Origin of the sequence: Saccharomonospora amisosensis, assembly GCF_011761185.1 — a bacterium.
GTDB classification, from domain to species: domain Bacteria; phylum Actinomycetota; class Actinomycetes; order Mycobacteriales; family Pseudonocardiaceae; genus Saccharomonospora_A; species Saccharomonospora_A amisosensis.
Genome location: NZ_JAAOYM010000001.1, coordinates 114,528 through 170,058 on the forward strand (window position 1 = coordinate 114,528; position 55,531 = coordinate 170,058).

Consider the following 55,531-nt stretch of genomic DNA (forward strand, 5'->3'; position numbering starts at 1 on the left):
CGTATGCCGGGATAGCCGACCCCGATGAAGAAGACACCGATGCCGGTCGCCAGGAGCGGGGTTGTCCATGTTCCTGTGCCCGGCAGTGGGTCTGTTCCCAGTGTGAGGCGTCCGGAGGTAGAGATCGAGCGTGGCAGGTGTGTTCCAACGCAGCACACCACGAGCCCGGCGGCGGCCACACGCAGGCTCAGCTGGGCGCGGGAGCGGGTGTGGCTGGCTGCGCTCCAGGCGAGGTAGGCGCCGCGCGCTGTCGCGTAGGCCAGGTAGACGTTGCCGATCAAGTAGAACGTCAGCACTGCCGGGTCGTTGTCGTGGGTGCCTTCGTAGCTGGCACCGCGAATGGCGGGGTTGGTCGCGGCGAAGGTGGCGATGAGCCCGGCGCTGGTCAGCAGCGCGAGCGCGACCTCAAGGGGTCCTCGGGAGCTCACCATCGACGGGGACACAGCCGATTGCAGCAGCACGATCAGCAGTGCGAAGAAGAACGTGAGGATCACATTCTGAATCAGTTTCGGGAACTGGCTCGGGAAGTACTCCGGCGATCGGGCGAGGCTGAAGGCGAGCTGCGCCGACAGTGCGAGGAACACCAGGGCGACGCAGGTGGTGACCACACGCAGGTCCTTCTCGTGCGGAGCGCGGAGGAGTTGAGAGGTCTTCCATATCACGGCGATCGCCGAGGCGGCCCACATGACGACGCTCGCCACGACCATCAGAGCCATCCTTGATGGTCGTCGAAGGCGCCTTGGAGTCGCCGGGCAGTAGCGGTTTTGCGGTCCGGGGAGATCCGCAGCGCCTCAAGGAGGGTCGCCCACTCCTTGATGACCGTTGCCACCATCTCGGCTTCGCGTTCGTGTACGGGACCGTAACTGTCTCGGCGGAGGGCGCGTCGCACTGTCTCGGGTGGAATGTCGGGGAAGATCGCGCTCCATACGTCGTTGTCGTTCTCGTCGCTGCCGTGGCCGCTGATGATGTGGCCGATCTCGTGCAGAATGATGTGTTCTTGGTGGGCTGTGGTGGTGTCCTTCTGATACAGGATGTAGTCGGCGTCCACGGTAGCGATCCACAGGCCGAACACGCCGGGTGCCGGCAACGGGTAGGGGATGAGCTTGATGGGACGACGTCGATGCTCAGCCAGCCGGTCGCAGAGCACCCGCACATCGAGCGGTGTGTCGATGCGAAGCTCCCGCAGGAGTCTCCTCACTCCGCGGCGCAGTTGGAGGTCGTTACGCCACCCTCTGGCCCCGACCTCGCCTTTCATGACGATTCTGCCTGTGTGAACAGACGTCTGAGCTCAGCGGCGGTAGCCCATGGGTGACTGATCAGTCCGTTGTGTCCTCCGGGGAGTTCGATCAGGGTGCGGCCCAGTTCGTGTGCGAGGTGGGCGGCGCACCGGTACTCCCACTGGCCACGGGACGCCGTGCCACCGGTGGGGATGATCGTGGTCGAGCCTGCCACGGCCGCGATCTGGGCGGCATCCAAGGTCGCTGCTCGCACCGCGGGAAAGTCATGGTGAAAGAAGTGGCTGAGGGTGGTATCGATGTCGCCTATCGGCGGGGCCGGGCGAGCTCCCTCCTCGGCGACCGCCTGGCCGTTACCGGTGAGGGACGCCATGTGCCGAATAGCTGCCCGGACGTCCTGGCGAGCCAGGTCGGCCACCCGGTCCAGCGCCGCCTCCTGTGCCGGATCGTGGACCACGGCGCTCATCGGAGGCTCGTGCGCGACCAACGTTGCGACGAGCCCGGGATGCTGCACTGCCAGATGAAGCCCGATCAGCGCACCGATACTGGCGCCGACCACGCGGGCCGGTTCCCGGCACACCGCCGTCAACAGTGCCGCCGCGTCGGCGGCGTGCAGTGACATCGCGATCGGTGGCGCCTCGACGGAGGCGGGGCTTCGCGACAGGCCACGGCGATCGTAGGAGATCACCCGATAATGCTGTGCGAGTGTTTCGGCGAGTTGCGCGGTCGCGCCCGCCTCGCCCACACCGCCTTGAATGATCAGCACCGGAGGACCTTCGCCACACGACTCGTAGTAGAGCTCCGCGCCTTCGGTCGCGATCGTCCCCTGCTGCCCACGTTGCACTACCGACCGACTCCCCTGGTTGATGTCGATAAGCAATCATCGGCAATTCCGAGAATCCTTGTCCACGCCACAGCGACGCCGGACCACACGGTTCACCCGGACGAGTCGTCGGTATCCCGGTGAGCCTGGAAGTCGATGTACTCCATCACGCTACGTAGCTTGTCCGGGGAAAGCTGACTCGCGCGAGCGGCGATCCGCCGCACGTTGTTGTCCCCCAACTTCGCGAGCAGCTCGTGCTGCCGGTTCAGCTCCCGGCCTCTCGCGGAGTCGTTGAAGAACTCCAACTCGACACCGAAGAACGCGGCGATCTTCACCACGAGTCCATGGCTGGGCTCGGACTTGCCTTTGAGCAAGTCGTAGATGTAGCCCTTCGATACCCCGATTTTCTCGGCGACCTCCGCCTTCGAGTATTGCGTGCCGTCCTCGCGTTTCACGCTGCTGAAGAGGCGGTCGAACTTCATGGCGAACGTGTCGCCAGCTCGCTGTTCCGACGTGGCCAACTGCTCCCACACCTTCCCTTGTCGGGGTTCAGCTCTATCAGACTATTGGGGTCAAGCAGTCCGAAATAATTGACACCCGGATCGGTTCACCTTACGCTCGATCTCCATAGTCAACTATATCGGACACAGCGGCTTTGGGGAACGGTCTGGGCGGAGATCCGGCCCGTGCCACACACAGCCAGGCCCGATGTTCGCCGTAGCCAAGGAGAACGGGCAGGTGCCCGTGACGCTTCTTCACCGGCGTGCTGGGGAGGCTGATCTTCTCGGGGGGAGGAGCATGAGGTCGATCAACTGTTTCGCTGCGGCGGTGCATCGCTTGCTGCGGGAGAGAGGTATGACATTGGAGGACGTGGCGGCGAAGGCGAACTACAGCCCGAGCTACCTGTCCAAGATGATGCACGGGCGGCGCCGGTTGCTGCCTGCCGTGGTCAGCAAGATCGACAAGGTGCTGGACGCCGATGGGGAGCTGGAGCGGATCGCGCTGTTCCAGGACGCCGACCGAGTCGCACCACCGCGGCCGAGGCAGCTGCCGCCCGCGGCGGCCGAGTTCGTCGGGCGCGAGGACTACCTGCGCCAGCTGGACGACGCGTTGATCGCACATGACCAGCCCGGCGTCGCACTGACCGTCGTGATCGAGGGCGGTTTCTGGGTCGGCAAGACTGAGCTGGCGCTGCGATGGGCTGCTCGGGTGGAGCGGCGTTTCGACGGCGGGTGCTTGTATGCCGACATGCGTGGTCTGGCCCCCGGCGTGCCCGCTGATCCCGGTGAGGTGCTGGATGCGTTCCTGCGAGCCCTCGGCGCCGGGAGCGAGGCTCTGCGCGGCACCCTCGCCGATCGCGCCGCGCGGTACCGGTCGCTGCTCGCGCAGCGGCCCGCCCTGGTTGTGCTCGACAACGTCGCAGGCTACGAACAGATCCAACACCTGCTGCCCGGCGCGGGCAGTGCCGTGGTTATCACCAGCCGCGAGCACCAATCAACCTTGCTGCTGCGCAGCGGCGGCCTGCACCTCGAACTGGCCCCGCTGAGCCCGGATGAGGCGCTCACGTTGTTGCGCCGACGACTCGGCGACGCCCGGGTGAACGCGGATCAGGCCGCCGCCGAGGCCATGGTGCGCCGATGCGGGCGCCTGCCTGCGGCCGTGTTGATCGCGGCCGAGCACATCCGCGAGCGTCGCCACGGCTCGCTGAGCGAACTCGCCGACAGGCTGGCCACCACGGAAGGCCGGCTGAATCTGTTCAGCTCGTCGGATCCCACGACCAACATCCATAGCGTGCTCGACGTGTCCTACCTCGCCCTGCCGCCACAGGAGCGACGGGTGTTCCGACTGCTGGGTGTCAGCCCTGCCCATCTCGCCAGCGCCGAGTCCACGGCCGCGCTTACCGGTTTGAACGTTGCCGCCGCACGGGACACGCTCGGCGTGCTGCGCCACGCGCACCTTCTCGATAACGCCCAGGCGGGCCGGATGCGCATGAACCACCTGCTGCGCGCCTACGCCTCCCAGCGGGCCATCGACGAGGAGCCGCCATCCGAAGTGGAGCGTGCGCACGATCGTGTGCTGCGCTGGTACATCGCGACCGCCTGGAATGCCAGCAACGCGCTGGCTCCGCATTGGTCAGGGCCTGCGCTGGCCCCGGAAGACGGTGGTGACATCGAACCGCTGAAGTTCACCGACAGCGGCTACGACGGCGCGGTCGCCTGGTGCGAGGACGAGGTCCAGACAGCGATCGACATCGCCCGCCACGTCCGTAGCCGTGCTGCGGGCGACGCGGTGTGGCTGCTGCCGACGCTGTTCCTGCCGTACTTCTACCTGACCAAGAACTGGGGAACCTGGCTGACCGCGGCGACCGAAAGCCTCGCCGCCGCCCGCAGGCTCGACAGCCAGCGGGGTATCGCCTGGTGCCTGCACAGCCTGGGCTGGGCCCAACACGAACTCGGACGTACCGACGAGGCCGTGACCAACCTTCGCGAGGCACTGCGGCTACGCACCGAACTCGGCCACACCGACCGCGAACGGGGTTGGACTGCCTTCTCCCTCGGCGCGGCCTACCTCGCGCAGGCCCTGCATCAGGAAGCCCAAGACTGCTTCGCCATGGCCGACACACTCTTCGCCGCACAAACCTTCGACTTCGGTCTCGCATTCACCCGCGCCGTTCTGGCCCGCCTGCACCACGCATCCGGCGACACCGCATCGGCGACCCGGGCAGCAATGCAAGCTCTCAACCACGCCCAGAAAGTGCCCTCCCCACCCGTGCTCAGCCTCGCCCACCACCACTACGGACTGCTCCTGCTCCAGCAACGGCAGCACCGGATCGCGCTGACCCATCTCGACACCGCGCTCAAGCTCCGTCGCGCCGGACGCGAACGCTGGGGAGAAGCCGAAACCCTGATCGCCCGCGCCGAAACCCTCGCCGCCCTGGGCGAGCCGGAGCGCGCCCGCGATTCCTACCGCGAGGCTGCCACCATCCTCGAAACCCTGCACGATCCCCGCGCGCTCGACATCCACCTGCGAATCGCCACCCTCAACGCCCGCCTGCGGGACAGCGACGACCTGGTGGTCTGAAGACCAAGCAGCTCGCCACACTCCTTCCCAACGCCACCGGTTCGTTTGGGGAAGCGACGCGCTGGTGATCTGCTTCCTGGTCGGACCTGGAAGTTGGCCTGTTCAAGTGCCGACTGATAACGCTTACTCGATACGCCAGGAATGCCACCAGCGATGACGATCTACTGCTCAGGAATGCGGATCGACGCTGCTGAGAATCGCTCTCATCTGGACAGGATTGGGACAGGACCGGGACAAGAACAGGACAACTTTGTCCTCGTCGATTCGTTCCCGAGTAAGCCAGCACAGTCCAGAGTGGAGGTATGCGAATCGGCCCACTGTAAAGCATCTCCGGCACATGTTGGCAGATCCTGAATGGACCGGTGAGCGTAAAGATCCACTTTCGCGGGTGTTCGAACTCGACCCGCATCAGCACACATATCCCATCGTGACGCCACTATTTTTGGAGGACACGAATGCCAGCTTCGACACACCCTTCCCGCCACCGCGTTCGGACCGCCGCGACAGGGCTCGCGCTCGCCGTCCTGGCCGTCGGCGGTTCATTCGCCGGTACCGGGACCGCGTCGGCCGCTGCTGGCGCGCACTCGGCGAGTTCACCGTCCGCCAGGGAGGCTTGCGGTTACCTCGGTTTTGCCAAGTACCGCCACTGTGACGGCGGCACCGGATCCACCGTCATGCTCGATGTCATTGACATCCTCGGCGGCGGCCACGCCCGCTGCGTCGGTCCCGGGATCAGCGATCTGCAGGGCGGTATCCGCTGGAGGGTGGTCGATGCCTACTGGAACGGCGGGGTCGGCTGCATCCCCGGTTTCTACGGGTCCGATTAGCGATTCAACGGTCCGCTGGAGCGGCGGCGAAATTCGAGGTGTTCACGTTGCCGACCTCCAGCGCGTCCGGGAGGAGCCCGACTCCCGGACCGGACCGGTGTGGCGGGCGTTGCGACGCGCCCTGTGACGGCAAGCCCGCCACACCGGTCCTACCCCCGCCGATGCTGTCCGCACTCAGGGAAGGCGCGCACCCATGGCTCACTACCTACTGGCTTGCGCCGACACTCACTCGCTCGACGAACTCGACGACGCGACCCTGGACGATCTGATCGCCGATCCCGACACCGTGCCCCGCTACGTCTGGTGCGAGGCGTGCACCACCTGGCGGCCCGTCGCTGAACTCGTCGTGTCCACCGCAACGGCCACGCGAAGCGGTTCGTCCGGCCTTGACCACTCGGCCGATCGGAGAGGATCACGATGACCGCGACCCCGACCACGTGGGCCCGCTCCGGCCAGCCCGGCACGGCCTCAGCCGCCTGCCACCACGACAGCGGTCAGTACACCGGCGAGCAGGCACGGACCGAAGGGCACCGTGTCCGAACTCTGCGCACCTCGGGACTGTGCGAACCGCAAGACTCCGAGGAACAGCGCCGCGCAGGCCAACGACACGAGCAGCGTTGCCATAACGACGAGCCAGCCCGACCAGCCCGCCACCAGACCGGCGACGGCGGCAAGCCGCACATCGCCGGCACCGATCCCACCCGGAACGATCAACGCGCCCATCAAGAACAACCCGCTGGAGGCCGCCATCGCGGCCACCGCGCGAATCCCCGGCGCAGCTTCGCCACGGACAAGACACAGCACCACCAGGGTGCCCAGGACACCGGTCAGCAGCGGGTACACCAGCAGCCGGGGCAGGCGCCGATCAGTGCAGTCGATGATCGCCAGCGGCACCCCCAGCAGCACCAGCAGCCAGTACGGGGCCAGCTCCCACCTCGGCCCGATCCGCCACGCGAGCACCGCGAGCACGCCGCCGGTCACCGCGGCAGCCAGCCACCACGAGCCGAGGACCCGAGGCGCGCCTTCGGGAACGGATCGCCGGGTGAGTTCGCTCAGCGCCGCCCCGTACGCCGCGCCCGCCCCCGCGTAGGCGAGCAGCCAGCCGACGGTCACCGCGGCCTCGTCCACCGGGCCAGGGCAGCGGAGGCGAGGAGCGGCCGGAGCCGGCCGGGTACGGATGGTCTGGCCATGGCTTCATGCTGGCCACACCGCGCGCCCACCGCATGGTCCTTCACGCGAATGTGTGGATCTCGCGGGTGGCCGAAGGCCCTGAGCGGCACGTCCCGCGCGGCTTTCGACCCAACCACCTGCGCGCGGTGTATGACGATCTCGCGGCTCGTCCGCCATTGTCCGCGACTGTCATCAAGCAGGGGGAACACGATGAATCCGCGCCGCAACACCCGTCAGATGCTGGTCATCACCGGTGTGACCCTGGCCTTGGGTGTGGCCGCCTGCGCTTCCAACGGCAGTACGTCCCCCGCGCCGTCCACGACGGCAGTTTCCTCCCAACCCAGCACGACACCCATCTCGCCCGTCGAGAGCGCGAAGCAGCAGGCGCTGGCGGCTTACCACGGCATGTGGCAGGACGTCGCCGAGGCGGCGACCACATCGGACTGGCAGTCGCCCCGCCTGGCCGACCACGCCACCGGTGACGCACTGTCGGTGCTGTCGCGCCAGCTGTACGCCGATCACTACAACGGCCTGGTCAGCAAGGGAAAGCCGGTCAACAGCCCGGTCGTTGAGTCCGTGGAACCGTCGAACGAACCCAAAATCGTCTTGATTCGGGATTGCTCGGACGCGGGCGACTGGTTGAAGTACCGCGCGGACAACGGGCAACCGGCCGACGACCAACCCGGGGGCAAGCACCTGATCAACGCCGAGGTGAAGCTGGCGGTTGACGGCTCGTGGCGGGTGACCCGGTTCGCGGTGCAAGGAACCGGATCATGTTGACCGCCAGAGGCCTGGGCGCCCTCACGGTGTTGACCTCCGCCGCGATGCTGGCGAGCGTCGAACCCGCCCTGGCCGGTGACTGGTACGGCGACTGGTACGGCGACATTGACTGCGGCCAGAGTTCCTACGCCGGATGCGAACTCGGAGCGGGACAACACGGTCGCGACACACCCGCACCACCGGTCCCGCACCCCGGTGAGCCCACGGCACCAGGCGCTGCCCCGCACTCCGCGCCCGGTGACCGGATCCTCGGCGAGGACACCGAGCAGCCGCGTTGCTCGTACGTGCGCAGCGACTACCGGGCACCGGCCCACGGTGTGCGGACGGCCGGCTACCGGCCACGTCCCTCGGGTTCGGCCCCCGTGCGGTTCGTGTCGCACCCGCTCCTGCGGCCTCACGGTGCGGTGTCGATGCGAGCACAGGACCAGGGCGGCGCGTGGTATGTCTACCGGTGTTCCGGCCAAGGAACGCATGATGCGTTGTACCGGGCGCCGGTATGGATTCGGGATGGCCAGGTGCCGGGCGCGGCACCGTCGCCGGAACAACTCGCCCGGCGGGCCCGGGCGCAGCTGCGGTTGCCGGATCCGGCGATCGCCTCCAGCCCAGCGGGTACGCAGCTGGTGCGGCTTCCGACGTGGTTGTGGCTGGACCGGGCGATGTGGCAGCCGCGATCGGCGACGGCGTCGGTGCCTGCGGTCTCGGTCACCGCGACGGCGAGCCCGACCTCGGTGTCCTGGGTCATGGGCGATGGCAGCACCGTGACCTGCTTCGGGCCCGGCACGCCCTTTCCCGCTCACGGGGACCCGCGGGCGGCCTCGCCGGATTGCGGGCACACCTTTCAGCGGTCGTCGGCCACAAGCCCCGGCGAGCGGTTCCCGGCGACGGCGACCGTGTCGTGGCGCATCACCTGGTCCGGCGGCGGGGCATCGGGCACGCTCCCGGACCTGGCCACCACCACGGCGGTCTCCTTCCGGGTCGCCGAGTCCCAAGCCCTCGGCACCGGGTAACCCCCTCGCCGCCCGCTTTCAACTGAATCAGTTCTTTTCGTTGCTGTTTCCTGACCGCGTATCGGCGGTGGCTCTGCCACCGGGGCGCATACGTGGTGCGGGCGATCTATGCCTGGAGGTCTGAACGTGACCAGCACCGACACTCCCGCACATGGCCACGGCCCGACCGGTGAAGCCCGGCCGTCGTGGCTGGATCGTTCCGGCTCCCCGTCGTCAGCTTCGCGCCGTGGCCGTCGACGCCGCCTGCCGCACCTGGTGGCGGGAGCGCTGCTGGTCGTGTTGTGCGTCGGGGGAGCGGTGTGGTGGACCACCAGCACTGGGGAGCGGGCCCCGATGCTGGCGCTGGCCCGGCCGGTCACGGTCGGGCAGGTGCTGACGCGGGCGGACCTGCGCAGTGTCGACATCTCCGCGGCGCCGGGCGCGGCCTTGATTCCGGCGGACCAGGCGACCGACGTGGTGGGGCGGCCGATGGCGACCAGCCTCGGGCCTGGGGCGCTGCTGACCCCGGACGCCGTGGGCGGCGCCGCGATTCCCGCCGCCGGGCGAGCGGTGGTCGCGGTTGGAGTCCAGCCAGGACAGTTCCCGCCCGAGCTGGCCGCCGGAGCCCCTGTCGCCGTCGTCGTCACCGCCGGTACCGCGACGAACACCACAGCGCAAGAACAAAGTCCTGGTACGTCGTGGCGCGCCACGGTCGTGAGCCTCACGCCCGCGGGCGCGGATCAGACCACCGTGGTGTCGCTGGACCTGGACCACACCGCGGCCTCACAGCTGGCGCAGGTCCCGGCCGAGCAGCTCGCGCTGGTGATGCGACCCGCGGGCGGTGACCGCTGATGCTCATCGCGCTGTGCTCGGTCAAAGGCTCGCCGGGAGTGACCACCCTGGCCGTCGCGCTGGCCCTGCAGTGGCCGCACGCCGACAGCACCCGCCTGCTGGTCGCCGAGGTCGACCCGGCCGGAGGCGATCTGGCGATGCGGTTCGGCCTGCCGGTCACCCCGGGGCTGGTCAGCCTCACCGCCGCCGCGCGCCGTACCCGCGACCCGGCGCCGGTGTGGGAGTACACCCAGGCCCTGCCCGGCGGCGCCCGGGTGCTGGTAGCCCCGCCTGGCGGCGCGCACGCCCGCGCCGCGCTCCACACCCTGGCCACCGCGCCGGACGGGCCGAGGCTGCACGCCGCCGCCCGCGAACCGGCGGTGGTGGTGCTGGCGGATTGCGGACGCGTCGATCCCGGTTCACCGGCCGAGCCGATCGCGCGCCGCGCGGACGCGCTGGTAGTGGTGACCGGCACCCAGGCAGACGATCTCGCCCACACGGCAGCGCGCCTGCAGGAGCTGGCGCGCTGGACCCCACGCCCGGCACTGCTGCTGACCGGCCACGGCTATTCGACCGCCGATGTGGAGCGGGAGCTGGGTGTGCCCACGATCGGCCGCCTCCCGTACGACCCGGCCGCTGCCGCCAGTGTGACGGGGCATCCGCCCCCACCGGCCCGCCACCGCGGCCGCAGCGCACTCGCCCGCCAGGTCGCCACCCTCGCCCGCACCCTCGCCGGGCCCCCTGCGACGCACGCGACCGCAGCGGTGGCAGGCGTGCCCGCCCAACAGGTGCGCCAACCCGACGGCGCGGCGGTCATCACCCCACCCGCACACGGGCCCCACCTGCTGCGTCCACTGCCCACACCCAGCGACCCGCCTCGTAACGGCCACCAGCCCAGCACCGCTTGGAGGGAGCCACCCGCATGACACCGACCGACCACCCAGCGCCCCCCGCCAGCGCGGCCAACGGGCCGAACGAGGCCGAGCAGCGATTGCGCACCCGGCTGCGGCAGTCGCTGAGCGCGGATCTGCCCGGCCGAGCCGAGGCTTCCTCCAGCCCCAACGGCGGCACGTTGAGCCTGGCACGGCGGCGGGAGATCGGCCGCGAGATCCTCGACACCGCGATCGCCGCGCACAGCGAGGCCGAGCTGCTCGCCGGTCGCGCCTTGGTGGACTCGACCACCGAGCAACGCCTCGTCGAGCAGGTGCTGGACGAGGTGTTCGGCCTCGGCGGGCTGCAACCGCTGCTGGCCGACCCGTCGGTGGAGACGATCGCGGTCAACCGCTATGACCGGGTGTTCGTCCACCACAGCGACGGCCGCCGAGTCCAGGCCGCGCCGGTCGCCTCCTCGAACGAGGAACTGACCGAGCTGATCCGCACACTGGCGGCCCGCGCCTCGTCGCAGGAGCGCCGATTCGACCGCGGCGCACCCGCGCTGAACCTGCAGCTGCCCGGCGGCGAACGCCTGTTCGCTGTCCTGGGACTCACGGCGGGCGGGGTGACGGCCTGCACGATCCGCCGACACGGTTATCTCACCGCCACCCTCGCGCAGCTGCGCCGCCGCGGAACCCTGGACGTCGGCTTGGAGCGGTTCCTGCGCGCGGTCGTGCGGGCGCGCAAGAACCTGCTGATCACCGGGGGCACCGGAGCCGGGAAAACCACTTTGCTGCGGGGATTGGCGGCCGAGCTGGACCCGACCGAACGCATCGTCACCGTTGAGGACGCCTTCGAACTCGGCCTAGGGATGGACCCCGACTCGCACGCCGATGTCACCGAGCTGCAAGCCCGCGAACCGAACGTCGAGGGTGAGGGCGCGATCGATCAAGCCGAACTAGCCCGCTGGGGACTGCGCATGTCGCCGGACCGCGTGATCGTCGGCGAGATCCGCGGCGCCGAGGTCATCCCGATGTGCAACGCCATGTCCCAGGGCAACGACGGCTCCATGGCGACCCTGCACGCCTCCAGCTCGAAGATCGCGTTCACCCGGCTGGCCTCCTATGCCGCGCAGGGACCGGAACGGCTCTCGCTGGAAGCCACGGCCCTGCTCGTGGCCAGCGCGGTGCACTTCGTCGTGCACCTGGACCGTGCCGCCGACCGGACGACGCGGGTGATCGCCTCGATCCGCGAGGTGGTCGACGCCGAGGGCGGCACGGTGATCTCCAACGAGGTCTACCGCCGCGGCCCCGGCCGCCGCGCCGTCCCGGTGGCGGGGGCGCTGCGCGCGGACACCCTCGACGACCTGGTCGCCGCCGGATTCGATCCCGATCTGCTGAGCAGACCGCAGGGATGGTGGACCCCATGACCCACACCCTGATCGCCGCCCTGTTCGGGCTCGGCGCCGCCGTCGGCGTGCTGGTGCTCGTCACTGCCTGGCGCCGCACCGTCCCGGCGGTGCCGATGCCCTCGCGGCGCAGCGATCTGGTGCCCACCCTGCCAGGCCAGGCAGGTGACCGGCGAGTGCTGTTGCGCCTGGCCATGACGGTCGGCGCGGGTGTGCTGAGCGCCGCAGTGACCGCCTGGGTGGTCGGCGCCCTGCTGACCGCGGCAGCGGTGTGGTTCCTACCCCGGCTGGTCGGCCCCGATCGCGTCCACAAACAGCGACTCGCGCGGATCGAGGCGATCGCGTCCTGGACGGAGATGCTGCGCGACGTGCTCCGCGCGGCGGCCGGGCTCGAACAAGCCATCCTCGCTACCGCGCCCCTGGCCCCGACGCCGATCCGCGGCGAGATCACCACGCTGGCCGCGAGGCTGCGAAGCGGGCAGCGCCTCGCGCCGGCACTGCGGGCGCTGGCACGGGAGCTGAACGACCCGACCATGGACCTCGTCCTCGCCGCCCTGGTGCTCGCCGCCGAGCGCCAGGCTCGCCAGCTCAGCGACCTACTTGGCTCGCTGGCGGCCACCGCGCGCGAACAGGCCGCGATGCGGATGCGTGTGGAGGCCGGGCGAGCCCGGACCCGCACCTCGGTGCGGGTCATCGTCGCCACCACTTTCGCCTTCGCGGCCGGGGTCGTGGTGTTCAACCGCGCCTACCTCGATGTCTACAACTCCGCCACCGGGCAGATGGTTCTGCTGCTCCTCGGTGGCCTGTTCGCCGCCGGATTCGCCTGGCTGTCCCGGATCGCCGCCAGCGGCGGCCATCTCAGAGTGCTGGCCCTGGATGCCCCAGCAGCGACCGAAACGCCAGCTGGCCACCACGGGCCCGGCAACGGGGGTGAGCACCCATGATCGCCGCTTCGCTGTTCGGCCTCGGCACTGGTGTCGGCCTGTGGCTGCTGCTGACCTGGGCGGTACCAACCCGCCCAGCACTGAGCGAGCGCCTCACGTCGGTCCGCACTCACCCGCCGACCACACCGATCACGGTCGCGGCCGAGACGGCCTGGGTAACCACCTGCGGCCGGGTGTTCGTGCCTGGCCTGCGGATGCTCGGGTTACCCCGCGCGAAACTCGAAGCCGAACTGCGGATCACCGGCCGCGACGTCGACACCCACCTGGCCTCCAAAGCCCTCCTCGCCGTGGCGGGGTTACTCACCCCGTGGCTCCTGCAAACCCTGCTGGCACTGGCTGGGCTGGCACTGGGTGTGGAAGTGCCGCTGCTGGCGGGGATCGCGCTCGCCGCGCTGGGATTCCTGGTTCCCGATCTCACTGTCCGCGCCAAAGCCACCCGGATGCGGCGAGAATTCCGCGACACGCTCTCGGCGTTCATCGACCTGGTCTGGATCACCCTCGCCGGAGGAGCCGGGATCGAGGCCGCCCTCGGCGACGCCGCGGCCATCGGAGCGGGCCCGGCCTTCACCAAGATCCGCCGCGCCCTGCACACCGCGCAACTGACCCGCACCACCCCGTGGACCACCCTGCGCCAGCTCGGCGAGGAACTCGACCTCACCGAACTGTCCGAACTCGCGGCGTCGATCTCCCTGGCAGGCGCCGAAGGCGCCCGCGTTCGGGCGTCGCTGGCCGCCAAAGCCCAGGCCCTGCGCACTCACCAGCTCACCGACGCCGAAGCCCAGGCCCAATCCGCCACCGAGCGCATGGCGCTACCGGTCACGTTGCTGTTCCTCGGTTTCCTCGGGTTCATCGCCTACCCCGCGGTGATCCAAGTCCTCAACGGACTCTAGCGCGCCCCATCGCTTTCTCCCCGCCACGAGAAAACCGCACCACAAGGGAAAGAGGCACACCATGTCGCACCACATTCACAGCCTATGGGCGCTGACACGCGCCCGAGCCACGCTGTTGCGCGCCGACCCGGAGCGCGGGGAAATCACCACCACCGTCATCGTCACCGCCCTGATGGCCATCGCCGCGATCGCGATCATCGCGATCATCGCGGCGAAACTGACGCAGAAGGCGAACTCGATCGATCTCGGGCTCGGGGGCTGAGGGTGTCTGCCAGGGCCGCCCGAACTGTAGGGATCCGCTGAAGTTGTCGGTGTGACCGGTGTTGTTGTCGGTGAAATGTCGGTCCTTCGGAAGTTGTCGGTTGGTCGGCATGTCGAAATGAGGTGATCTTTCCGGGCTCGTACGTTGCGATTTGTCCCCGTTGGGTGTCGTGACGGAAGGGGTCGGAGATGGCGACGGGAAATTCCGTGAGTTACAAGGACTGTTCAGAAGAGGTGTCCACGGTGGATCTTGAGATCGTTCAGGCGAAGACGCTAGTCGAGGGTTCTCCGTGGCGTGTATTCCGTTGGCGGCGCGGGCAGGCCCATTACTCGGGTTGGTATTGGGCGGCGACTACCGGCGGTCATGTCGTGTATGAGAGCCGGCTGGAGTTGGCGCGTTTGCTGCTGGCTGATTTCGATCCTCGTGTGGTGGCGATTGCTGCCCAACCGTTTTGTGTTACTGCGGAATCGCGTGGTGAACGTCGGCGTCATGTCCCGGACTTCCTGTTGCTGGACGCCGAGGGCGCGGTGACGGTAGTCAATGTCAAGCCTGCGGAGCAGCTGGCGCGACCGAAGGTGGCTGCGGCGTTGGCGTGGGCGGACGAGCTGTTCACCGTCCGAGGTTGGCGGCACGAGGTGTGGTCGGGGACGTCGCCGACGACGTTGGCGAATGTTCGGTTCCTGGCGGCGTATCGGTATCCGGATCGGGTTGATGCCGCGATGGTGAGCTGGCTGGAGCGGCAGGTCACGACCGACGCTTTTCTCGGCGAGTTGGAGTCGGGTTGGCCGGATCGCGCGGCCGATGTCCGGGCCGCGGCGCTGCATCTGGTGTGGCGTGGCCGGTTCCGGGTTGAGCTGGAGGTGTCGTTGTCGGCGGCGACGGTGTTGGAGCGTGCGGCATGACCGGGGCGAATACGGTGTTGATCTCGGTGGGCACGCGATTGTCGTGGGATGGCGACTGGTTCACCGTGGTAGGGCTGGAGGCGGATCGGCTGCGGTTACGCGGTAGTTCCGGGCAGACGGTGCTCGCGCACACGGCCACCTTGTTGGCGGATCCCATGGTGACGCTGGCGGGTGCCGACACCACTCCGGCTGAGTGGCCGGGGTCGATTCTGGACGATCTCACGCTCGCGCAGCGGAAGCAGCTGGGGCAGCGGCTGGCGCATGTGCAGGAAGTGCTGACCGGCTACCGCGGCGGCGGCTTGGGTGATCCGGTTGAGGGCGAGCCTCGGCCGGGCTATGACCCGCGTTTGCCGTTGCGGGACCGGTATGCGGCGAAAGCCGCCGAGCTGGGTGTGACCATGCGGACGCTGGAGCGGTGGGTGGCGGCGTTTCGTGAGGCCGGGCCGGTGGGGCTGGTCGATCACCGCGGCACACGGATGGCGGATCCGGTGGGTGGTGTCGACGAGCGCTGGCTGGCGATGTGCAAGACGGTGCTGGCTGAGCACACCGACGCCGCACGGCCGACTCAGAGGCTGGTGCTGCAGCGGGTGTCGGCGAGACTGGCTGCCGAGCACGGCGTGGGCGAGGTCGAGGAGCCGGGGCGGCGGCGCGCGCGGGCGGTGCTGGCCGAGTTGTCCCGGGGCACGAACGCGTTTACCGGGAGCACGAAGGGAAAACGCTCGATCGCCGCGCGACCGCAGGGGGTGTATGGGCGGCTGCGTCCGACGCGGCCCGGGGAGTATCTGCTGCTGGATTCCACGCCGCTGGACGTGTTCGCGATGGAGCCGCTGACGCTGCGGTGGGTGCGGGTGGAGCTGACGATCGCGATGGATCTGTATTCGCGGTCGATCACCGGGTTGCGGCTCTCGCCGGTGTCGACCAAGTCGGTGGATGCGGCGCTGGTGTTGTTCGAGGCGCTGCGCCCGAACTCGCGGCATACCACCTCCAGCGGGCTGCTGCCCTATGCCGGTCTGCCTGATCTGGTCGTGGTGGCCGAGCCGGGCGCCGGCGAGCGGGCGCAGGTGAGCGGGCTTGCTGGGGTGGCGGCGGAAACGATCGTGGTTGATCACGGGAAGATCTACCTGTCGCAGCATCTGCTGGGCGTGTGTCAGCGATTGGGCATTTCGGTTCAGCCGGCGCGCCCGCTGACCCCCACGGACAAGGCTGCCGTCGAACGGTTTTTCCGCACACTGCGGGAACAGCTGCTGGAAGCGTTGCCCGGTTACAAGGGCCCGGATGTCCACAGCCGCGGGAAGGACCCGGAAGGCTGCACATACTTTTTCCTTGACGAGCTGGAATCGGTGGTCCGTGAGTGGATCGGCGAGATCTGCCACCACCGCCCGCACAGCGGGCTGGCCGAACCGCACGTGCCGGGGCTGGTCTTCTCCCCGGCGGAGATGTTCGCCCACGGCATGGCCCGCACCGGGCGGCTGCGGGTGCCGTCCCGGCCCGAGATGGTGTTCGATTTCCTGCCGGTGGCCTGGCGCTCGATCCAGCACTACGGCGTCGAGCTGAACGGGCTGCGCTACAACGGGCCCGCGCTGACGCCGTATCGCAATCGCACCAGCCCGTTCACCGGCGCTCACCGCGGCAAGTGGCCGGTCCGCTACGATACCGACGACGTCTCCCGGGTCTACTTCCAGGACCCGGCCGACCAACGCTGGCACACCCTGGCCTGGGAACACGCCACCGACGTCGCGGTGCCGTTCTCGGCCGACGCGCTGACCTACGCGCGGCGGCTGGCGTTGACCTCGGCCCGTCACGTCGATGACCGGGCGGCGTTGGCGCAGCTGCTGCACCGCTTCGACGCCGGGCTGACCCGCAACCCGACCGAACGGCGCCTGGCGATCCGAGCCAGCGCACAACGTCACGCCCGCCTCGCCGCCGCGACCGGGACTTCGCCGGAGATCGCGCAGCTGCCCACGGTGCGCGCGGTGACACACCCCGGCCAGCCGACCGACGAGGCGCCTGCCGGTGTCGAGTCCGCGATGACGCCGGAGGTGTCTGGGGACGATGACTGCGAGGAGGAACTGGACCGCTGCGGCGCGGACGAGCCGGCCGAGGTTTCCGACGAAGACTTCTACGCCGAAGCGTTGGAGGTGCTGCCATGAGCCGCGACCAGATCGAGGCGGCGACCGTCGACGAGCGGGATTGGAACCCGTCGACCAAGAACGGCTGGTTCGCCCTGGCCGACGCGCCGGTCCGCGCTCGTCCACCGGCGTTGTCGGCCGTGCAGATCGCGGCGTTGCCGGGCCCGCAACGGCGACGCTACAACGAGGCCCGTGCACTCTGGCACGCCAACCTCGGGCCGATTCGCACTCCGCAGATCGGCACGGTCTTCGGCGAGCTGGAGCAGATCTGCGGGAGTAACCGGCAAGACGGCGACAAGGTCAAGCCCGCCGCCGTGCTGGAGGCGCTGCCGGGCCTGGGCAAGACCACCGCCGCGATCGCGTTCGGCAAAGCGTTCCACCACAACCAGATCGATCTCTACGGCCCCGATGTCGCGGTCGGCGACGGCCGTTGGCAGCGGACGCCGGTGGTCTATCTCGGACTGACCTCCAACACCACGATGCGCAGTCTGAACGCGATGCTCTGCCGGTTCTTCGGCTTGCCCGCCGCCGCTCGTGGCACCGCCGATCTGCTCGCGCACCGCGCCGCCGAATGCGTCGCCCAGTGCAAGACCCGGCTGATCATCGTCGACGACGTGCACTTCCTCGATATCAACCGGCGCGACGGCCGGGAGGTGGCCAACCACTTCAAGTGGCTGGCCAACACCTTCCCCGTCACCTTCCTGTTCGTCGGCGTGGGCCTGCGCGCCCGCGGGCTGCTCGACGAGGGATTCGCCGGCGCCGATGCCGCGCTCTCCCAGACCGCCCGCCGCTGGACCGTGCTCACCCTGCACCCGTTCGAGATCCGCACCGCGACCGGGCGCCGCACCTGGCGGCAACTGCTGCTCGGCATCGAGCGTGACCTCGTGCTCGCCAACACCCGTCGCGGCATGATCGCCACCGACCTGGCCGACTACCTCTTCGCGCGCAGCACAGGCCATTTCGCCTCGCTGATGTCCCTGATCGGCCGAGGCTGCTTCAAGGCCATCACGACCGGCGCCGAGGCCCTGTCGCTCGACCTACTCGATGCGGTGCGTATCGACGAGGCCGCCGAAACCGCCCGCGGTGAACTCCACGCCGCACTCCGCACCGGGTTAATGACCAGCCGGACGAAACCTCGCCCGGCGACACCACGCACTGGTCAGGAGGGAGCAGCATGAACTTACCCACCGCATTCGGTTACCGTGCTGACGCCGCTGCCTTCTCCGACGGAGGATCTTCCAGCTGCTCCCGATATGCCGTCAGCGACTCGATCAGTCTCTTGGTGTCTGTCGTCGCCAAGTGCTTAGCGTTCAAGACTTTCGGGGATCTTCGATGGTCTTCTTGCACGTCATCTGCTACTAATCTTGCCAAGAGCCCGCCGAGCAATTTTAGATACTCGTCAAGTTCTTCACGTTCCAGTCTTCCCATCGGGTCAGGAACTAAAAACATAGTTAAATCTCCAATCTTTATTCGGGACGGCCGCGTCGTCGAGCCGGAAACGGTACGCCGCCGACCGGCATTTGGGAAGAGGCTGCCGGGCATTCCCCGGTCGAGGTTCTTCGAGGTGACGTTATGACCACCCGGCTCCCGTTCACCCTTACCCCGTTGCCCGGCGAACCCTTCGGCTTGTGGTGGCACACCTACGCCGTCCGCCTGGATGTCACCCGCACCACGCTCGCCCACGCTGCGGGCATCCCCGCCGGCGCCCAGCCCGGCCCGGAACACGCGCCCGGCATTGCTTGCCTGGCTGGGTTGTCCGTCAGCGAGGTGACCGCGATGTTCGCTGCCACCAGGCCCTGCCCGCCCGAGCACGTCCTGCGAGTCTGGACACCCCAGCCCGCCAGCCGCTTTTGCCCCGACTGCCTGGGCGAGGGCACGTGCTGGCAACCGGCTTGGGCGATCCCGCTGACGTTTCATTGCCTGCGGCACAACGCCCCGCTGGCAGAGCGGTGCCCTGCCTGCTGGCAACCCCAACTCCAGCGGATCGCGCCGGGCGGCGTTGGCACGAATCGGTTGTCCTGCTCCTCCTGCGGCCACAACCTCACCACCGGCCACGCCCGGCCCCTCGATACGTGCGGTGGGGACGCGGCTGGCACGCAGCGCCTCCTCGCAACGTTGCTGACCCGCACCCGAGATCCCGCCCTCACCGGCCAGGACCGGGAGCGGGCGGCCGATGATCTGACCGACCTGACGCTGATCGCCTTGCACCTGAGTCAAGACCAGGTCAGCAAGCGGGGCGGCTTCACCCGCCAGCTACCCGCCGCCGCGGCGCTCATCGAGGCCACCACGCTGCTGGCCACACCCCGGGGAACCCGGGATCCCGTGCCTGAGCTGGTCACCCGTTGCTGTCAGGGGCCACGTTCCCGTGCTATCCCGTTTTCCTGGCAGACGGCCAGCCCCGCACTGATCACCCGGATCGCTCGGGGACGCGACATGACGCTGACACCCATCGAGCGGATCCGCTACGCCACAACACTTCCCGAACCGGCGCCACGTCCGCGCCAGGCCACTGATCCCGCGCTGACACGGGCAGCGCGGCTACCCGACCAGCTCTGGCCCGCCTGGGCGATCCGGCTCGCCGACGATGACAACGTCGACGGCCCCGTGTTCCGCTCGGCCATGATCGCCGCGCTGCTGCTACCGCACAGCCAGCTGCAGCTCAACGAGCTCACCTCATTGCTGCCGCACCAGCCTCGCACCAAGCAGGTCGGACACCAACTTCGCCGTCTCGGCACCACCTCCGGCGACTCCAGGGCGTTGCGGATTCTGACCGAACTCGGCCTCGCACTCGACCACCACGACATCCCAATCGACTACGCGCGCCGCCGCCGGCTCGTCGGCAACACCGAACTCATCGACAAACCGACCTGGGACCGGTATTGCCACGACGCGGGCCTGCACGTCGGCCGACAGCGACGGCTCGACCTCGCCCGCCGCTACCTCTACGAACTACTCACCGGCGGCAACCTCGCCACCGCTCCCCAGCCCTACCGGCTCGACAACGGCGCCCCTCGCATCGACCACATCGAATTCTGCGCCAGCATGCCCGTCCGACTCGTCACCACCTTGGCCGCGCACGCTGAGCAACTCCTGCACGCTGCGGGGATCACCGCCGAACCGCTGTCCTGGCAGCCGCCGACCGGCTGGGTCTCTGTTACCCGATGGCCCGGGGCCGACCCAGACCGCACCGATCCCCGCCCCATTCATGACGCGCTCCGGGCGCAATGGGGCGCCACCTCCCACAACCACTGGGCCCCCACCCAGGTCGTCGCGGAGTCGCTCGGGATCTCCAGTCACCACCTGCGGCACGTGCTGCGCCGCCACCCGATCGCCGAAGCCCCCTACCCGCGGCACCGTGCTGGCGCCATCATCCCCATGCCCGCCAACGACCGCGAGACGGGCTATCGAGCCGAGCCCGGCCGCACCGATCCTCAGCGGATCTTCCTCGTCGACCTGAGCTGGCTGCGCGAGCAATACACCACCTGGAACCGCTCAATTACCCATATCGCCACCGAGATCGGCTGCCGACCAGCGACCCTGCGGGCATTCGCCGAAACCCACCACATTCCGCGCCGACCACGCGGCGGGAGCCGCGACCACATCGCCACAGGAACCATTATCGGCCACCCGGCCAACCTTCCCGGCCTCCTCCGCAAAGCCCTGCGAGGCCAGCAAGCACACCACCGGATCGAACGGTTCCTCCTCATGACCGAATGCTCCAGCCTCACCCAGCTCGCCCTCGCCCGCCGCATTCACCAAAGCAGCCTCACCACCGGGCTCAAAGTCCTCGAACGCAACTGCGGCGGCCCCCTGTTCCACCGACGACCGCACCCACAGCCCCTCGGACTGCTCACACCACTGGGAGAACAACTATGCCGACAAGCCCGCGACTACCTCGCCCGCTCTACCCGCCCCAGGCACGAAGTCACAACGACGATCCACGGAAGGAGCCACATCAATGCGCCGATTGCCACCGCAACGACAAGCAAATGACGCCACGCCAGCAAACACGGTGGCGTCCTCCGAACCAGACCGAAAGCCCGAACCATGCTCAAAGAAACCGACAACTACCCAGTCCACGCCCCACTCGTTCCGACCATCAGGCCGCAACCTCCGAGCGCCATTTCTCCTGGAAGCCACCGACAAGAAGGCAGTCCCAGCCGACAACTCCATCGAACTCCTACACGAACTCGCTTGCGCGCGCTGGCCGACCGGGTCCGTGGCGCGCTGCGCGGAGACCGGGGCGAAGTCACCGTCGAGCTGGTCATCGCCACACCGCTGCTGTTGCTGGCCTTGCTGACGATCATCCAGTTCGCCGTGTGGTCACACGCCACGCATGTCGCCCAGGCCGCCGCCTCCCAGGCGCTGGCCGCGGCACGAACCCACAACGGCACCACCCGGTCCGGGCAGGTGGCCGGGCAGCGACTGCTCGACGAACTGGCCGCCGGACCTCTGCGTGATCCCCAGCTCGCCGTGTCCCGCGACGCCTCCTCGGTGGCGGTGAGCGTCCACGGCGAGGCCACCCCGGTGCTGCCCGGCGTGCGCTTGCACGTGCACGCCGAAGCCTCCGGCGAGGTCGAACGCTTCGTGCCCGATACCGCGCCCTGAGGTCGGTTGCCGTCACGGCGATTCCGGTCTGACGGAGAAGGAGGCCTGATGACACGCCCTCACCCGCCGCACCCGGCGACACCGGTGCGCATGGCGACGTTCCCCGACGGGCCGGATTCGGTACTGCTCAGCCCCGACATCCCGGCGCGGCGGTGGCGCGGTGAGCGTATCCGCGCGGGGCTGCGCCCACGGCTGGTGCTCACCGGACTCGCCGGGGCGGTCCTGGCGGTGCTCGCGGCCTCATCGGGTAGCGGCTTTCCCGCGGTGCTCGCACTGAGTGCCGGGGTCCTGGCGGTCGCTGCGAGCGTGTTGGCAGGGTGGCGCAGCGCCCTGCGCCTGCTCACCGACCATCGCCACGGCCCGGGCACTTGGTGCCGACTGGATCGGGTGCGGGGCGAGTTTTTCCTCCGCAGCCGCGATTTCGTCGACCTCGGCGCTGCGGGCACGGTCGCGCGGATCTTGATCACCGGTGTGGACGAACTGCACCGCAGCCCGGCCCGCGCCTGGATCGAGCCCTCGCTGTGCGGCCAGGCGCACCGCATGGTGTGGCAGGCGCTGTGCTGCCTGGACCGCACCCGCGCCGCCCGCAGCCTCGCCGGGGAACTGTCCGCCGCCCCCGATTCCGACGTCGGCGAACTGGCCGCCGCGGCACACCAGGCGGTCAGCGTGATCGACGACGCACTGGACGAGGTGGCGCGGCACCTGCGGGCCTGCCTGATCCTCACCCGGGCATGGGAGGCGAAGCTGCGGCACCGCGACCTGGCCGCCCGCGCCGGCCACACCCTCGCGTTGCTGCCCGACCACGACCACCTGCGGCGCCTGTCCGAGACCGCGGAAGCGTTGCCACGGACCATGTTCGCCTACATCACCGCCGCCCGCGACGTCACCGGCGCCGGAGCGTTCCCGTGGGAGAAGCCCCCTTCGACGTGGTCCCGCCACCGCGTCCGATCCGGGCAGGGCCTGTCATGACCCGGCCCGCGCCGACAGCGGCCCTGTCGCGGTGGCGTCGATGGTGGGCGGCAGAGCGCGGTTCGGTGACCGCCGAGGCCGTGCTGGTGACCCCGCTGCTGGTGATGCTGCTGGTTTTCCTGGCCGTGGTGGTGCACCGCGGCGTCGACGCCCGGCTGCGGCTTGAGGACGCCGCGCACCAGGCCGCCCGCGCCGCCAGCCTGCAACGCGGCACCCCTGCCGCCACCACCGCCGCCCGCGAGCGCGCCAGCACCGCGCTCGCCCACGCCGGGCTGGTGTGCCGCGACCTCACCACCACGCTGTCCGGCACACCGGCCCCCGCCAACCCGGTGACCGTCAGCGTGCGCTGCACCGTCGACTTCGGCCAAGCCCTGCTGCTCGGCGTACCCGGAGCGCGAACGCTGGAGGCGACCGCCAGCGAGGTCGTCGACACCTACCGATCCCACCGCGCCCCTGCAGCCACGCCATGACCCGAGAAGGAACAGACCACGAGTGGGGCCTGTGGTGGCGAGCCGACGCAGGGCGGGTGAGCGCCTTCGTCCTGGCCTTGTTGCTCGGGCTGCTCGCCCTGGCCGGGCTGGGCTTGGACGGTGGCCTCGCCCTGGCCGGCAAGGTCCGTGCCAGTGGGCAGGCCGAGTCCGCGGCACGCGCTGGTGCCCAAGCCCTCGACCTCGCCGCCTACCGCGCCACCGGCACGGTTCGACTCGATCCAGCGCGGGCGCGGAACCTGGCGCGGCGGTATCTGGCCGACATCGGCGCTACCGGCACGGTCCAGGTGGCAGGGGACACGGTGGCGGTCGAGGTCACCGCCATCTACCGACCCCAGCTGCTGTCACTGATCGGCGTCACCGACATCCACACCCACGGACGCGGCGCCGCCCACCCCCAGCACGGCGTCACCGGCATCGAACCCTGACCACACGCGGCACCACCACGGAAAGGAGACACCGGCATGGTCACAACGGAAGAGGAAATCACCCGCCGCCTCGAACACAAAGACTCCGCGCGCAGCGCACGCCGTGCCCAAGCGGCCACCACCGTCGGCGAACTGGCCCGTCGCCACGCCGAACTCGCCGCACAGCTCGGCGAGCTCGAACGCGAACTCGGCCAGATCCTGACCGCGGCCGGCGACGTCATCGACATCCCCGAACTGGCCCAGGTCACCGACATCCCGGCCGCCGACCTGTCCCGCTGGCGAGACCAGGCGGCCAAACCCGCCCGCGGCGGCAGGCGCAAACGCACCACCGCGAAGAAGAACGACACCAACGGCAAGGACACACACCCGGCCACCACCCCCGCCGCGCCCACAGCCGCAGCAGCGGCACGACCAACCCCACCGGACACCCCCACCGCGGCCGGGGTCGGCGCGGCGAGCCACTGATGACACCGCTGGCTGGTCGGGTGTGGATCGTGCGCACCGCGCGGCTGGCGGGCCGGGTGGTGCGCGCCCTGGTCGCGGCCACGCTGCTGGCCGCGCTGGTGGCAGGGCTTCCCACGGCGCTGATCCACGGTGTGGGATGGCCCTTGCCGGGCCATCTGCCCGGCCTGGAGGAGATCGCTGCCGTGCTGCTGGCACCGATGTCGAGCAGCTTCCTGCTCGACACGCTGGCTTGCCTGGCCTGGCTGCTGTGGCTGGTGTTCGTCCGCGACGTCGCCGCCTGCGTCCTCGATGTCATCCGAAAAGCGCGGTGGCCGGACCCGCGAGGCCAGGGCGGGCCGGTGCGGCGGGTCGCGGCCGTGCTCATCGGTGCCCTGCTGGTCGCCGTGCTGGGCCGCACCGCCATCGCCGCACTCGCCAACCTGCCGGGGCCGGCCCGGCCTGTCGGGCACACCTCGGTCGTGGCGGACGCCCCCGCCGGTATGACTCCCGCCGCGGGCGGGCACACCAGCATCGAGCCGCCCCACTCGCCGGTCGAGCCCGGCGTCGAGCGGGTCCGCCCACCACGGCACGGGGTGCACGACTCGCTGTGGCGGATCGCGCAGCGCCGCCTGGGCGATGGCGACCGGTGGCCGCAGATCTGGGCCCTCAACCAGGGCAGCACACAACCCGGCGGGCGGGTCATGACCAACCCGAACCTGATCCACCCCGGCGACCTCATCCGCCTCCCTGCCAGCGGCCCGCCCCGCGCACCCGCACCACCACCAGGGCCCACCACGCCCACGCCACCCAGCAGCCACCCCGCGCCCTCCGCGCCGCCTTCGGAGCCGACCGCACCGGCGCCTGCCACCACGCCCGCGGCTGAGTCCGCAGCAGCCGAACCGGCGGCGGGGGCGGTGACCTGGGGCAGCGGCGAGGTATTCGTCAGCCTTGGCCTGGCCGCGGCCGTCAGCGCGCTGCTGCTACGCGCACGGCGCCGCCATCACGCCCGCTACCGGCCCGGCAGCGGGCGACGCGACGACGACCTGCCGACCACACCCGTGGTGTATCAGCTTCGGCTGGCCCACCTGCACGCCCAGCACCACAACGACGACCCCGAACCGGACACCCAAACCGACCACACACCCGGCGAACCGGCCGCGCGCGAACACCCCCACGACCCCGTCCAGTCCACGCTGGCTGGCCGCACCCGCCCAGTGCCCGCCGACCCCCCGAGCGTCGGTCCGCAACCGTCGGCGCCGGTGGTGGATATCGCCCTGGACACCAGCACCCACCACGCCGACAACGCCACAACCAACACCGCCGCGGGCGGGACAGCGGTGGTCGCGCTGGACCTGGCCCGCGTCCACGGCCTCGGCCTGCTCGGCCCAGGCGGCCACGCCGCAGCCCGCGCCCTGCTGCTGACCCTCCTCACCACAGCGGTGTCCGCAGGCGAGCCGGTGCCGTCGGTGCTGGTGCCTGCCGGCGACCTCGCCCGTCTACTCGGTGTGCCGGTGCCCACCACACACCTACCCGACACCCTCACCGTCGTGGCTGACCTGGAAACGGCACTGGCCACACTGGACACCCACACCCCCGTACCGCAACAGCCGACCGTTCTGGTCGCCTCGCCTCCCCACGAACCACACCAGCAGGCGCGGCTACAGCAACTACTCGACAACGGCGCCCAGCACGGCCTCACCGCGCTGCTGCTGGGCCAGTGGCGTCCCGGAGTGACCGCCTACGTCACCGCCGGCGGCCGCATCACCGCCACCAACCCCGGCCTCGGCGAGCCACTACGCGGCACCCGGGCCTTCACCCTGCCCGAGACCGCCACCGGCGAGCTGCTGTCCTTCCTGCGCACCACCCAACCCCCGGTCCACCACCGGACCGCGAACCATGACGCCGCACCCGACACGGCCCAACCCAGCAACGCGGAAAGCGGCCCCGATCGCCTGGAGATCACCACCAACCCACCAGCGCCGACACCACCCGCCGCTGACGCTGATGAACACACCCACGAACCACCCCCACCGGTGGCGGCGGACACGAACGCGGTGACACCGGTACCGCTGGTGCTCACCGTGTTCGGTGCCCCGGCCCTGCGCTGGCGCCCCAACCCCACACAACCCGACGACGCGCTGCAGGACCTGTCCCCGGCCTTGAGTAACCGCCTTCTGGAACTGCTCGTGTTCCTGGCCGTCCACCCCAGCGGGGTCTCCCGACACCGCATCATCGACGCCCTGTGGCCCGAACAGCCGCCCCGCAACCCCGCCAGCGTGCTGCGGACCATCCTGTCCCGCATCCGCCGCGCCCTCGACACCGCCACCGGCGGCGCCGTCCGCGAACTCGTCCTGGCCGAACACGGCCACTACCAACTCGACCCGGCCGTCATCGAGGTCGACTACTGGAACTTCGCCGCCGCGGTCACCCGCCGCCGCGCCACCACCACACCCGAACAACGCACCCACGCGTGCCAAGCCATCGTCGCGCGATACGGCGGCCCCATAGCCAACGGCCTGGACGCAGAATGGCTCACCACCGCCCGAGAAACCACCCGCCGCGACGCCCTCGACGCGGTCGCCGCACTCGCCCGCGCCCAAGTGGAAACCAACCCCGCCGACACACTCGACCTGCTCGAAACCGCACGAGGCTTCGACCCACACAACGAACTGCTCTACCGCGACATCATGCGCCTACAACACGTCCTCGGCCACCACCACGCCATCTCCCGCACCCTCACCCTCCTACAAACCCACCTCGCCGAAATCGACACCACCCCCACCACCGACACCATCAACCTCGCCCAACACCTCCGCGCCCGACACACCGGCATTTCTGTCGAGGCTTCAACTCAGTCCCCAGCGACCTGAATGACCGTGCCCCCTGCTCCCGATAACGCCTTACCAACGCGGATATCTCGGCGCAGTGCACTCACCTCAAAGTCGATTGTGCGGAACAGCGAGATACCTCGATTCCGTGGCGCGGTGCTGCCCGGGCCGATGCTAATGTCGACCGTGTTGGCGCAATCGTCGAGGCGAAGAAAAAGAAGCGCGTGGACGCGGTCCCGTATTTCCACGACTACACCATTTCGCGTCGAGTGTCGGGTGCGGCGTTCGCGTAGCGGCGAGATGGCACGGGGCCGCATTCAGGGTCACGACGCCCGTCCAGGCGCCGGTGTCGCCAGCATCGAGCCTGCCACCCCGGTACGACCACCCGCTGCGACGGTCGCGGGGCGAAGCGGCGCGCAGAGTCATTGCCCATCGTGGGGCCGCCGACCCGGCCGATCAGCCTCGCCCTCCGGTATCCGACTAAGGTGGATCACCCCGTGTCGATCGTTCGCCCAGGTCACGCCCGCTGCCGGGGGATCCACCGGTGTCCCAGACTCGCCTGGCACCAAGCAGGCAAGCACATCGGGCCCAGTGGCAGTCTCGCGCGAGTTCGACATCACATCCCTGCTGCTCACCAGTGCACACCGCTCACCTTCACGACCCATCCGTTGCGCCCTTTTTTGTCTTGCTGGTGAATGCGTATTCGTCCGCGGTTTCAGAATTCGGCGCGCTCATCGGTTCCAGAACGGATCAAACCCTGACCTGCGCAAACACGCCCAGAATTTGGGTGAGGAAAATCGCGAAAGTCCCCCGAACGGAGCCCGGAAAAACATTGCACGGCGCCGGTGGTCGAGTTACGTTTGTCGTGTCACCGGGAAAACCGGAAAACACAACGAACCACCCGCCCCGGGCGCGCACCATTTCCCGGGAAGTCGAAAGAATCTGCAATTCATGAACGGGGACCACTATGTGCTACGCCGACACCGCCGCCAACTCCAACGGCACCGCCACCGCGTTCTGCTACTGCGGGTGGCAGGAAATCCACCCGACTCTCGACGCCGCCGACAGCGCCGCCGAAACCCACCAGCGCAACGCCGACGCCGCCGAAGCCGAATTCGCCGCCACCCACTGACCCGCCACCCGCACACGCCACACCGAAAAGGGGAACACCGTGAACCACAACACCGACGACCCGCCCGTGTACGCCATCGACCCCGACGCCGACCCCGGTCCACTGCCCGAAACCGCGCTCGACAGCTTCATCGAGAACGGGTGCACGGTCAGGGCCGTGGTGATCGACCCCGCCGACGCGCAACAACTGTTGTACGGCGTGGTCACCGGCCCCGACGGGAAACTCGTCGGAACCTATTACCCCGCCGACACGGTGCGCGGTGCGCGCTGGCGCATCGTGACCGCCGACGGCACGCACTACCACGCCGCCGACGAGTACCACGCGGTCCATGCCCTGGTCACCAGGTTCGCCACCGACTGATCCACGAGCACAGAAACCGCCGCCGACAGCTTGCTTTTCAGGAGAGGACCCCACGCATGACCACGCCAGGCACGACTTCGACCACGGGCACCGTGACCGCCGCCCCGCGTGCGACAACCCGACTGCGCAACGGCGAACTCCGGCGCATGGTGGCCGAGCAACTCGCCAACGACCCCACCACCGCGTTCACCCCCGGCACCATCGCGAACAAACTCGGCGGAAGATCATCCGGCGCTGTGGGTAATGCGCTGGCGACGTTGGAAGCGCGAGGGGAAGCCGAAAAGGTCGGCACCACCCCGGTCACCGGGTCGATACCACAGAACCGGAAAGCGAATCGCATACCGGTTTCGGCGCGGTACCGGATCACAGCTGGGGTCATTGGTGCTATCGCCGCACCGGTAGGCGGCGGGCCAGCGCGGCTGCCGCCGGCCGCTCGACCCGTAGCGAGAATCCACGGCCCTGTGTATTCGACCAGTCGACCGGGCCCAGTCGCTGCCAGAACCGCGACGGGAACCCAGGTATCAGCGGCAGGGGATCAGCACGGCAGCAGGTTTCGCCCGTCGCCGACAGTGCCGCCCCGGTCGCTGCCCACAAGCTGCAGGCAGCGACCGGGCGGGAACGAAAAGCGGAGGCCGTCCGTGGCCGATGCGGGGGCCGTGGCCCCGGAGAGAGCCCGCCGCAGGGCCGTGTCCTAGCGGGCGGCCCTGCGTGCGGATAGGCGGACTGGTGCCCGTACGGGCGGTTAGTGGCCAGGCCGGTTACTCTGTGTCGGCGGTCTTTTCCAGGGCACCAGCCTTGTCCGGGTTGATGGCGAACCGCTTCGGCGCCTCGCAGGTCTTGATCGCGTGTCCGTCGGCGACGAGCTTCTCCAGCGCGTTGTTGACCGCGCCGCCCGACCGCAGCAACTCCTTGCCGATCTCAGCAGGTCCGAAACTCCCATCCGGGCGCTCGGCCAGGTACTCCTTCACCAACACCCGCAACCCGCCCTTGGGCAGTCGATTCTTGTCCCTCGGGCCGGTGTCGGTGGAATCCGCGACCGCAGCAGAGGCTGCCGGAGAAGGAGCGGTGTGCCCATCAGCGTCGATGGACGATGAGCACGCGCCGCCAGTGAGGCCCTCGGCGGCCGATTCGGCGACATCGTTCGCCGTTTCCTCGGTTCCTGCCGGTTCCTCGGCTACGGTGTCGCTGACCTGATCGGTGTTGGGCGTCGTAAGCGCGTCCGGCAACGTGTCGTCGGCATCCAGCATGGCGGTGTCGGCGGCGTCGCTGTCCGACAACGCAAGTGCCCAGGTATCGGGATCGCGAGGGCCGCCGCCCGCGGTGCGGATCGCGTCACCGTCGCGGCCCCAGCGAGCCAGGATCTTCGCCGCCGTTGAACGGCCAACCCCGGCCGTCATCGCCAGCTTGACGGTGGTGGAACCGGGACTGTCGACCAGTGCGGCGCGCACCTTGTCCTCCGTCGTTCGCGCGGTCTGACCGGGGTCATCGGCCACGACGTGCAGGTGGCGGTCGCTGCTGGCGTCGCGGTTCTGACGGTTCTTACGGGACATGACGAACTCCATGTGTTGATACGGAATGGGTGGTCATGCCCCGGCCAGGGCGTCGCCCGCCGGTGCGCATCCGGTGGCTCGGGCTACACGACTATGGACGCTTCGTCACCGCCTCCATGTCAAGCGATTCATCAAACAAGACAACTGTCTTGTGTGGACGAGCACTTGTGACTCCCAGCGATATCTGTTACTTGCCAGAGATAACTGTCACCAACGGGATTCGCTGTTGTCGATTGTTGCGGTGAGCGTGTCGGCGAAGGTGTCGAGGCGTTGCCGGAGGGCGATGTAGTGGCCGAGTGGCCACTGGTCTGTAAGGAGCTGTTCGGCACGTTCGCGCTGCGGCACCTCAAGGCGGTCCGCCATGCGCAGGAGTGCATCGGCAATCCCAGCGGGAACCGGCCACTGACCCGCGAAGAGAGAAAGCGACTGTTCGGTTGCATGGAACCGGAGATCCGGCGGCTGCGAACGGAGGGGCGCAAGGGCGCGCTGACCGCGGCGGATGGTGATCTCGGTGTGGCCGTGGGCGGTGCAGACGGTCCAGGTCTACCTGGACAACGTCCGGCCGCTGTTCTATATCGACCGCGAGGACGACGACGTGATGTTCCCGACCGAGCGCGATGAGATGCTCTCCGAGCAGGCGGTCAACTAGCGCTTCCAGCATTGGCGCGAAGTGGCGGGGCTGCCGGATCATCTGGGGCCGCACTGCCTGCGCTACACGTACGTGACCAGGTTGATCGAGTCCGGCTATGACGGGCAGTTCGTCACCGACCAGGTCAGTCATTCCCACGCGGCGACCACGGCGATCTACACGGCGGTCAGTAGCGAGTTCAAGAACCTGAAGGTCCGTGAGCACCTGGATGCGGCCGAGGAGGCCGCCTTGCAGCGCGCCTTCGCGATGGCCGAGGCGGAGGCGGAGATGGACGACGACTTCAGCGATCACGCGGCAGGCGAGCCTGCTGGCCGCCGGAGGAGGGAGCGATGAACGCGGTGTCCCGGCCAAAGCCGGACGAGCAGAACGACAACCTGCAGGCCCGGCAGCCGCGCTACGATCGGCGACTGCGTGAGCTGATGGCGGTCCGGAAGAACTGGTACACCACCACGAAACTGATCCCGTCACCAACCGTCGCCCACTCGGGGGCGCGCTGCGGCACCGCCCGACTCCCTACCTGTTCCCAGGGCTGCGCCCCGGCCGGCCGATGGTCTCGGCCACCCTGCAGACCCGGCTGCGCAAGGTGGGCGTCCCCAGCGCCCGAACCGCCCGCAACGGTGCCTGGCTGTCACTGGTTGGCTCGGTCCACTGGAAGATGCTCGCCGACCTGCTCGGTGTCGCCGACACCACCGCCAGCTCCTGGTACCGGGAGAACGGCGGCGACGGTGCCAGCTACGTCGCCAGCCGTCTTCGCCGAGGACAACGCACCGCCGGGCCCGAGTAACCGAGCGTCACGTCCCTGGCCCGCTCCGCTTTCTCGACTCGGCACGTGGCAGGGGCAGGAGGTGGTTGAGGAAGTCGATCAGGTGGTTGGTGAAGATGTCGTTGTCGTCGCCGGCGACCATGTGTGCGGTGTTGGTGACGGTGGTGGTGTGGGCGGTAGGGATGTGGTGGAGAAGGCGGTCTACGGAGTCGTGGTTGACGATGTCGGATAGTTCGCCGCGGATGAGCAGGGTGGGGATGGTGATCTGTTGGGCCGCGGTGTTCATTCGGGTGGTGAGGTCGGTGAGGGCGGCGGTGTTGCTGATGAACTGGAGCAGTTGTGGGTCCCAGTGCCAGCGCCAGCGGCCGTCATGGTGTTGGCGGAGGTTCTTGCGGAGCCCGTGGGTGGTGGCGGGGCGGGTTCGGTGGGGGTTGTAGGCGGCGATCGCGGCGGCGGCCTCGTTCAGGGTGGCGAAGCCGTCGCGGTGGCGGGTCATGAAATCGAGGATGCGTGCGGCGCCGGCGGGATTGATCTGGGGCGCGATGTCGACGAGTACGAGGGCGCGGGCGATGGTGTGGTGGGCGTGCGCGAGCAGTGCGGTGATACCGCCCATGGAGGCGCCGATGAGCACGGGGGTGTCGTTGAGGGTGCCGGTGATGTGGACGAGGTCGTCCACGAGGTGATCGACGGTGTAGTCGTGGGGGTGTGCCCAGTCGCTGTCGCCGTGTCCGCGGGCGTCGAGGGTGAGCGCGGTCCAGCCGTGCTCGGCGAGCCGGGCGGCGGTGTGGTGCCAGGAGTGGCGGGTTTGCCCGACGCCGTGGAGCAAGATAGCGGTGCCGCGCGATGGGGTGGCTGGTGGTGCGGTCCAGTGGTCAGCGGCCAGGGTGAGGCCCGCGCGGCGGTAGGTGAGGGGTGCGGGAGTGGTCACGGCGTCTCCGGGGCGTCAAGAGCTGAGTTCGCGGGCGAGCAGGTCGAGCAGATCGGCGCCTTGCTGTTCGAGTTCAGGGAGGTGTCGCGCGGTGTCGGCGAGCGCGGTGACGCGGGTGGCAGTGGAGATGTCGGCGGTGGCGATGCGGGCGAGGCCGTGCCAGAGCTGGGTGAGCTGGGCGTAGAGGTCGGCGGCTTGTCGTGCTATGGGCAGGCCGGTGCGCTGGGCGAGGTAGTGCAGGTAGTCGGCTTGCAGCCGGCGGAACAGGCTGCCGCCGGTGCCAGCCTTGTCGATGAACGCGGCCAGCGCGGTGAGCACGGTATCCAATTGCGTGGCGGTGAACACGTCGGGCCAGCGCCGCAGGTCGTCGACGAAGACGCTGAGGCCGTCCAGGCCGGCGCCGTGCACGAGGTCGGTCACCCCGTCGAGTTGACCGGCAGGCAGCAGTGGTTGGGGGTGGCGCAGAGCTCGAGCGGCGGCGTGGCAGGCGTCGGCGGCGGTGTCGGCCAGGGGCGGCAGCTGGGTGGGGTAGCGCAGCCGGTAGGTGGTGTGCCGGGTGGGTGCGGGGAATCCGGTGGAGCTGCGGGCGCGGGCCAGCGCGTCGTAGCCGACGGGTTGGGGGTCGGCGCGGTCGTTGTCGACGACGGTAGCGGTACGGGTGTGGTCGTCGTAGCCGGTGATCACGATGTCGTGGCGGCTCATGCTCAGCCGCACCCGCAGGTACGGGAGGTGGGCGATGTCGGCCCAGCACAGCACCGGATACCCGTGGTCGAGTTCGTCGCGGACCCAGGCCCAGCCTTCGTCGGGGTCGTCGGTGGTGTGCTGGGTGGCGGTGATCCCGAGACGGCGGGTGAACCCCCCGGTGAGGTCGGGGCCCCGGCCGACGAGGTAGATCGGCGGGCTCATGGCGGGGTGGCGCAGGTAGGTGAACCCGAGTTCGCCGCCGAGCCCGAACACGGTGCCTTCGTCCAGTGGCGTGTCGTCGTAGGACAGCCGGGCCCACTGCATCAGGTCGCGCAGCGCTCCCGACCCGCAGTGCCCGGCCAGCTGGTGCGGGTAGTCGCTGATGACGCGTCGTCCAGTCACGAGGTGCTCCTATCCTGTTTGGCGACAAGCGAAGAGTCGATAGCGTTGCGGCCTCGGGTTTCCCCTGGCTGCCACGGTCGGTGCCCGCGCTGGCTTCCGGGAGCCCACACCGTGAGCGCGACGGCCGTGACCGCAGTGATCACGGCAAGGGCGCTGAGGGTGTCGTGGAACCCGTCAACGAAGGCACGCCGCGCCGCAGCGGCAAGACCCGGTCCGGCGGGCGTGTCGCCAGCTAGCTGCAGCGCGGCGGCCAGTGAATCACTGGCGTGGGCGCGAGTTGCGGCGGGGAGGTGGGTGATCTGTGGGGCGAGATGGGTGCGGTAGCTGCTGGCGAGCAGGCTGCCGGCCAGCGCGATCCCCACCGCGGCACCGAGTTCCCGGGTGACGTCGTTGACCGCGGAGGCCACGCCCTGCTTGGCGCGGGGAACCCCGCGCACGATGGCGGCGGTGGCCGGTGTCGCGCAGATGCCCAGACCGAGCCCGAACACACCGAGGAACACCACCAGCCGCGGATAGTCCTCGCCGCCCCCCAGCCCGCCGATCCCGACCAGCGCACCAGCCACCAACGCCAGACCGGCACCGGTCATCACCCGCAACCCCACCCGCTCGCTCACCCACGGCGCGAGCACCGCGGCCGCGACCAGCGGAACGGCCACCGGCGCCAACGCCAGCCCCGCCCGCAGCGGCGAGTAGCCCCACACCAGCTGCAGGTGCTGCATCAGCACGAAGAACACCCCGAACGCGGCCAGGAACTGCACCACCAGCGACACCGCGCCGGCACCGAACCCGCGGTCGCCGAACAACCCGACCTGCAGCAACGGTGCCGCCCGTCGCCGTTCGACCAGCACGAACCCGGCCCCGGCCAGCACCCCACCACCGAGCGAGGCGACCACCAGCGCACTGTCCCAGCCGTGATCGGGAGCCTCGATCACCCCGAACACCACCAACCCCACCGCGGTCGCCGACAGCACCGCCCCCGGCACATCCAGCCCGGGCGCCGCAGGCTCACGCGACGACGGCACGAACCAGCCACCCACCACCAGCAGCAGCGCCAACACCGCGGTGGCCACGAACACCGCCTGCCACGACCGGACCGCCAACAACGCGCCGGCCCCGAGAATGCCCAGCACCGCACCCGCCCCGGCAAAACCCGCCCACACCCCCACCGCACGCGCGGCCTGCCGGGCAGGGAACTCCGCAGTCAGCAGGGACAACGTCGCCGGCATCACCAGCGCCGCCCCCAACCCCGCGACCGCCCGGCACACAATCACCCCGGTCGGCGTATCCACCACCACCGGCAGCGCCGAACCCACCGCGAACACGACCAGTCCAGCCAGCAGCACACCGCGCCGCCCGAGACGGTCACCGACCGCGCCCGCCGGCAACAGAACGCCCGCCAGCACCAAGGTGTAGGCATCCACAATCCACGTCGCCTGCGTCTGACTGGCCCCGATATCCGCTGCCAGCTCCGGCAACGCCGTGGTCAGCGACGCCACCCCGGCCATCACCAACGCCACGGCCAGACACGACACCGCCAGCGTCCAGCCACCACGCGCCCCGCCCGTTCCCCCGACAGACTCCGCCACACGCATCACCCGCAAGCCTCGGACCTTTGTGAACCGACAGTATTGGACCTAGACTGGTAGTTTCACAAGTCCGGCTGGCGTTAGACTTGCTCATGCCCGCGCTGCCCTCCGGATACGCAGGAGATCGATGCCCACCGCCGCCGTCCCCACACCCAGCACCCCGGACGAAGACCCGCGGCTGGCACGCTCCCGCACACGGCTGCTCGACGCCGCCACCCACCTGTTGGCCGAAGGCGGCATCGACGCGGTCACCATCGACGCGGTCACCCGCACCGCCGGCATCGCCCGCGCGACCCTCTACCGCCACTTCGGCACCGGCACCGAACTGCTCGCCGCCGCCTTCGAACGCCTGCTGCCCCCGGTCGCACCCGCACCCGACCACGGCCCCCTACGCCAACGGCTGCTCACGCTGCTGACCAACCAAGCCCACCTCATCGACCACGCCCCCCTGCAGCTGACCGTGCTGTCCTGGCTCGGCATGAGCATCGCACCAACACCCCCGACCCCCACCCAAACCGACCGGCCACACCTGCACACCCTGCGCCGCCGCATCATCGAGCAATACCGCCAACCCTTCGACGCCGTCCTCACCAGCGACACCGCCCACAACACACTCCGCCCCGGCACCGACACCACCACCGCCCTCGCCCAACTCATCGGCCCCCTCATCTTCAACCGCCTCGTCACCGGCACCCCCAACGACCAACAGTTCTGCACACAACTCGTCGACGACTTCCTCACCAGCCACGGACCCCAGACCACCCCGGGCCAGACAGAAAACGGCTGAAACAACAGGGCGCGTAGCTCAACAAGGTTCTCCACCGGAAACGTTTCATCGCGCCGATCTCGCCGTTGAACCGCTGCCACCCCGTCAGACCACGAGATCAACACCCACAAAATTTCGGACGCGCCCTGTTCGCCGAGCGCCCCCGCGCGGAGGGGGACTGTCGGACACTTCGTGGGTGGGGCTGGTGATCATGGAAGGCTGGGGATTTACCCTGGCTCGAAAGGATCACGTTGAGTAACGATGTGGCGGCTGCGAAGTCCGATGCTGGCTCGGGTGTCGGGGTGATCTGGATGTCCGTATCGCGCGGGAGTTGTTGGAGACGGCGCGGGATACGGGTGTGTCTTTGACGGGCCCGGGCGGCTTGTTGCGGCAGATCACGAAAACTGTCCTGGAAGCGGCATTGAACGCTGAACTGGATGAGCATGTGGGCTACGAGAAGGGTGACCGCACGGGTAAAGATACCACGAATGAGCGGAACGGCGCGGGCGCAAAAACCGTGACGACCGATATCGGTGAGGTTCGCATCAAGGTCCCTCGTGATCGTGATGGCAGCTTTACGCGGCAGATCGTGCCGAAACACGCCCGCCGGATCGAGGGATTCGACGAGACGATCATCTCCCTGTACGGCAAGGGTCTCACGACCGGCGAAATTCAAAAGCACCTGTTCGAGATCTACGACGCCGACGTGTCGCGGGATCTGATTTCCTCGATCACCGACAAAGGGCTCGTCTCATGTGGTGAGTTTTCGGAGTTTCTTCCAGCAGGTCACGGCGGCTCCGAGTTGGAGAAATGCGAGGAAGTGTTGGGGTTTGCGTTCGTAGCGGAGGGTCAGGCGTCGGTATCCGGTGAGCCAGGCGATGGTGCGCTCGATCACCCAGCGGTGCTTGCCCAGTTTCTGGGCGGATTCGATGCCCTTGCGGGCGATCCGCACGCCGATGCCGTGCGCTGCGACCCAGCGGCGCAGCGCGGGTTGGTCGTAGGCCTTGTCCGCGTGCAGTTTCTCAGGTCGGCCCCGCCGGGGGCCGCGGCGGGATTTGACCGCGGGGATGGCCATGACCAGTGGTTTGAGCGCGCGCGAGTCGTGGGTGTTCGCGGCGGAGATCGCGACGGTGAGCGGCAGCCCGCCGCGATCGGACACCACGTGGATCTTCGAGCCCGGCTTGCCCCGGTCGACCGGACTGGGACCGGTCAAAGATCCCCTTTTTTCGGGCTCTTTGTACTGATGTGTGGGTAGTTTGCTCAGGTAGTAGAGGGGGCACGTCGTTGCTGGGTCTAGGTTTCTGAGCTGTCGAGGAACAGAAACCGGATAGACGGAGAACGACGTGCCCGGTGTCAGGGTATGGGGTCGGCTGCTGGGCGTGAACACAGCGGTCGTGGAGTCGGTGGAGTTCGATGAGGCCGAGCAGGTGCTGGTGGCCGCGGTGCGGGTCCGGCGGCGGGATCGTGACCGGTGCGGGGTGTGTCGTCGGCGGTGTCCGCGCTATGACGCCGGCCGGGGCCGGCGTCGATGGCGTGCGCTGGACCTGGGAACCGTGCAGGCGTTCGTCGAAGCTGCCGCATCCCGGGTGCGGTGTCGTGAGCACGGGATCGTGGTCAGCGCGGTGCCCTGGGCCCGGCACGGCGCCGGGCATACCCGCGCCTTCGATGACACCGTCGCCTGGCTGGCGACCGCGACGTCGAGGTCCACGGTCCGGCAGCTGATGCGGATCGCCTGGCCCACCGTGGGGGCGATCATCACCCGGGTCCGGGCCGATATCGACGCCCGGGTTGATCGGCTGGCCGGGCTGCGCCGGATCGGGATCGACGAGATCAGCTACAAGAAGAACCACCGGTATCTCACCGTGGTGGTCGATCACGACACCGGACGGCTGGTATGGGCAGCGCCGGGCAACGACAAGCCCACGCTGGCGGCGTTCTTCGAGTTACTCGGCCCCGACCGGTGCGCGCAGATCACGCATGTGTCTGCGGATGCGGCGGCCTGGATTGCCCGCACCGTGGCCCAGTACTGCCCGGACGCAACCCGCTGCGCTGACCCGTTTCACGTGGTCAAGTGGGCCACCGACGCGCTGGACCAGGTACGGCGTCAGGCATGGAACACCGCGCGCCGTCAGCCCGGCGGCAGCAATAAGGACCGGCGCGGCCGGCGGGCCTCGGCCGGTGCCGCACAAACCATGAAACGAGCACGATGGGCGTTGTGGAAGAACCCGCAAAAACCTCAACGATCACCAACGCCACAAGCTTGCCTGGATAGCCAAAACCGACCCCCGCCTCTACCGCGCTTACCTGCTCAAAGAAGGACTCCGGCACGTCTTCGCAATCGGTGGCGAAGCCGGTAAAGAAGCGTTGCAACGCTGGCTGTCCTGGGCGGCACGATGCCGAATACCCGAGTTCACCAAACTCGCCCGCACCATCCGATCCGAGCTCGCCGCCATCCACGCGACGCTCGACCACGGCCTGTCGAACGCGCTGATCGAATCGACCAACACCAAGATCCGGCTGCTGACACGACTGGCCTTCGGATTCAAACACCCCGACGCCCTCATCTCCCTCGCACTTCTGGCCCTCGGCGGCTACCGCCCCGAACTACCAGACCGCACCCACACATAGATCAACAGAGCCCGAAAAAGGGGGCCCGGATACCGGTCCCAGCCCGGTCGACCGGGGCAAACTCGGCTCGAAGATCCACGTGGTGTCCGATCGCGGCGGGCTGCCGCTCACCGTCGCGATCTCCGCCGCGAACACCCACGACTCGCTCGCGCTGAAACCGTTGGTGATGGCCATCCCCGCAGTCAAATCCCGACGCGGACCTCGTCGGCGCCGGCCCGCGAAGCTACACGCGGACAAGGCCTACGACATCCCCGCACTGCGAGACTGGGTTCGCGAACAGGGCATCGCCGTGCGGATCGCCCGCAAAGGCATCGAATCCGCCAAGAAACTCGGCCAGCACCGCTGGGTGATCGAACGGACCATGGCCTGGCTCACCGGGTACCGGCGCTTAGAGCGTGTCTCATTTGGGGAGTTTCTTGTAGCAGGTGATAGTGGCGGCGAGGGTGAGGAAGGCGAGGTAGTGGTTGGGTTTGCGTTCGTAGCGGGTGGTCAGGCGCCGGTAGCCGGTCAGCCAGGCGATGGACCGTTCGATGACCCACCGGTGTTTGCCGAGCTTCTCTGCGGATTCGATGCCCTTGCGTGCGATGCGGGGAATGATCCCGCGCCGGCGCAGCCAGTGGCGTAGTGCTGGGATGTCGTAAGCCTTGTCGGCGTGCAGCTTGACCGGCTTCCGGCGCCGGGGTCCACGGTGGGACCGGGTCGCCCGAAGCGCGTTGACCAGAGGTTTGAGTGCGTGGCTGTCATGGGTGTTGGCCGCGGAGATCCCGACCGTCAGGGGCAGGCCGTCCCGGTCGGACAGCACGTGGATCTTCGAGCCGGGCTTGCCGCGATCGACCGGGCTGGGGCCGGTCAGACCGCCCCCCTTTTGGCCCTGACGGATGCTCCGTCCAGGACCGCTCGGGACCAGTCGATCATGCCTTGGCCACCCAGTTCGTCGAGCACCGCCTGGTGTAACTGCCGCCACAGTCCCGCCTCGGTCCATTCGGTGAACCGGCGATGTGCCGTCGGCACGGTGACCCCGAAGCTCGGCGGCAGATGCCGCCAGGCGCAGCCACTGGTCAGCACGAACACGATCGCGGTGAACACCGCGCGATCGTCCACTCGCGGCATGCCGCCACCCTGCGGGCGCGTCTTTCCCGGCGGGATCAACGGCTCGACCAGCACCCACAACTCGTCGGGCACCAGCCGCCGCGACAACTCGTCCGTCACAGGCCATGATCATGCCCGCACCTCAGCCCACATCCAAGTGAGACACGCTCTTAACCTTGCGCTACGAACGCAAAGCTGAACACTTCCTCGCTTTCCTTCAGCTTGGATCCGCCCTGAGCTGCTGGAAAAAGCTCCGAAAGGCATCCACATGAGACAAGCTCTGAGTGGTCGTCGGCGAAAACGGTGCGGACCGACGTGGGAGAGGTGCGCATTGCCGTGCCGCGTGATCGGGAGGGCACCTTCGCGCCCGCAGATCGTGCCGAAATACTCTCGACGGGTCAAAGGATTCCATGACGCCGTCATCTCACTGTACGCAAAAGGGCTCACGACGGGCGAGATTCAGGCGGACAAGGTGTTCGAGGATCTGAATTCGTGGCAAGCGCGTCCACTGGACCGGAGGCGGTTTCTAACGAACGTTGCGAAATAGTTGTGTGTTTTGTTGTGGTTTCCAGTATCGCATGAGCTGGCTGGGGCTGCGATCTCCAAGGCATTGGCGTGGCCGGTTGTTGAGTTCAACGGCGACACGCTCCAGGTCCTCTGCGTTGTGGGCTCGGAGGTTGGTTCCCTTGGGCAAGTACTGGCGCAGCAGGCCGTTGATGCTTCTATGTCAAGCGGCGTGGTCGTGGCGGGTGATGTGGTGTTGCCAGGAGGCTTGATCGGTGGTCATGGCCCGGTGGATGACGTCGATGAGGTGACGTTGGAGGATGCGTCGGGCGCCGCGGCTGCCCTTGGTGGGTTCGTGGCGGGCCAGTAACGCCTGCGCGGCGGGATAGCGCCGTTTCTGCACGATGGCTGCGGTGTAGAGGACGCTGTTCAGGCGGCGGTTGCCGCCCCGATGCAGGCGGTGGCGTTCTTTGTCGGCGGAGTAGACAGGGATCGGTGCGCAGCCGGTGTAGCGGGCAAGTTTGGCAGAGCTGGAAAAGCGGGTGATGTCACCGATTTCAGCGATCAAAATCGCTGCGGAGATGTGGCTGATCCCGGTGATTTCCAGCAGTGTGGGGGCCAGCGGGGTCACGAGCTCCCTGATGGCGTCGTCGAGCTGGCGGACACGTCGGTTGAGCTCAGCAATCTCCATGCTCATCTCGGTGAGCGCCTGGCGGACGTGCGCGCCCAGCGAGGCCGCGTCCAGCAATGCGGTCACCGCGTCCATGCCCTTGGGACGGGCGAGATCGCCCGGAGTGTGGTCGAGCCAGACATGCAGTTGCGCCTTGAGCTGATTGATCATCATGGTGCGCCGCTTGATGAGATCCGCGCGATAGTCGACCAGGACACGCAGCTCACGCACTCGCTCGTCGATGCGGTGCCGGTCAAGGCCGGGAGTAGCGAGGGCGGCGTGAGCGGCTGCGGCGGCGTCGACCGGGTCAGACTTGGTGCCGGTGGCGGCGTGCAGCTTGCGGTGGGCCGCGGTCAACCGGGCCGGAACCCAGACCACCTCCTGGCTGGCGAGCAACAGACCGTCAGCCAGGCGGCGGGCGAACCCACGGCCGTCCTCGATCGCCCAGGTTACGGGCATGTCACCCGCGATCGACCGAACCCAGGTGAGCAGCACAGTGATCATGAACGCGTCGTTCTTCACGGTCAGCGGCTTGCCGAGCCGCCTGCCCTGAGCGTTGACGGCCACCGCGACGTGGACGTGCTTGTGCGGGTCGATCCCTACTGTCACCATCGAAATGTCCTCTCCTCCGCTGCCGTGGATGACGGGGCAGAGGCAAGAGCCCTGGCCAGGGGACAGACCTATTGCGAGTTGACGGCTCAGCAGGCTTCTATCAAGTCACCCCGGTCAGGGCTCTCGCCCTGTGGACCACCGTGGACACATCAACGGAAAGCCTTGCGGCACGTGTTCTCCGAGTCACCCAGCGGCCCGACCGGAGCGTCTCCCGTCGAAGAAGCCCGGCCTTGATCACCCTGCACCAATAGGTGTTCTCGTTCGTACCGCGTTGCCACGGCGAGTGAGGGTCGGCGAAGTAGATCCTCGTCCCGGTCGCGCGTTCGATCCGTTCGTGCTGGAACATCTCGTTGCCCTGATCCCAGGTCAGCGTACGGCGCAGGCTGGCGGGTAGTCGGCGGACGGCGGCGATCAGCGCGTTGCCGGCCTGCTGGGCGGAGTGCCCGTGCGGCAGGCGTACCAAGAGTGTGAACCGTGTTTTGCGGTCGACCAGGGTGGCGATCGCGGAGCGGTTCTTGCCGATGATCAAGTCACCTTCCCAATGTCCGGCCTGTTGCCGAGCGTCGACGCTGACGGGTCGCTGGTGGATGGAACGCATCGCGGTCAGCTGCTTCAACGCACCCTCTCGGGAACGACCACGTCCGCGACGATGCCGGTAAACGCGCCCCGTACGGAGATACCGCGGACTGGGCGGTGCGATCAGCTTGCCGTACACGGCCTGATAGATCGTTTCCGCGCACACGTGCCACGAACGTCGACGGGGCCACCGGCGCCGGAGCCACCGGCTGACCTGCCCCGGCGACCACCGTGCCGAGAGCTTCGCACTCACCAGTTCCTGCAACGCCGTGTCGGTGCTCAACCGTGGCGCTTTCGGACGTCGCCGCCGTAGGTATGCCTGGTTGTGCGCGTACCACGGCTGATAGCTACCGTCGGCCTTGCGGTTGCGAGCGATCTCACGGTACACGCTCTGGTAGCTCTTGCCGACACGGGCCGCGATCTCCTTCACCGGCTCACCGCGGCCCAGGCCGTCGGCGATCTCGATCCGGTCGTCCTGGCTGAAATAGCGCGAGCTGATCGGCTTCTCGATGAAGGCCACCTGACCAGCGTCGAGGAACCACACCGACCCGCAGCTCAGCGACACGCCCACCCGCTGCGCGGCCGCCGACCCCGACATCCCCGTTCTGATCAACTCAAAGTAGCGCCGCTTAACTGCTGTCGGCGCCTTGTTCCACGCACCCTGAGGCATACGAAATCCGTCCTATCCGGATTCGCAACGACCACTGGAAACCGCCAGGTGTATGCGGCGGTGTTCATCGACGCTCTTGTTGTGAAGGTGCGGGACGGGCAGGTGGCGAACCGGCCGATCTACGTCGCAGTCGGGATCACCCTGGCCGGTGAGCGGGACGTGCTGGGGATGTGGGTCGGTACCGGCGGCGAGGGTGCCAAGGGCTGGATGAACCACCTGCCCGACCTCAAAAACCGTGGCGTGGAAGACATCCTGATCGTGGCCTGCGACGGCTTGAAAGGCCTGCCTGATGCGATCACCGCGTTGTGGCCGCGTGCGGAGGTCCAGTTGTGTGGTCCACCTGGTCCTGGCGAGCCTGCGGTACGCGTCGAAAAAGTACTGGTCGGCGATCAGGAAACGACTCAAGCTCATCTACACCGCACCCAACCAGGAGGCAGCGGAAGCGGAATTCACTGATTTCTGTGCCGAGTAGGAGGATACCTACCCGGCGATGATCCGGCTCTCGCGCAGCAACTGGGAACAGTTCACTCCGTTCCTGGCGTACCGGCCGGAGTTACGGAAGCTCGTATATACTACGAACGCGATCGAGAGCCTGAATTCCCGGTTCCGGCGAGCCACCCGATGCCGCAGCCATTTCCCCAACGAGCAGGCCGCACTCAAAGAGCTCCATCTCGTGACCAAAAACCCACTCAAAAACCGTTCAAATATCACGGGAAAAGTAGTAGGATGGAAACAAGCGTTGAACACGCTCGCCATGCATTACGGCGACCGACTCGACGTGCAGCACTGACAAGGCGATCACGCTATCACGCTATCACCCACAAGATCGCTGACACTCCCGACCAACCTTCCTGGAGAGTTCGCCCGGTCCGGGTCGGTTCTCGTGGTCGGTGAGATGCGCGTTGGGGTCGACCGCGGTTTCGAATGCGGTGGCGAGGTCCTCGCCGGAGGTGTGTCCGTGGGTCTGTCGCAGCGGGGTTTCGCGTAGGAAGAGCAGGATGACGAACCCGAGCAGCGCGAACGGTACGGCGGCGAGGAAGGTGGTTTGCAGCGCCTCGGCGAACCCGGTGGTGACTGCGGAGATGGATGGGCTCGGGCAGCGCCGCGATCTGTTCGGGGCTGCCCTGGGTGGCAGTCCCGGCGGGCATCTGGTCGGCGGTGACCCCGGCCGCCTTGAGCTGCGCGGGGATGGTGTCGCGGAGGCGGTGGGTGAGCAGTGCGCCGAAGACCGCGACTCCCATCGCGCCGCCGAGGGAGCGGAAGAAGGTGGCTCCGGAGGTCGCGACGCCGAGGTCGGCGTGGGGCACGGCGTTCTGGGTCGCCAGCACGAGGACCTGCATCACCATGCCGATGCCTGCGCCGGTGATGAACATGAACACCCCGGCCAGCCACAGCGAGGTGTCCACTGACATGCGGCTCATCAGCGTCAGCCCCAGGACGGCGACCAACAGGCCGACGACGGGGTAGATCTTGTAGCGGCCGGTGTGGCTGATCAGGCGTCCGGAGGCGATGGATGTGGCCAGCAGGCCGACCATCAGGGGAAGCGTCAGCAGGCCGGATGCGGTGGGTGACTCGCCCTTGACGATCTGCAGGTACTGCGGGAGGAAGATGATGGCGCCGAACATGGCGACCCCGACCGCGAAACCGGCCAGGCTGGTGATGACGAAGGTGTGGTTGGCGAACAGTCGCGGGGGCATGATCGGTTCGACCGCCCGGCGCTCCTGCCAGACGGTGAGCGCGAGCATGAGCACCGCGACCGCGGTCAGCCCGTAGGTCCAGCCCGAGTTCCAGGCGAACTCCTTGCCGCCGAGCGAGAGCATCAACAGCAGGGCGCTGATCCCGGCGACGATGAAGAACGCCCCCAACCAGTCGATGGCACGCCTGCGGCGCGGGAACGGCAGCTTCAGCACACGTTCGGTCACCGCCAGGGCCGCGATGCCGATGGGGATTCCGACCCAGAAGGTCCACCGCCACGAGAGGTGCTCGACCAGGAAGCCACCGAGCAGTGGCCCGGCGACGGTGGCCAGGCCGAAGACCGAGCCGATGTAGCCCTGGTAGCGGCCGCGTTCGCGGGGGCTGACGACGTCACCGATGATCGCCTGGGACAGTGCCATCAGCCCGCCAGCGCCGACTCCCATCACGGCCCGAAATCCGACGAGTTGCCCCATGTTCTGGGCGAACCCCGAGGCCAGGGAGGAGACTAGGAAGATCCCGATCGCGGACTGGAACATGATCTTGCGGCCGTACAGGTCCGACAGCTTGCCCCAGATCGGTGTGGAGGCGGTCGAGGTCAACAAGGTGGCCGAGACGACCCAGGCCAGCTGGTCCTGGCCGCCGAGCTCACCGACGATGGTGGGCAGCGCCGTGGCCACGATCGTCTGGGACAGGGCGGCGACCAGCATCCCCATCATGAGCCCCACCAGGACGGTGAGGATCTGCCGGTGCGTCAGCCCCGGCATCACCTGTTCGCCGGGTGTCTCCGGGGCACCGGCTTCGGGGGAGGACGGCGTGCTCATCGCTGGCTCCGTTCTGCGCTGTGCGGGTCCGAAGCCAGGTGCTTGTCGATGCCGGCGTTGAACGCGGCGAGCAGGGAAGCGAAGCTCGCCAGATCCTCGGGCGACCACGACTGCAGCAGCTTCCGGACGACACCGCGTCGTTCCGCCCGTGTCGTGGTCAAGACGTCTCGGCCGCGCTCGGTGAGCCGCAGCCGGAAGGCGCGTCGGTCCTCGGTGTCGGCTTCCCGCGTGATCAGGCCGGCCTGCTCTAGGGAGGCGACCTGCCGGCTGATCGTCGAGGCGTCCAGGTGGAAGTGTGCTGCCAGCGCACTGGGCCGCAGTGGGCCGGTGTCATGGAGCCACGCAAGGATGCCGTAGGCGGCCCTCTCCACGACCTGCTCGGTCGGGCCCCCGCGCAGATGCACCTTCTGGGCGCGCCGCACCAACAAAGTCAGCTCCTGCTCGATGGACTCCACCGAGACCAAGTCGGCCTTCGACCCAAGCGGTTGCATGTACCAACCATAACAGGTGGACGGACAGCGAGCGCACCAGCCCGCCATTTTCGCGTGGCCAGAGCCGGGGCGAGGCCGGGAGAAGCGCGGCTGCTCCATGTGTAGCGGGGTTCAGCAGGCCCCAAGCCGACGCAGACCAAGGGGCGGGCCAGGTCACGGCGCTTTCATCCTGCGGTGACCTCGTAGTTCTGTAGGACGTGGATGGCTTTGGCGATGCGTTCTGTGCGGCGTGGGCAGCAGCGGGGTTTGCGGAGGATGCGCCAGGTCTTGAGTTGGGCGTGGGCGCGTTCGCCGGGGCCGCGGAGGCGGGTGTGGGCTCGGTTGGCGTCTTTTTGCGATGCGGGCTTGTTCCGGCCCTTGTACGGGGTCATCACCTGCTGCCCGGTCCGGTCGTAGCCGTGGTAGCCCTTGTCGCCGAGGGCGATCAGCCCGGCGTCGCGGAGCGCGGTGAGGATGTTCCAGATCCGTGCGGCCGTGGTGTCGTGGGTGCTGCCGGGCAAATCGCCCGAGACCCAGAGGAGTCGCCGTCGGGCGAGGCGATGACCTGCAGGTTCACCCCGTGCCTGGCGTGTTTGCCTGCTGGCCCGGGTCGAGCTTGGGCCACACCGAGCCCAACTCCTTGCGGTGCACACGGATCAGCCCGGACACGAACCTCAGGGTCCGAGATGACAACGGCAGCGCGACACGATAGAACAACACCTTGAAGCCCCTGGCTCTGGCGGAACGATCTTGGTCGAAAGCTCTGCCACCAGGGGCTTCACCACGTCCAGGCGACGACACACCGACCGCAGTCAACCTGTGATCAGCAAGAACGGGAACCGAGCCGCGTGTTCGTGCTCTTGGCGGCCATCAGGCGATCTCCTCGCTGCCGGGCAGGGCCTCGTTGTCGAGGTCGAACATGCGGTCGTAGTTGGCCAGGCTGCGGTGCTCGACATCGGTGTCGATGGCCGGGACCGCGACCAGGCGGCGTGCCTGCCGCAGCTCGCTGGTCGCGGCCGCGTGTGGCGGGTCGGTGATGCTCTGGTGATCGGCCCAGCAGCGCTCGTGCCGGGCCACCTCGTTGCCCTGCAAGGTCACGACCACCTGCGCGAGATCAGCGACGATCTCGACCCGGCGGCCGACCGCGGTCGGGTGCACCGAGTAGTCGTTGGAGTCGACCCGCACGTAATGATCGCGCGGCAGCCGGGTGGTCAACCGCCACCCGGTCACCGGAGCGACCGGCGGCAACTCAAGCATCGCGGCCGTGTCCGCTTCCCACCGCTCGATCGGGCGGCAGCCGAGCCGGCGGTGCTGGCGCTGGTTGGCGCGGACCAACCATTCGGCGAGCTGGGCGTTGAAGTCCGCCGGACCGGTGAAGCTGCGGCCGGGAAGGAACGAGGTCTCCAGATAGCCGTTGGCCCGCTCGACCAGGCCCTTGGCCTCCGGATCGGCCGGACGGCACTGGATGACCTTGATGCCGAGCGTCCCACGGAAGGCGTTCATCGCCTCGGTCAGCTGCGGCCGACCCGCCCGCCACTACCCGACCCCGGACTCGTTGTCCCACACCAGCGCCCGAGGCACTCGGCCCCAGCCGCTGATCAGCGCCCAGTGCCCGGCCAGCAGGTCCGGGCTCTGTCGTGACGGAAGCATCCGCGCGGTGATCACCCGCGAGTAGCCCGACACCACGACCAGCACCGGCGGCCGCCCGACCTGCCCGAACCCGAGCGGAACGTCGACCGGCGGGAAACCACAGACCTCCGATTTGGCTATTTGTCAAGTGGCTATGGGTTCACGCGGTGCGCTGTCTGGATGCCCGAAGGCCTTGATTGGGTCGTAGGTCTGGTCGGTCTGTAGGCAGTGGTAGAGCTGGCCCAGTATCTTATTGAACAGGTGACGGACCGCGGGTGCGTGTGCGTCGCCGTGGTCCCGTCGGCGTCGGTAGTGCTGTTGCGCAGGTCCCGGGAGAACGACGAGGGTGGTGCCCCAAACCCAGCCGACCGCAGCGAGTCGGTCGTTCTTGACGCGTCTGTGCGTAATCGCAATGGCCTTGCCGGACGCCCGGGTGACCGGAGCGGATCCGGCGTAGGCCTTCAACGCACGGGCGTCGCCGAATCGGGTGCGGTCATCGCCGAGTTCGGCGAGAATGCGGGCTCCGGTGAGATCGGCCAGACCAGGGAAGCTTGTGATGATGGCGTGGTCCGGGTGTTTGCGGAACTCTTCGGCCGAGGCCTGCTCCAGGTCGTTGGCGCCGGTGCAGGCGGTATCGAGCATCGCGAGCAAGACCAATGCCTGGCGCCCCATCGCCTTCTCCACCAGAGCCGGTTGCCGCAGGCCAGGCTTCCGCAGCTTGTCGACGATCGTGGCGGCGAGCTGCTCGACGCCCCGGCGACGGCCCGCCCGACGCAATGCCGCTGCCACTCGTGCCTTGGTTACCTTCATGGCCTGAGCCGGCGTCGGGGCGATGGCAAGCACCGCTCGCGCCTCGGGCTTGGCGAGGTTGGTAGCGGACTTGGCTGCGAAGGCGTCAAGCATCGCGGGGTAGTACTCGCGCAGCAACGATCGCAGTTCGTTGCCGGCCCTGATGCGCCGCCAGACCGCGTCTTGCTGTGCGCGAGCGAGCACCGCGACGGCCTGGGCGAGCTCACTGTCGGCCGGAAGACGGCGGTGCAGGTGTGCATCGACGCGCAGGATGTTCGCCAAGGTCATGGCGTCAGCGTGGTCGGACTTGGCGCGAGCGACGGTGTAGCGTTCGCGGTAGCGAGCCACGGCCATCGGGTTGATCGCGAAAACGGGCCGACCCGTCGCGCGTAGCGCAGCGACCAACAGGCCCCGTGGTGTTTCGATTGCGACGGGAATCGGGTCCTCGTCCGTGTCTCCGACACCGGCGAGCAGTTGGATCAGCTCGGTCAGACCGCCAGGGTCGTCGCCGATCCGCTTCTTGCATAGCAGCGTGCCCTCGTTATCGATGACCGCGATGTCGTGATGGCCCTCGGCCCAGTCGATCCCACAGTACCGGTTCAATCCGTCCCTCCACATCAGGTGTTGTTCGGTTGGTCCGAAATCCAGGCGAGAACGCGCAGCGACCTACTTACGAGCCTCACGGGCTTGCCTCCGATGAGCTGTTCGCGATCCCAGCGCACCAGCACGGCGCCGGTCTACGTCAGAACTCGAAACTCGCGAATGACGAGGCGTCGGATCGTGCGGGCGGCTCGAACCACGAACATTCCACCCGGTCGCGGCGGCCGGACCCCGGAAGACACACCGGAATCCGGCCGCCGCAGGCTGCTGCCCGACCGCCCACGGCCTGTGGTGAGGACTACTGGCCCAATCGCACTCAGGGGTCTACGAGCAGCAAGCCATCGTTCCAGACCACGTGACCAGTGGCCGGTTCGCGGATAAGTAGATCGCACTGCGCGAGCTCGCCGGGCTGGTAGGTCACCCGGTCCACCGGATCGATACCCACGTACTCCGGGCGGATGCGTGCCAGCAGCTTCTTCAACGGCCCTTCCGAGTACGGCCAGCCGATCCGCTGCGAGATCACCGGCGTCGGCATCCTCGGCCACTCCCGCAACAGCGCACGAATCTGCGGCTCGTACGCGTCGGCCACCGAACCACGGCGCGCCCGTTGGTACTTCGGCGGCCCGTCCGACCGCAGCGCCGCCCGCACCGTGTTACGCGCCACCCCCAGCCGCCGCGCGATCTCCTTGATCGGCACACCCTCCGCCCGATACAAGCGGCGGATCTCAGCCCAATCCTCCAACTTCAGCACCCTCCAAGATCTAGGAGGGGGTCAACTTTCGGAGTACCACAGGGGGTCAGTTTTCAGGATCCGGCGACACCTGGCCGCCCTGTGTTCGAGAAGATTCACAGCAGATTCGTGTTCACCTACGACAGCGTCTGCGGGTGACCCTGCCCTCGGTCCTGTTGATGTCGGTTTTGATGCGCGGGCCGAGGGCGGTCAACCGGCGCAGCCGACCGTTCTGATGTCATGGGGGCATGGCCAGCGCGGTGGTGTTCGACGTGGGTGAGACGCTGCTGGACGATTCTCGCGAGTGGCGTGCGTGGGCCGACTGGATGGGGGTGTCTCCGCATACCTTCTCGACTGTGCTCGGTGCTGTGACGGCGGCGGGCAGGGACAATGTCGAGACGTTCGAGTATTTCCGCCCTGGCTTTGACCTGGTTCGTGAGCGGCAATTGCGGGAGGAGGCCGGGTGTGGAGAGCAGATCGACGACAGCGATCTGTACCCGGATGTGCGGTCCAGTTTGGCGGTCCTCCGCGCTTCAGGCTTGTGGGTGGGTGTCGCAGGCAACCAGACTCCGCGGGCTGGCGAGCTGTTGCGGGCATTAAATTTGCCCGTGGATTACGTCGGCACGTCTGGCGAATGGGGTGTGGCGAAGCCGAACCCCGGTTTCTTCGAGCGCGTGGTTGACGTCGCGCCCGGTCGGGCTGATCAGATCGTGTATGTCGGTGATCACCGTGACAACGACGTGCTGCCTGCCAAGGCGACCGGTCTCCGCGTCGCGTTGATCCGGCGTGGCCCGTGGGGGTATCTCTGGGCCGACGACCCCGTGGTCAGGGAGAACGCCGATTGGGTGATCGACTCGCTTGCCGAGCTACCCGCGCTTCTGCTTGATCGATAGCCCGGTAGCGGTCAACACGCGCGAGCCCAGGCGGCCAGCTGCAGCAGGCGGTCGTCGGGTGACTTGTGGGTTCGCAGCAGAGCCGACAGCGTCTGCCGAACCTGGGGGTGTTCGCGGACGTGCTGCGGGGCAATCCGGCGGGCGGCTTCCAGGCCAAGCTGGGCGTCCTCATGGTGGCCGAGGCGAAGCTGGGCGCGAGCGAGGTCGATGTAGTAGTGCGAGCGTCGTTCGGCCGGGAGATGGTCGGGTGGACGCCAGGCTGCTGCTCGCTCCACCGCCGCTGGGCTGTCGCCAATCTCGACGGCGACCGCGAGCTCGTGGATACGGACCGATGCGGGTCCGAAGGCCGTGCCGAAGTAGACGCCTTCAGGCACCTGGCGGGCAGCTCGATGGGCCTCGCCGAGGTGATCCCACGCCGCGTCCGGCTTGCCAGCGCGGCCAGCGACAACGGCGGCTCGCATATGCAGGGCGCCGTAAGCCGCAGCTGAGGAAGCCGACACGCCAAGGTCGGCTGATAGCTCGTCGGCGGCAGCCATCAGCAGCCGCGAAGCGGACGCCAGATCGCCCGTCGCGAAGAAGGTCTCGATGCGCACGTAAGCGACAGCGGCCACCAGCAGCGGGTCCTCGGCTGCCAGGGCAGACACTCGCATCAGGTCGATGATGCGGGCGGACAGGTCGAGGTAGCCGAACTTGAAGGCCACACCATCGGCCGCTCGGAATGCGAGCGTCAGCAGCATGGCGGCCTCGCGCGCACTGTGATGGGTATCGGCGTGTGCACGCGCCAACTCGGAGATCAGGCCGGGTAAACGCCAGGCCATCTCCACATAGCGCGCCTGCAGGCGTTGCTTGATCATTCCTGAAACCTCGGCCGCGAGTTCGGCGAAGGAACGAGTCGGTCCATCGTCGGGGAGGTCGATGCTGGCGAGCGCACGCCGCAGGCGCGGGATAGCAGCGTGCACGGCGTCATCCTCGGAGAACACGTCGACCAGTCCCGACTGGCCGCACTGCGCGCCAGCCAGAGGCGGGGACAACGAAGGACCTGACGTCAGGAACGACTTGAGCCTGGATGGCGTGTTTGAAGGCCGTTTCGTTCGCCGGAGTAGATCATCGAGATGATCTAGGCTGATGGCCAGCACTTTCGCGAGGTCGGGACGTTGCCACGGTTGAGGAGATTGCACACCGCGTTCCCAGCGTCCGACGGTGGTTCGGTCGACACCCAGCTTGTCGGCGAAGAACTCCTGCGTGTAGCCAGCGGCGTGACGGCAGTCGGCCAACGGGCTGGACGATTGGGTTGCCATCTCCTCACTCCCTGGTGGTCGACTGTCACGTGTACCCCGACCCAATGTGCTGGAAGGTAAAACCAGGATGGCCAAGTGCCTCCACCAAACCATGCCGCGCGGCCGGATACCGGCTCCGTCAAGCCGGTCCAGACCATACGACTCCACGTCGTCGGTGGCGAGGCGTCGAACCAGGTCCTTGCCAACGAGACCCGCCGCGCGGGTGACGACAAGACTTGCTGACATGCCCGTCTATGGTGGGGTGGCCGTGGCGTGCTGCATGCCGTGTACCACCGGCGGTGTCATCGGTGTCGTACACGGGAACGTCGTGTGTCGGTTGGCGGGTAGGGGTAATCAGCACACCGGCGGTGGCCAGCACGCGCGCCGAACGGACCGCACACACCACTTCGGGCAGCGCCCGTCGGCAGAGTGTCGTGACCGAGCGGCGCGTTCATGATGGTCGCTCTGTTGAGGCACCCGAACGCGTGTGGGGCTCGGGTTCCGGCAGCTCCAACAGCGCGTGCACGCACTCGTTGAGGGAACCGTGGCGTCGCCACGTTACGTGCTCTCCACGGTGATCGATGCGGGTGCGCCAGGCGAGGCAGTCACCGGTGGCGGGGATCTTGAGAGTGTCGACCGCGTCGGAGGTGCCGTTGCAGCGCAGAAGGATGCCCTGCGTGGGGGAGCCGACGAACGACCAGCCGAGGGCCACCAGCCGTCGTACCTGCTCGTGAGTCTCGTCCCCACTGTGGCCGGTCACGTCAGCCCGCCTCGCGGCCACGCGGAGATTCGCGGCCCTGCCGAGGTGTCACGTGTGGAACCTTGAAGTGGACGACACGGTGGGGTGGGGGTGGGAACACGGTGGGGCCCCGGGCGGGCCGGGGTAAGGCGGGGACTCTCGGGACCCCACCGTGCGTCGGGGCGCCGCACCGGAGCGTGGCGGGTGTCATGTCGGCGGCGTTCCTCGTGGTTGTGAACATCAACGTGCCTAGTTCATCAAGCACCGCTGGTGGAAACCAGTGGCCACGGGGTAGCCACGGGCGTGCCATCCGCGCGTCACAGAGTGCCTAGGGTTGGGCTCATGACCATTCGTGCGGTGTTCTTCGACGTGGGGGAAGTGCTGGTGGACGAGACCACCGAGTACGGCACGTGGGCCGACTGGCTGGGGGTGCCCCGGCACACGTTCTCGGCGGTGTTCGGTGCCGTGATCGCGCGGGGTTTGGACTACCGCGAGGCGTTTCAGGTGTTCCAGCCCGGGTTCGACCTCGAGACGGCACGCCGAACCCGCGCCGAGGCTGGCCAGCCCGAAACCTTCGACGAAACCGACCTCTACAACGACGTGCGCCCGTGCTTGGGCAAGCTGCGGGAGCAAGGTCTGGTGGTGGGCGTCGCGGGAAACCAAACGGCACGCGCGGAGGGGATCCTGCGTGCGCTCCAGTTGCCGATCGACGTGCTCGGCACATCCGATAGCTGGAACGCCTCGAAACCGTCGCCGGCGTTCTTTCAGCGTCTCATCGTTGAGGCCGGTGTCCGGGCCGAACACATCTTGTATGTCGGGGACCGGCTCGATAACGACATCCGGCCCGCTGTGGAGCTGGGGATCAAGACTGCGGTGATCCGGCGAGGGCCGTGGGGCCACATCCTTCGCGACGAGGTGGCCACCGCGATTCTCGGGACGGATGTCGAGGCGTCGTGTCTGTTCCAGCTCGACAGTCTCCTGTCGCTGGCCAGCCTCGTCGCAGAGCACAACGAGGCTGCCCGCGGCGCGGTGTAGTCACCTTTCGGCGGCCACGCTGGGTAGACATAGTGCGCGAGTCCGGTCGACCAGCTCGACGCCCGCGGGCGTGCCGGCCAGTGCCCGGTGCACCGCCGGGATTCGTTCGACGGCGGCGCTGTAGGGGTGATCGTCGAGCATGTCGCAGGCTTGGTGTGCCAGCGTCACGGCGTGATCGGCATCGGTGGGGGCGTGCGCCGCGGCGAGGTCGAGCAGCACGACCGCGCGTTGCTTGTCCGCCCGCGGGTCCAGGTCCGCGAGAGATTGGTCGAGCCAGCGTGCGGCAGCCTCGCGTCGTCCGGCGAGGAGCTCGGCGTTGCCAGCGAACGCGCGGCCAGCCGAGCGGGGCTGAAGAAATCCAGCCAGTCCGGGTCCGTGCCGTTGGTGCCCAGCGCGTGCTGGGCTTGGCGAATCCGGTCCCGGGCCGTGGAGCCTTGGCCCGTGCGGGCGTGGACCTCGGCGGTGACGCAGTGAATCCACGCGCGCAGGTTCGGACCGGCGCCGAATCGGGCGTGCGCCCGGGCGACGTCGAGGTGCCGCTGTGCCGCGACGGCGTCGCCCGCGAAGCCGGGGACGAACGCGCGGTGCGCGGCGATCGCGGCCGCCAGCCGGTGATCACCGGCGTGTTCCACCGCGGATTCGGCCTGCTCGAAGCACCGCGTCGCGACCGCGGGGCTACCGAGGTCGAAGAACGCGATCCGCGCGGCCAACAGCGCGGTTTCCGCGACGGCACGCGCGAGAGGGTCCGCGCCGCCGTCTCGGTGGATGGTGGCTTGCCCCAGAAGAGTGAGACCGAGACGAAGATGTCCGCGCGTCGCGTCCCACATGGTGTCCGCCGGTGTGCGCCAGTACAGGCTGCGTTGCGAGGCCGTGACACTCTCGTAGGCCTCGACCGCGCGGGGATCACGCGTAGACCCGGGGTTGTGCCACGCCGCGTCCGCCCGATCGACCGTGACCGAGGCAAGGAAGGGGGACAGGCCTGCGGCGAGCGCCGCCCGGAGAAACTGCTGGCGGCCGAAGCCAGCACCATCGCTCATCAACAACCTCCTAAACTCCGCGCTGACCATCGCACCCAGCGCGTTGTCCCTGGCCGCCGAGTCCACCACCGCCGCCCCACAGGGCTGGTTCTCCAACTCCTCCGCCGTCAGCAGTCCGAGTTCGCTGGCGGGCAAACCGAACAGCAACACCAGGTGTTTACGGAAACGAGGCTCCGGCCACCGCTGCCCGGACTCCCACCGGCGCACCGTATGCGCGGTCAGTCCTGACTCGCCGTCGCCGTGAGCGCGCATACTCGCCGTGACCTGCGTGACCAGTTCCTCCCGACTCCAGCCACGCTGCAGCCGTTCCCAGGTCAACCGCCTATTCGGCGGATACCGACACGCGTCGCCATGACCCATTTTCGATCACCCCATGCGCGAGCCGATGCACCGTTCGTGACGGTATACGCGGCCGCGACCGACCCGCCAGACATGGCACCGCCTGGCCACCGTGTGGCCCCTATGTCCCCAAGACCTGGCGCAGCTGTACTCGAACAGCGTCCCGACACGAGGCCTCACGGAAGCGAATCCGCATGCTGATCACCGACCTCACGACAGACACGAGATACCCAAAGCCGTCGGCCGTATCGCTCCACCACGTTGACGTGCCCAGCTGACCTTCGTAGCACCAGCGCGGCTATAAGGCTCGACCCCGACATCGCGCGGGTAGCTACCCTGCCCTCACGGACAACTACAGGGGGACGACGTGGACGGACCGGGTTATCACGTCGATGTCGACGCACTTGAGCAAGCCGGAACCGCGATCCAGAAAGCCGTCGAGGAACAGGACAACTTCGAATTGCGCGGTTTGACTGGCGAGCCGGAAATGTACGGGTGATGAGGCGTTGCGGAATGCGCTGATGGACGTGTGCGTCCGGTGGAGCGACCGGATCGACGATCTCGTCGACGACGCCGACGAGATCGGCCAAGCGTTGAAGGCCTCAGCCCAGGCTTACCGCGAGGCCGAGCACGAGGCCAAGGGCGCGCTGCCCGACGACCCGGCCGTGGACGTCGCCGATGGCTGAACTCGGCGAGACCGAGAACCCGCGCGCACTGATTCAGGGCGACCCCAACGCGATCGATAAGAACGTCAACATCCTCAATGCCCGCGGCAAACAAGCTGTCAACGCTGCGGTCGCGCTCCGCGCCATCGACACCGGGGCATGGACAGGGCCGGCGGCCAACGCCTTCCGAGACGAATTTTCCTATGAACCAACCAAATGGTATGAAGCTGGCGATGCGTTGACCTACGCCGGCGAGGTCCTCAGCCTCTACGCAGGAACTCTGCGATGGGCGCAAGCGCAAGCCCGCGAGGCCATCGAGCTGTGGAAACAGGCCCAG

General features: G+C 68.2%; 53 protein-coding genes and 10 pseudogenes (2 of these 63 only partly in view). 37 read left to right on the top strand and 26 right to left on the bottom strand.

The genetic code is table 11. The annotated features are described in order from the left end of the window. From FHU38_RS00545 to FHU38_RS00560, 4 genes are all read right to left on the bottom strand, one after another. On the bottom strand, positions 1 to 707 hold the 5' portion of the coding sequence (locus FHU38_RS00545; RefSeq protein WP_009156833.1) for an MAB_1171c family putative transporter. It extends 466 nt beyond the left edge of the window; the window shows 707 of its 1,173 coding nt (coding positions 1–707); it begins with the start codon at positions 705 to 707; the stop codon falls past the left edge of the window. Then, positions 707 to 1,255, bottom strand: a complete 549-nt coding sequence (locus FHU38_RS00550) for a hypothetical protein (RefSeq protein WP_009156832.1) — start codon at positions 1,253 to 1,255, stop codon at positions 707 to 709. Before FHU38_RS00550 ends, FHU38_RS00545 begins: the two co-directional genes overlap by 1 nt. Beyond that, positions 1,252 to 2,079 carry an alpha/beta fold hydrolase gene (locus tag FHU38_RS00555; protein WP_009156831.1) on the bottom strand — a complete coding sequence of 276 codons (828 nt, stop codon included), beginning with the start codon at positions 2,077 to 2,079 and terminating at the stop codon, positions 1,252 to 1,254. Before FHU38_RS00555 ends, FHU38_RS00550 begins: the two co-directional genes overlap by 4 nt. Before the next feature lie 92 nt (positions 2,080 to 2,171). Further along, complete coding sequence (locus FHU38_RS00560) at positions 2,172 to 2,579, bottom strand: helix-turn-helix domain-containing protein (protein ID WP_232285478.1); 408 nt, start codon at positions 2,577 to 2,579, stop codon at positions 2,172 to 2,174. A gap of 277 nt (positions 2,580 to 2,856) precedes the next feature. On the opposite strand from FHU38_RS00560, the gene FHU38_RS00565 reads away from it, so the two are divergent. The 3 genes from FHU38_RS00565 to FHU38_RS00575 all read left to right on the top strand — a co-directional run bounded on the left by FHU38_RS00565 (position 2,857) and on the right by FHU38_RS00575 (position 6,387). Further along, complete coding sequence (locus FHU38_RS00565) at positions 2,857 to 5,139, top strand: helix-turn-helix domain-containing protein (RefSeq protein ID WP_167165558.1); 2,283 nt, start codon at positions 2,857 to 2,859, stop codon at positions 5,137 to 5,139. Between the two features lie 455 nt (positions 5,140 to 5,594). Next, on the top strand, positions 5,595 to 5,966 hold the full coding sequence (locus tag FHU38_RS27070; RefSeq protein ID WP_009156828.1) for a DUF6355 family natural product biosynthesis protein: 372 nt from the start codon (positions 5,595 to 5,597) through the stop codon (positions 5,964 to 5,966). A gap of 193 nt (positions 5,967 to 6,159) precedes the next feature. After that, entirely contained in the window at positions 6,160 to 6,387 is a 228-nt protein-coding gene (locus FHU38_RS00575) for a hypothetical protein (protein WP_009156827.1), read from the top strand. Between the two features lie 47 nt (positions 6,388 to 6,434). On the opposite strand, the gene FHU38_RS27075 is transcribed toward FHU38_RS00575, so the two are convergent. Further along, a complete protein-coding gene (locus tag FHU38_RS27075) occupies positions 6,435 to 7,094 on the bottom strand; it encodes a prepilin peptidase (RefSeq protein ID WP_167165560.1) in 660 nt (219 codons plus the stop codon). A gap of 252 nt (positions 7,095 to 7,346) precedes the next feature. Between FHU38_RS27075 and FHU38_RS00585 the strand changes: the two genes are divergently transcribed. From FHU38_RS00585 to FHU38_RS00680, 20 genes are all read left to right on the top strand, one after another. Further along, positions 7,347 to 7,916: a hypothetical protein gene (locus tag FHU38_RS00585; protein ID WP_009156826.1), complete on the top strand. Its 570-nt coding sequence runs from the start codon at positions 7,347 to 7,349 to the stop codon at positions 7,914 to 7,916. After that, on the top strand, positions 7,910 to 8,923 hold the full coding sequence (locus FHU38_RS00590; protein WP_167165562.1) for a hypothetical protein: 1,014 nt from the start codon (positions 7,910 to 7,912) through the stop codon (positions 8,921 to 8,923). Before FHU38_RS00585 ends, FHU38_RS00590 begins: the two co-directional genes overlap by 7 nt. 126 nt (positions 8,924 to 9,049) lie before the next feature. Further along, positions 9,050 to 9,754, top strand: a complete 705-nt coding sequence (locus FHU38_RS00595; protein WP_009156824.1) for an SAF domain-containing protein — start codon at positions 9,050 to 9,052, stop codon at positions 9,752 to 9,754. After that, entirely contained in the window at positions 9,754 to 10,659 is a 906-nt protein-coding gene (locus tag FHU38_RS00600) for a carbon monoxide dehydrogenase maturation protein (protein WP_167165564.1), read from the top strand. The genes FHU38_RS00595 and FHU38_RS00600 overlap by 1 nt, the downstream gene beginning before the upstream one ends. Beyond that, positions 10,656 to 12,035 (top strand): CpaF family protein, encoded by a 1,380-nt coding sequence (locus FHU38_RS00605; RefSeq protein ID WP_167165566.1) that lies wholly within the window; start codon positions 10,656 to 10,658, stop codon positions 12,033 to 12,035. Before FHU38_RS00600 ends, FHU38_RS00605 begins: the two co-directional genes overlap by 4 nt. Next, on the top strand, positions 12,032 to 12,958 hold the full coding sequence (locus tag FHU38_RS00610) for a type II secretion system F family protein (protein WP_009156821.1): 927 nt from the start codon (positions 12,032 to 12,034) through the stop codon (positions 12,956 to 12,958). The genes FHU38_RS00605 and FHU38_RS00610 overlap by 4 nt, the downstream gene beginning before the upstream one ends. Beyond that, a complete protein-coding gene (locus FHU38_RS00615; protein ID WP_009156820.1) occupies positions 12,955 to 13,848 on the top strand; it encodes a type II secretion system F family protein in 894 nt (297 codons plus the stop codon). Before FHU38_RS00610 ends, FHU38_RS00615 begins: the two co-directional genes overlap by 4 nt. Positions 13,849 to 13,909: 61 nt before the next feature. Then, on the top strand, positions 13,910 to 14,110 hold the full coding sequence (locus FHU38_RS00620; protein ID WP_009156819.1) for a hypothetical protein: 201 nt from the start codon (positions 13,910 to 13,912) through the stop codon (positions 14,108 to 14,110). Between the two features lie 188 nt (positions 14,111 to 14,298). Next, positions 14,299 to 15,012, top strand: a complete 714-nt coding sequence (locus FHU38_RS00625; RefSeq protein ID WP_009156818.1) for a TnsA-like heteromeric transposase endonuclease subunit — start codon at positions 14,299 to 14,301, stop codon at positions 15,010 to 15,012. After that, positions 15,009 to 17,162: a Mu transposase C-terminal domain-containing protein gene (locus tag FHU38_RS00630; protein WP_009156817.1), complete on the top strand. Its 2,154-nt coding sequence runs from the start codon at positions 15,009 to 15,011 to the stop codon at positions 17,160 to 17,162. Before FHU38_RS00625 ends, FHU38_RS00630 begins: the two co-directional genes overlap by 4 nt. Then, the gene (locus FHU38_RS00635) at positions 17,159 to 18,319 is read left to right on the top strand and encodes an ATP-binding protein (RefSeq protein WP_009156816.1); all 1,161 of its coding nucleotides are present in this window, start codon (positions 17,159 to 17,161) and stop codon (positions 18,317 to 18,319) included. Before FHU38_RS00630 ends, FHU38_RS00635 begins: the two co-directional genes overlap by 4 nt. Positions 18,320 to 18,713: 394 nt before the next feature. Beyond that, positions 18,714 to 21,134, top strand: coding sequence for a TniQ family protein (locus tag FHU38_RS00640; protein WP_009156815.1), 2,421 nt, complete (start codon positions 18,714 to 18,716; stop codon positions 21,132 to 21,134). Between the two features lie 201 nt (positions 21,135 to 21,335). Further along, positions 21,336 to 21,749, top strand: a complete 414-nt coding sequence (locus FHU38_RS00645; protein ID WP_009156814.1) for a TadE/TadG family type IV pilus assembly protein — start codon at positions 21,336 to 21,338, stop codon at positions 21,747 to 21,749. Positions 21,750 to 21,797: 48 nt separating this feature from the next. After that, entirely contained in the window at positions 21,798 to 22,718 is a 921-nt protein-coding gene (locus FHU38_RS00650; RefSeq protein WP_167165568.1) for a hypothetical protein, read from the top strand. Beyond that, a complete protein-coding gene (locus tag FHU38_RS00655; protein WP_009156812.1) occupies positions 22,715 to 23,188 on the top strand; it encodes a TadE/TadG family type IV pilus assembly protein in 474 nt (157 codons plus the stop codon). Before FHU38_RS00650 ends, FHU38_RS00655 begins: the two co-directional genes overlap by 4 nt. Then, a complete protein-coding gene (locus FHU38_RS00660; protein WP_009156811.1) occupies positions 23,185 to 23,634 on the top strand; it encodes a pilus assembly protein TadG-related protein in 450 nt (149 codons plus the stop codon). The genes FHU38_RS00655 and FHU38_RS00660 overlap by 4 nt, the downstream gene beginning before the upstream one ends. A 36-nt stretch (positions 23,635 to 23,670) precedes the next feature. Further along, complete coding sequence (locus tag FHU38_RS00665) at positions 23,671 to 24,099, top strand: hypothetical protein (protein WP_009156810.1); 429 nt, start codon at positions 23,671 to 23,673, stop codon at positions 24,097 to 24,099. Further along, positions 24,099 to 26,948, top strand: coding sequence for a BTAD domain-containing putative transcriptional regulator (locus tag FHU38_RS00670; protein WP_167165570.1), 2,850 nt, complete (start codon positions 24,099 to 24,101; stop codon positions 26,946 to 26,948). The genes FHU38_RS00665 and FHU38_RS00670 overlap by 1 nt, the downstream gene beginning before the upstream one ends. Before the next feature lie 925 nt (positions 26,949 to 27,873). Next, the gene (locus tag FHU38_RS00675; RefSeq protein ID WP_167165572.1) at positions 27,874 to 28,038 is read left to right on the top strand and encodes a hypothetical protein; all 165 of its coding nucleotides are present in this window, start codon (positions 27,874 to 27,876) and stop codon (positions 28,036 to 28,038) included. A gap of 39 nt (positions 28,039 to 28,077) precedes the next feature. Beyond that, positions 28,078 to 28,398: a hypothetical protein gene (locus tag FHU38_RS00680; RefSeq protein WP_009156807.1), complete on the top strand. Its 321-nt coding sequence runs from the start codon at positions 28,078 to 28,080 to the stop codon at positions 28,396 to 28,398. A 758-nt stretch (positions 28,399 to 29,156) separates the two neighbouring features. Here the strand turns inward: FHU38_RS00680 and FHU38_RS00685 are convergent. After that, positions 29,157 to 29,948, bottom strand: a complete 792-nt coding sequence (locus FHU38_RS00685; protein ID WP_009156803.1) for a hypothetical protein — start codon at positions 29,946 to 29,948, stop codon at positions 29,157 to 29,159. Positions 29,949 to 30,155: 207 nt separating this feature from the next. After that, positions 30,156 to 30,311 carry a hypothetical protein gene (locus FHU38_RS00690; protein ID WP_157617312.1) on the bottom strand — a complete coding sequence of 52 codons (156 nt, stop codon included), beginning with the start codon at positions 30,309 to 30,311 and terminating at the stop codon, positions 30,156 to 30,158. Positions 30,312 to 30,447: 136 nt separating this feature from the next. Between FHU38_RS00690 and FHU38_RS00695 the strand changes: the two genes are divergently transcribed. From FHU38_RS00695 to FHU38_RS00705, 3 genes and pseudogenes are all read left to right on the top strand, one after another. Further along, the gene (locus FHU38_RS00695) at positions 30,448 to 30,597 is read left to right on the top strand and encodes a hypothetical protein (RefSeq protein WP_157617311.1); all 150 of its coding nucleotides are present in this window, start codon (positions 30,448 to 30,450) and stop codon (positions 30,595 to 30,597) included. Between the two features lie 15 nt (positions 30,598 to 30,612). Next, positions 30,613 to 30,930 (top strand): annotated as a pseudogene (locus FHU38_RS00700) (tyrosine-type recombinase/integrase); the annotation flags it as partial. Between the two features lie 214 nt (positions 30,931 to 31,144). Further along, positions 31,145 to 31,381, top strand: coding sequence for a hypothetical protein (locus FHU38_RS00705; protein WP_040925907.1), 237 nt, complete (start codon positions 31,145 to 31,147; stop codon positions 31,379 to 31,381). Positions 31,382 to 31,388: 7 nt separating this feature from the next. Here FHU38_RS00705 and FHU38_RS00710 read toward each other — a convergent pair whose 3' ends face one another. From FHU38_RS00710 to FHU38_RS00720, 3 genes are read right to left on the bottom strand one after another with little or no spacing between them, the layout of a single operon-like run. Beyond that, positions 31,389 to 32,288 (bottom strand): alpha/beta fold hydrolase, encoded by a 900-nt coding sequence (locus FHU38_RS00710; RefSeq protein WP_009156802.1) that lies wholly within the window; start codon positions 32,286 to 32,288, stop codon positions 31,389 to 31,391. A 15-nt stretch (positions 32,289 to 32,303) separates the two neighbouring features. Continuing rightward, positions 32,304 to 33,374 carry a BtrH N-terminal domain-containing protein gene (locus FHU38_RS00715; protein ID WP_009156801.1) on the bottom strand — a complete coding sequence of 357 codons (1,071 nt, stop codon included), beginning with the start codon at positions 33,372 to 33,374 and terminating at the stop codon, positions 32,304 to 32,306. Further along, complete coding sequence (locus FHU38_RS00720) at positions 33,371 to 34,966, bottom strand: MFS transporter (protein ID WP_009156800.1); 1,596 nt, start codon at positions 34,964 to 34,966, stop codon at positions 33,371 to 33,373. Before FHU38_RS00720 ends, FHU38_RS00715 begins: the two co-directional genes overlap by 4 nt. Before the next feature lie 121 nt (positions 34,967 to 35,087). On the opposite strand from FHU38_RS00720, the gene FHU38_RS00725 reads away from it, so the two are divergent. Further along, a complete protein-coding gene (locus tag FHU38_RS00725; RefSeq protein WP_009156799.1) occupies positions 35,088 to 35,747 on the top strand; it encodes a TetR/AcrR family transcriptional regulator in 660 nt (219 codons plus the stop codon). 286 nt (positions 35,748 to 36,033) lie between these two features. Next, positions 36,034 to 36,474, top strand: a pseudogene (locus FHU38_RS27080) (transposase); the annotation flags it as partial. Between the two features lie 3 nt (positions 36,475 to 36,477). Here FHU38_RS27080 and FHU38_RS00730 read toward each other — a convergent pair. Then, positions 36,478 to 36,954, bottom strand: a pseudogene (locus FHU38_RS00730) (IS5 family transposase); the annotation flags it as partial. 115 nt (positions 36,955 to 37,069) lie between these two features. On the opposite strand from FHU38_RS00730, the pseudogene FHU38_RS00735 reads away from it, so the two are divergent. Further along, a pseudogene (locus FHU38_RS00735) lies at positions 37,070 to 38,354 on the top strand (ISL3 family transposase). A gap of 19 nt (positions 38,355 to 38,373) precedes the next feature. Beyond that, positions 38,374 to 38,745, top strand: a pseudogene (locus tag FHU38_RS00740) (transposase); the annotation flags it as partial. Between the two features lie 9 nt (positions 38,746 to 38,754). On the opposite strand, the gene FHU38_RS00745 reads toward FHU38_RS00740, so the two are convergent. Next, positions 38,755 to 39,551 (bottom strand): IS5 family transposase gene (locus FHU38_RS00745; protein WP_167175274.1). Its coding sequence is split into 2 segments (ribosomal slippage): positions 38,755 to 39,221 and positions 39,221 to 39,551, totalling 798 coding nucleotides; the frame shifts between segments, so codons are not numbered across the junction. A gap of 183 nt (positions 39,552 to 39,734) precedes the next feature. Between FHU38_RS00745 and FHU38_RS28220 the strand changes: the two are divergent. Then, a pseudogene (locus tag FHU38_RS28220) lies at positions 39,735 to 39,960 on the top strand (transposase); the annotation flags it as partial. A 9-nt stretch (positions 39,961 to 39,969) separates the two neighbouring features. On the opposite strand, the pseudogene FHU38_RS27090 reads toward FHU38_RS28220, so the two are convergent. The 3 genes and pseudogenes from FHU38_RS27090 to FHU38_RS00760 all read right to left on the bottom strand — a co-directional run. Next, positions 39,970 to 40,170: pseudogene (locus FHU38_RS27090) on the bottom strand (IS30 family transposase); the annotation flags it as partial. Next, positions 40,171 to 41,229, bottom strand: coding sequence for an IS110 family RNA-guided transposase (locus FHU38_RS00755; protein ID WP_009156928.1), 1,059 nt, complete (start codon positions 41,227 to 41,229; stop codon positions 40,171 to 40,173). 100 nt (positions 41,230 to 41,329) lie between these two features. Then, positions 41,330 to 42,403, bottom strand: a complete 1,074-nt coding sequence (locus FHU38_RS00760) for an IS30 family transposase (protein WP_243852174.1) — start codon at positions 42,401 to 42,403, stop codon at positions 41,330 to 41,332. A 117-nt stretch (positions 42,404 to 42,520) separates the two neighbouring features. On the opposite strand from FHU38_RS00760, the pseudogene FHU38_RS27095 reads away from it, so the two are divergent. Further along, positions 42,521 to 43,265 (top strand): annotated as a pseudogene (locus FHU38_RS27095) (IS256 family transposase); the annotation flags it as partial. 16 nt (positions 43,266 to 43,281) lie between these two features. Here the strand turns inward: FHU38_RS27095 and FHU38_RS00770 are convergent. The 7 genes and pseudogenes from FHU38_RS00770 to FHU38_RS00795 form a co-directional block, all read right to left on the bottom strand. Continuing rightward, positions 43,282 to 44,991: an MDR family MFS transporter gene (locus tag FHU38_RS00770; protein WP_208415504.1), complete on the bottom strand. Its 1,710-nt coding sequence runs from the start codon at positions 44,989 to 44,991 to the stop codon at positions 43,282 to 43,284. Next, positions 44,988 to 45,482: a MarR family winged helix-turn-helix transcriptional regulator gene (locus FHU38_RS00775; protein ID WP_009156796.1), complete on the bottom strand. Its 495-nt coding sequence runs from the start codon at positions 45,480 to 45,482 to the stop codon at positions 44,988 to 44,990. The genes FHU38_RS00770 and FHU38_RS00775 overlap by 4 nt, the downstream gene beginning before the upstream one ends. 164 nt (positions 45,483 to 45,646) lie before the next feature. After that, positions 45,647 to 46,181, bottom strand: a pseudogene (locus FHU38_RS00780) (transposase family protein). A 150-nt stretch (positions 46,182 to 46,331) separates the two neighbouring features. Continuing rightward, positions 46,332 to 46,964: a Mu transposase domain-containing protein gene (locus FHU38_RS00785; protein WP_232285475.1), complete on the bottom strand. Its 633-nt coding sequence runs from the start codon at positions 46,962 to 46,964 to the stop codon at positions 46,332 to 46,334. A gap of 33 nt (positions 46,965 to 46,997) precedes the next feature. Beyond that, positions 46,998 to 47,156: a hypothetical protein gene (locus tag FHU38_RS27100; RefSeq protein ID WP_232285474.1), complete on the bottom strand. Its 159-nt coding sequence runs from the start codon at positions 47,154 to 47,156 to the stop codon at positions 46,998 to 47,000. Positions 47,157 to 47,234: 78 nt separating this feature from the next. After that, positions 47,235 to 48,497, bottom strand: a complete 1,263-nt coding sequence (locus FHU38_RS00790; RefSeq protein WP_040925900.1) for an IS110 family RNA-guided transposase — start codon at positions 48,495 to 48,497, stop codon at positions 47,235 to 47,237. Between the two features lie 349 nt (positions 48,498 to 48,846). Next, a pseudogene (locus FHU38_RS00795) lies at positions 48,847 to 49,230 on the bottom strand (helix-turn-helix domain-containing protein); the annotation flags it as partial. A gap of 227 nt (positions 49,231 to 49,457) precedes the next feature. Here FHU38_RS00795 and FHU38_RS00800 point away from each other — a divergent pair. Continuing rightward, the gene (locus FHU38_RS00800; protein WP_167165576.1) at positions 49,458 to 50,102 is read left to right on the top strand and encodes an HAD family hydrolase; all 645 of its coding nucleotides are present in this window, start codon (positions 49,458 to 49,460) and stop codon (positions 50,100 to 50,102) included. Between the two features lie 11 nt (positions 50,103 to 50,113). Here FHU38_RS00800 and FHU38_RS00805 read toward each other — a convergent pair whose 3' ends face one another. After that, the gene (locus FHU38_RS00805) at positions 50,114 to 51,400 is read right to left on the bottom strand and encodes a helix-turn-helix domain-containing protein (RefSeq protein WP_167165578.1); all 1,287 of its coding nucleotides are present in this window, start codon (positions 51,398 to 51,400) and stop codon (positions 50,114 to 50,116) included. 430 nt (positions 51,401 to 51,830) lie between these two features. Further along, positions 51,831 to 52,139: a hypothetical protein gene (locus FHU38_RS00810; RefSeq protein WP_167165580.1), complete on the bottom strand. Its 309-nt coding sequence runs from the start codon at positions 52,137 to 52,139 to the stop codon at positions 51,831 to 51,833. 321 nt (positions 52,140 to 52,460) lie between these two features. Between FHU38_RS00810 and FHU38_RS00815 the strand changes: the two genes are divergently transcribed. Then, positions 52,461 to 53,153 (top strand): HAD family hydrolase, encoded by a 693-nt coding sequence (locus FHU38_RS00815; protein WP_009156790.1) that lies wholly within the window; start codon positions 52,461 to 52,463, stop codon positions 53,151 to 53,153. Here the strand turns inward: FHU38_RS00815 and FHU38_RS00820 are convergent, their stop codons facing one another. Together FHU38_RS00820 and FHU38_RS00825 are read right to left on the bottom strand one after the other, a co-directional pair. Then, positions 53,154 to 53,321, bottom strand: a complete 168-nt coding sequence (locus FHU38_RS00820) for a hypothetical protein (RefSeq protein WP_167165583.1) — start codon at positions 53,319 to 53,321, stop codon at positions 53,154 to 53,156. After that, on the bottom strand, positions 53,318 to 54,508 hold the full coding sequence (locus FHU38_RS00825) for a helix-turn-helix domain-containing protein (protein ID WP_167165585.1): 1,191 nt from the start codon (positions 54,506 to 54,508) through the stop codon (positions 53,318 to 53,320). The genes FHU38_RS00820 and FHU38_RS00825 overlap by 4 nt, the downstream gene beginning before the upstream one ends. 388 nt (positions 54,509 to 54,896) lie before the next feature. Here FHU38_RS00825 and FHU38_RS27620 point away from each other — a divergent pair, with 388 nt between their 5' ends. The 3 genes in view from FHU38_RS27620 to FHU38_RS00835 are tightly spaced (at most 22 nt apart) and all read left to right on the top strand, a layout consistent with a single transcriptional unit that may run on beyond the window. Continuing rightward, positions 54,897 to 55,028 (top strand): hypothetical protein, encoded by a 132-nt coding sequence (locus FHU38_RS27620; RefSeq protein WP_279590167.1) that lies wholly within the window; start codon positions 54,897 to 54,899, stop codon positions 55,026 to 55,028. A 22-nt stretch (positions 55,029 to 55,050) separates the two neighbouring features. After that, positions 55,051 to 55,215, top strand: coding sequence for a hypothetical protein (locus FHU38_RS00830; protein WP_208415505.1), 165 nt, complete (start codon positions 55,051 to 55,053; stop codon positions 55,213 to 55,215). Then, a protein-coding gene (locus FHU38_RS00835; RefSeq protein ID WP_167165589.1) for a putative T7SS-secreted protein crosses the window boundary here: on the top strand, positions 55,208 to 55,531 show its 5' portion. It continues 804 nt past the right edge of the window; 324 of the gene's 1,128 nt are visible here — the first part of the coding sequence; the start codon lies at positions 55,208 to 55,210; the stop codon falls past the right edge of the window. The genes FHU38_RS00830 and FHU38_RS00835 overlap by 8 nt, the downstream gene beginning before the upstream one ends.

Bases quoted from the DNA above. Each gene is read 5' to 3' on its own strand.
- FHU38_RS00610 (WP_009156821.1), top strand. From the start codon at position 12,032: ATGACCCACACCCTGATCGCCGCCCTGTTCGGGCTCGGCGCCGCCGTC.
- FHU38_RS00630 (WP_009156817.1), top strand. From the start codon at position 15,009: ATGACCGGGGCGAATACGGTGTTGATCTCGGTGGGCACGCGATTGTCG.
- FHU38_RS00600 (WP_167165564.1), top strand. From the start codon at position 9,754: ATGCTCATCGCGCTGTGCTCGGTCAAAGGCTCGCCGGGAGTGACCACC.
- FHU38_RS00670 (WP_167165570.1), top strand. From the start codon at position 24,099: ATGACACCGCTGGCTGGTCGGGTGTGGATCGTGCGCACCGCGCGGCTG.
- FHU38_RS00705 (WP_040925907.1), top strand. From the start codon at position 31,145: ATGGTCTCGGCCACCCTGCAGACCCGGCTGCGCAAGGTGGGCGTCCCC.
- FHU38_RS27070 (WP_009156828.1), top strand. From the start codon at position 5,595: ATGCCAGCTTCGACACACCCTTCCCGCCACCGCGTTCGGACCGCCGCG.
- FHU38_RS00675 (WP_167165572.1), top strand. From the start codon at position 27,874: ATGTGCTACGCCGACACCGCCGCCAACTCCAACGGCACCGCCACCGCG.
- FHU38_RS00665 (WP_009156810.1), top strand. From the start codon at position 23,671: ATGGTCACAACGGAAGAGGAAATCACCCGCCGCCTCGAACACAAAGAC.
- FHU38_RS00720 (WP_009156800.1), bottom strand. From the start codon at position 34,966: ATGCGTGTGGCGGAGTCTGTCGGGGGAACGGGCGGGGCGCGTGGTGGC.
- FHU38_RS00800 (WP_167165576.1), top strand. From the start codon at position 49,458: ATGGCCAGCGCGGTGGTGTTCGACGTGGGTGAGACGCTGCTGGACGAT.
- FHU38_RS00585 (WP_009156826.1), top strand. From the start codon at position 7,347: ATGAATCCGCGCCGCAACACCCGTCAGATGCTGGTCATCACCGGTGTG.
- FHU38_RS00695 (WP_157617311.1), top strand. From the start codon at position 30,448: ATGGTGATCTCGGTGTGGCCGTGGGCGGTGCAGACGGTCCAGGTCTAC.
- FHU38_RS00550 (WP_009156832.1), bottom strand. From the start codon at position 1,255: ATGAAAGGCGAGGTCGGGGCCAGAGGGTGGCGTAACGACCTCCAACTG.
- FHU38_RS00805 (WP_167165578.1), bottom strand. From the start codon at position 51,400: ATGGCAACCCAATCGTCCAGCCCGTTGGCCGACTGCCGTCACGCCGCT.
- FHU38_RS00635 (WP_009156816.1), top strand. From the start codon at position 17,159: ATGAGCCGCGACCAGATCGAGGCGGCGACCGTCGACGAGCGGGATTGG.
- FHU38_RS00615 (WP_009156820.1), top strand. From the start codon at position 12,955: ATGATCGCCGCTTCGCTGTTCGGCCTCGGCACTGGTGTCGGCCTGTGG.
- FHU38_RS00725 (WP_009156799.1), top strand. From the start codon at position 35,088: ATGCCCACCGCCGCCGTCCCCACACCCAGCACCCCGGACGAAGACCCG.
- FHU38_RS00785 (WP_232285475.1), bottom strand. From the start codon at position 46,964: ATGAACGCCTTCCGTGGGACGCTCGGCATCAAGGTCATCCAGTGCCGT.
- FHU38_RS00660 (WP_009156811.1), top strand. From the start codon at position 23,185: ATGACCCGAGAAGGAACAGACCACGAGTGGGGCCTGTGGTGGCGAGCC.
- FHU38_RS00755 (WP_009156928.1), bottom strand. From the start codon at position 41,229: ATGGTGACAGTAGGGATCGACCCGCACAAGCACGTCCACGTCGCGGTG.
- FHU38_RS00650 (WP_167165568.1), top strand. From the start codon at position 21,798: ATGACACGCCCTCACCCGCCGCACCCGGCGACACCGGTGCGCATGGCG.
- FHU38_RS00770 (WP_208415504.1), bottom strand. From the start codon at position 44,991: ATGAGCACGCCGTCCTCCCCCGAAGCCGGTGCCCCGGAGACACCCGGC.
- FHU38_RS00625 (WP_009156818.1), top strand. From the start codon at position 14,299: ATGGCGACGGGAAATTCCGTGAGTTACAAGGACTGTTCAGAAGAGGTG.
- FHU38_RS00690 (WP_157617312.1), bottom strand. From the start codon at position 30,311: ATGGCGGACCGCCTTGAGGTGCCGCAGCGCGAACGTGCCGAACAGCTC.
- FHU38_RS00790 (WP_040925900.1), bottom strand. From the start codon at position 48,497: ATGTGGAGGGACGGATTGAACCGGTACTGTGGGATCGACTGGGCCGAG.
- FHU38_RS00620 (WP_009156819.1), top strand. From the start codon at position 13,910: ATGTCGCACCACATTCACAGCCTATGGGCGCTGACACGCGCCCGAGCC.
- FHU38_RS00685 (WP_009156803.1), bottom strand. From the start codon at position 29,948: ATGTCCCGTAAGAACCGTCAGAACCGCGACGCCAGCAGCGACCGCCAC.
- FHU38_RS00590 (WP_167165562.1), top strand. From the start codon at position 7,910: ATGTTGACCGCCAGAGGCCTGGGCGCCCTCACGGTGTTGACCTCCGCC.
- FHU38_RS00775 (WP_009156796.1), bottom strand. From the start codon at position 45,482: ATGCAACCGCTTGGGTCGAAGGCCGACTTGGTCTCGGTGGAGTCCATC.
- FHU38_RS00815 (WP_009156790.1), top strand. From the start codon at position 52,461: ATGACCATTCGTGCGGTGTTCTTCGACGTGGGGGAAGTGCTGGTGGAC.
- FHU38_RS00565 (WP_167165558.1), top strand. From the start codon at position 2,857: ATGAGGTCGATCAACTGTTTCGCTGCGGCGGTGCATCGCTTGCTGCGG.
- FHU38_RS00760 (WP_243852174.1), bottom strand. From the start codon at position 42,403: ATGTCGGGGTCGGCGGCCGCGCAGCGGGTGGGCGTGTCGCTGAGCTGC.
- FHU38_RS00575 (WP_009156827.1), top strand. From the start codon at position 6,160: ATGGCTCACTACCTACTGGCTTGCGCCGACACTCACTCGCTCGACGAA.
- FHU38_RS00830 (WP_208415505.1), top strand. From the start codon at position 55,051: ATGGACGTGTGCGTCCGGTGGAGCGACCGGATCGACGATCTCGTCGAC.
- FHU38_RS00640 (WP_009156815.1), top strand. From the start codon at position 18,714: ATGACCACCCGGCTCCCGTTCACCCTTACCCCGTTGCCCGGCGAACCC.
- FHU38_RS00605 (WP_167165566.1), top strand. From the start codon at position 10,656: ATGACACCGACCGACCACCCAGCGCCCCCCGCCAGCGCGGCCAACGGG.
- FHU38_RS00655 (WP_009156812.1), top strand. From the start codon at position 22,715: ATGACCCGGCCCGCGCCGACAGCGGCCCTGTCGCGGTGGCGTCGATGG.